We start from the raw sequence: 56,429 nt of genomic DNA on the forward strand, positions 1-56,429 counted from the left end.
TCGCCTTCCTGTTCGCGTGGAGCGACTTCATGTTCGCCCTCACCCTGAACACCACCGACGACGTCAAGCCGGTCACCCTCGGCATCTACCAGTACATCGGCGCCCACGTCGGCGACTGGGGCTCCGTCATGGCCGCCTCCGTCCTCTCCGCCGTCCCGGCAGCCGTCCTCCTCGTCCTCGCCCAGAAGTACATCGCCGCCGGCATCACCGGCGGCTCCGTCAAGTGACGCCCCAGAACACGGAGATGAGCAGCACCGCATGAGCGACCACCTCGGCTTCCCGCCCGGCTTCGTCCTCGGCGCCGCGACCGCCTCGTACCAGATCGAGGGCGCGGCACGGGAGGACGGACGCGGCCCGTCGATCTGGGACACCTACAGCCACACCCCCGGCCTGGTCGCCAACGGCGACACCGGTGACGTGGCCTGCGACCACTACCACCGCTACCGCGAGGACGTGGCACTCCTGCGCGGCCTGGGCGTGGGCTCGTACCGCTTCTCGATCGCCTGGCCACGCATCGTGCCGGACGGCACGGGCCCGGTGAACCAGAAGGGCCTGGACTTCTACTCCCGGCTGGTCGACGAACTGCTCGCGGCCGGCATCGAACCGGCCGCCACGCTCTACCACTGGGACCTGCCGCAGGCCCTGGAGACCCCGTCGGAAGGCGGCTCCGCCGCGGGGCGCGGCTGGCGGGTCCGGGAGACGGCCGAGCGGTTCGCCGAGTACACGGCGGTCGTCGCCGAGCACCTGGGCGACCGCGTGCCGCGCTGGATCACCCTCAACGAGCCGTGGTGCAGCGCGTTCCTCGGCTACTCCGTCGGGCGCCACGCGCCCGGCGCCAAGGAGGGCCGGGGCGCGCTGGCCGCCGCCCACCACCTGCTGGTCGGCCACGGACTGGCCGTGCGGGCGTTGCGCGCGGCGGGGGTGCGCGAGGTCGGCATCACCCTCAACCTGGACCGCAACCTGCCCGCCACCGGCTCCCCCGCCGACCTGGCGGCCGTGGTGCGCGCCGACACCCAGCACAACCTGGTGTGGACCGAGCCCCTCCTCGCGGGCCGCTACCCGGACACGGAGGAGGAGACCTGGGGCGAGCTGATCAGCGGGCAGGACTTCCGGCGCGAGGGCGACCTGGAGCTGATCTCCCAGCCGCTGGACTTCCTCGGGGTCAACTACTACCGGCCGGTCGTCGTCGCCGACGCCCCCTACCGCGAGAGCGACCCCGACCGGCGCGTGGCCACGGACAACCGCTACCAGGAGGTGCCGCTCGCGGGGGCCCGCCGCACCGCCATGGGCTGGCCGGTCGCCCCCGCCACCTTCACCGACCTGCTGGTCTCCCTCAAGGAGCGCTACGGGGACGCCCTGCCGCCGCTGCACATCACGGAGAACGGGTCGGCGGAGGAGGACGAGGTGAGTCCCGACGGCGCGGTCCACGACACCGACCGGGTGGCCTACCTGCGCGACCACCTCGGCGCGCTGCGGGCCGCCATGGACGCGGGGGTGGACGTCCGCGGCTACTACGTGTGGTCGCTGCTGGACAACTTCGAGTGGGCGTTCGGCTACGACAAGCGTTTCGGCATCGTCCGGGTCGACTACGACACACAGCGGCGCACCCCGAAGGACAGCTACCACTGGTACAGGTCGCTGATCGCCGCGCAACGCGGCTGAGCGAGGCAGGGCGACGCGGGGCCGGCCGCCACGGGGGCAGGCCCCGTCAGGCCCGGCCACTGCGGGAGCCGGCCCCGCCACGGGACCGGTCGCCGCGGGGGCCCGCGCCACTCCGTGGGAGAGGACCGCCGCGCGGGTCAGGCACGCGCCTCGTGCGGGTCCGGGCCGCTCGCGGCGCGCTCGGCGCAGGCGGCCGGGTCGGCCAGTACCTCCCGTACGACGACTCCGGCCGCGCCCCGGGCCGCGTCGCCCAGCGCGGAGGCCGCCCGCAGCCTGCTCCGGTCCTCGCGCCACAGCCCGGAGACCACCCGGCGCGCCAGCTCACGGTCGACGGCCGGGGCCAGCCACTCGATCAGTTCCCGGTAGACGCCGCCGAGCATCACGGCGTCCGGGTCGAACAGGTTCACCGCTCCCGACACCGCCACGCCCAACTGCCGCCCGGCCCGCTCCATCGCGGACAGCGCGGCGGGGTCCGCGCGCCGCGCCCGGCGCCGGAGTTCGGCGACACCCGGCACGCCCGCGTCCGTGCCGACGCCGGACGCGTCCAGCAGGGCGGCCTGACCGGCGTACTGCTCCAGACAGCCCCGGGCGCCGCACCGGCACAGCGGCCCGTCCGGGTCGACCACCATGTGCCCGATCTCGCCGGCGAAACCGTGCGCGCCGCGCAGCAGTTCGCCCCGGAGCACGAGGGCACCGCCGATGCCGATCTCCCCGGTGAGATACAGGAAACTGCGCACTCCCTCCGTCCCGGCGCCGTACCACAGCTCCGCGAGCGCGGCGGCGTTCGCCTCGTTGTCGGAGCTGACCGGCAGCGCCGGACGGCCGGGCCGCAGCGCGCTCAGCGCCTGCGCGAGCAGTCCCTCGACGGGGACGCGCCGCCAGCCGAGGTTGGGGGCCTGCCGGACGGAGCCGCCGGTGACCAGGCCCGGCACCGCCACGTGGGCGCCGACCGGTTCGAGCCCCTGTGCGGAGGCCGAATCCAGCGCCCGTGCGGCCAGCCGGGCCGCGCGCCGCAGCACCTGCGACGGCGGCACCCCGCGGTTGTCGACGTGTTCCTCCAGCCGCACCCGGTCGGTGCCGGCGAGGTCGACGACACAGGCGACGACGTGGCCGACGTTGATCTCCACGCCGAGGCCCGCCGGGCCGGTCCGGGCGACCTTGAGCACCGTGCCGGGGCGGCCCGCCTGGCCGCTGCTCGTCTTGCCCGACTCGGTGACGAAGCCGTGGGCGAGCAGCTGCTCGACTAGGGAGGACACCGCGGCCCGGGTCAGTCCGACCCGGGTGGCGATCTGGGCCCGTGTCACCTCGCCCGCGTCGTGCACGGTCCGCAGCACGAGGCTGAGGTTGTGCCGTCGGACGGTGACCTTGTCGGCCTTCGGCCCCAGCTCAGTGGTGTGGTTCTTCATCGTGGTGCCGAGCGTAACGACGCGGCGGACCGGGTCTCGACCCGCGACCGGCCGGGGCCGCCCGGCACGCGGCGGAGACGGCCCGCGGCCGGTCGGGCGGCGGGGCGGCGGCCCGCGGGAGGCGGGCGGGCACCCCGGGGCGCGGCGCGCGGGCACCCCGGCGGGGCACGGGGCCGCACCAGGGTCGCCCGGGAGTTGGGGTCACACCGGGGATCCCGGGTCACACCAGGGGTTCGCTCAGTTCGACGGCACGCAGCGCGGCGGCCAGCGCCTGCGCGTCGCCGACGTCGAGGGCGGTGTCGGTGAGTTTGATGACGTGCTCGTCGCCGTGGACGAGGGCCCGCTCGAAGACCTCTTCCGGCGCGAACGTGCCCGGGGGCGCGTACGCGACCGGGTCCCTGGGGGCGTACATGGCGGTGACCGCCGCGGACGCCGTCCAGGCGGCCCGCAGGCTCGGGGCCCACAGCACCCGGGGCAGTGCGGGCAGCGTGCGCAGCACGGCGTTGGGTGCCGTCGCGGCGTGGACCAGCATCGTCGGCTCGCCGTGGCCGTGTGTGGCGTACCGGTGGGTCGCCGCGCGCACCAGTTCGGTGAGTCGCCGGTGCGCCTCGTCGGCGTCGGTGACCGCGGCGGCCCACACGGGCAGGCCCGTGACGCGGCCGAGCCGGTCCGGGAAGCCTCCGTCCTGCTCCGCGATGGGCACCACCGCGTCGAGGGCACCGGCCGCGCTCGCGGCGCCGGGCAGCGGCACGAGGTCCGCCACGGGACGGTGACGGGCGGCCCAGTAGCCGAGGCCGTGGGCCAGTTCGGCCAGGCGCGGCCCGGTGCTCCCGCCGGTCAGCAGGGTGCGTACGGCGTGGCCGACCCGGATCACCGGGTGCGTCGAGCCGCCGTACATGCCGGGCAGCAGCCGGGGCCACCACTCGGTGAGCACGTCGCGCCAGGGGCGTTCGGCGATCTCGCGCTCGAAGTGGCCGATCCAGTCGGCGACCCGGCGCGGATCGCCGAGCGCCGTACGCCAGTCGGCGGCCGTGACGGGTTCGGTGCCGGAGGGGAAGTCCTCCAGTCTGCCGGTGTACAGATCGAGCCAGCGGTGCACCGCGCCCGCCTGCCCGTGCGCGGCCAGCGCCTCGACGGCCATCGGCGCGTGGTTGGTGAGTCGCCCGAGCCGTTCCGGGCCCGACCGGTGCAGTCGCTGGAGCGCTTCGTCGAGAATCCCTGTCTGTGCCATGGCGAGGACGCTAGGCGGCCGTCCGCGGCGGCGGAACGGGCGGAAGTCCTGAGTCACCGCCGGATCCGCGCGTCCGGTCCTAGGCGGGACGGCGTAGGACTGCCGCGGGGGGACCTTGCGCACGGGCCTCCGCGGAGCTTTCCGCACAGGCCTCACCGGCTGCCCTTCGCGAGGCGTCGAAGGGCGCGGTGCGGGCCGGGCGCCGGACTGCTGCCGCGCCCCGGACGGCCCGCCGCGCGTCGGACTGCGGCCGCGTGCGGGACGGCGGCCGCGCGCTGGACTGCGGGGCGCGTGCGGGACGGCGCGCGGGTGCCGCGGCCGTACGCCCGGATGGAGCACACCGGCGCGGTCCCCGACCCCTGCTGTTCCTACTGTGAGTACCGAGCCGGACACGTTCTGTCCGTGCGGCTCCCTCTCACCCGTGCGGGGACCGCCCGCGCCGGTTCCGCCAGACGCCGGTTCTCCCAGAAAGGCTCTGCCGTGAACGTACCCATACCCTGGCGCCGTCGTGGCGCCGTACTGCTCGCGCTCGGCGCCGTCCTGTGCGGTCCGGCCGCACCGGCACTCGCCCGCACCACTGTCCCGACTCCCGTCGCGACCGCCGGCGCGCCCACCGCCGACGCGCGCACCGGCGGCGACGGTCCGGCGGCCCTGTCGCTGGCGCCGCTCGCCTGCCGCCTGGGTGAGGAGCTAGCCGCGCTGCGCGGCAAGGACCTGGAGACGGCCTTCCTCGCGGGGATCATCGCGCACCACGAGGCGGCCATCGGCATGGCCCGGCTGGAGACGGAGCGGGGCACGGACGGCGCGCTGCGCGCGCGTGCGAACGACCTGATCACCGCCCACCAGCGCCAGGTGGAGCAGTTCACCCGCTGGTTGCGCCAGTGGTACGGGATGACTCCCGAGCAGGCGTCGGCGAAGCTCCCCGCCGGCGTCGGCAGGGCGGTGCGGGGGCTGGAGCAGGAGGGCCGGCGCCTGCTGGCCGGGCTGCGCGCGACGGCCGGCGGCGAGGCGTTCGACCGTGCGTTCGTGAACATGATGATCCCGCACCACAACTCGGGTCTCGTCGAGTTCCTGGAGCCGCAGGCGCGTGCGGTCCACGCCGAGCTGCGGGCGGCCGCCGCCTCCGGGGCCACCGGCCAGGAGTCGGAGATCACGGACTTCCTGGCCTGGCTCTCCCGGCACGCCGGGCAGTCCGCCATCCCGCCGGCCGACACGTCCGCGGCCACGTCCACGTCCGCCTCCGCGTCGGCGCAGGCCGTGCTGCCGCGGGGCGCGGCGGACACCGGGGACGGCGCAGGCCAGGCCTCCACCGCGCCGCTCATCGCCGCCGGGAGCGCCGTGGCCGCCGCCGGCGCGGGCGCCGGTGCCCTCCTCCTGCTGCGGCGTCGGCGCGGTGCCGCGCGCGGCTGACGACGACGGCGGGCAGGGACACCCCGGGCGCGGCCACGGGCGTCCGGACCCCTACGCCGGACATCGTGCACCCGCCGCCGGACCTCCCGGAGAGGATCCCGGACTTCCCGGAGACGACGCGGGCCTTCCCGGACGGGCGGCCGGACATCCTGGAGACGATGCAGGCCTTCCCGGACCCGCCGGACTTCCCGGAGGTGCCCCGGGCCCTCCCGGACCCGGCCCCGGACACCCCGAAGGCGGCGGACCTCCCGGGAACGACCCCGGGCGCCCTCGACGCGACCCCGGACCTGTCGGAGGCGATGCCGGGGACCCGGGGCGTGACGGCGGGTCTTCGGGGCGTGGCGGGGGCGGGAGGCCGCTGTGGCCGGCCGCCGTCTGCGTCACCGCGGGCCTGGCGGGACTGACCGTCGCGGTCCGCGGGGTCCTGGAGACGCACGAGCCGCCGCCCCGGGCCCCGGCGAGCGCGTCCCTGCCGCCGGACACCCGCCCCGCCGCTCCCCCCGGAGCGCCCGCTCTGGGGCACTCCCCGCCCGTGCGGATCGACCTCGCGCGCCTCGGCATCCACGCGGACGTCCTCGGTCTCGGCCTGAACGAGGACGGCACGGTCGCCGTGCCCCGCCCGGAGCAGGCCCGCGAGGCCGCCTGGTACGACGGCAGCGCGGCGCCCGGGCAGCCGGGGCCGGCCGTGGTGCTCGGCCATGTGGACTCCGCGCGGCTGCCCGGCGGCAGAGCCGTCTTCTGGCGCCTCGGGGAGGTCCGCGCCGGGGACCGGGTGGACGTGCTGCGCGCCGACGGGATCACCGCCCGCTTCACCGTCGACACCGTGGTCACGGTGGCCAAGGACCGCTTTCCCACCGAGGCCGTCTACGGGCCCACGCGGGCACCGGAGTTGCGTCTCATCACCTGCGGCGGCACCTACACCGGCGGCCGTGGTTACGACAGCAACGTCATCGTGTTCGCCCACTACACGGACTCCGCGGGCGGCGGGCGGCGGCCCGGGGCGGGTCCGGCGGGCACGGGTGCGCCCCGGGCACCCTCGGTCACCGGCCGCTACAGGCGGTGAAGGCAGACGGACGCAGGTGACCTTCGCCGCCACAAGGTCAATACTTCAGTAGACGGGACGGACGGCCGCCGGTGCCAGGCGGCCGTCAGCGCCTCATGCCAACCGCCGTCCACGCCGGTGGCCTGCGGGGAAGCAGGCCCTGGAGGCAAGCGCCGAGCTATGGAGGAGACCCCATGAGGATGTTGATCAACGTGGCCGAAACGGTGGTCGCGGACGCGCTGCGCGGCATGGCGGCGGCCCATCCCGAGCTGACGGTCGACGTGGACAACCGGGTGATCCTGCGACGGGACGCGCCGGTGGCCGGGAAGGTCGCCCTGGTGTCGGGCGGCGGTTCGGGGCACGAGCCGCTGCACGGCGGGTTCGTGGGGCCGGGGATGCTGACGGCCGCGTGTCCCGGAGAGGTCTTCACCTCCCCGGTGCCCGACCAGATGCTGCGGGCGGCGGCGGCCGTGGACAGCGGGCAGGGTGTGCTGTTCGTGGTGAAGAACTACACGGGCGACGTGCTCAACTTCGACATGGCGGCCGAACTCGCCGAGGACGAGGGCATCCGGGTCGCGAAGGTCCTCGTCAACGACGACGTGGCGGTGACCGACAGCCTGTACACGGCGGGGCGGCGCGGCACCGGCGCCACCTTGTTCGTGGAGAAGATCGCGGGCGCCGCCGCCGACGAGGGGCAGCCGCTGGAGCGCGTGGAGGCGATCGCCCGGCAGGTCAACGAGAACGCGCGCAGCTTCGGCGTCGCGCTGAGCGCCGTCACCACCCCGGCCAAGGGGAGCCCCACCTTCGACCTGCCGGCCGGTGAGCTGGAGCTGGGCATCGGGATCCACGGCGAGCCGGGCCGGGAGCGGCGGCCGATGATGACCTCGGGCGAGATCGCGGACTTCGCTGTCGACGCGATCCTGGACGACATGAGCCCGCGCAACCCCGTGCTGCTCCTGGTCAACGGAATGGGCGCGACCCCGCTGCTCGAACTGTACGGTTTCAACGCCGAGGTGCACCGGGTGCTGGCCGAGCGCGGTGTGGCCGTCGCCCGCACGCTGGTCGGCAACTACGTCACCTCCCTCGACATGGCGGGTGCCTCGGTCACGCTGTGCCAGATCGACGAGGAGCTGCTGCGGTTGTGGGACGCGCCCGTGAACACGCCGGGACTGCGCTGGGGTGTGTGACCGGTGCCGGCACCTCGTCCGTATCCATCACGCAAGGGAGTTCCAGTGCTCGACGCCGATTTCTTCCGCCGTTGGATGACGGCGACGGCCGCGTCCGTCGACCGTGAGGCGCAGCGGCTCACCGACCTCGACTCGGCCATCGGGGACGCCGACCACGGCAGCAATCTGCAGCGCGGTTTCACGGCGGTGCGCGACGCGCTGGAGAAGGAGGCGCCCGACACGCCGGGCGGGGTCCTGACGCTGGCCGGACGGGAGCTGATCTCGAAGGTCGGCGGCGCGTCGGGGCCGCTGTACGGGACGCTGCTGCGCCGCACCGGCAAGGCGCTCGGGGACGCCTCCGAGGTCTCCGGCGAGCAGCTCGCCGAGGCGCTGCGGGCCGGCGTGGACGGGGTGATGAAGCTGGGCGGTGCCGCGCCGGGCGACAAGACGATGGTCGACGCGCTGGTGCCGGCCGTGGACGCGCTCGGTGAGGGCTTCGCCGCCGCGCGCGCCGCCGCCGAGCGGGGCGCCGAGGCGACCACGCCGTTGCAGGCCCGCAAGGGCAGGGCGAGCTATCTCGGGGAGCGCAGCATCGGGCACCGGGACCCGGGTGCCACGTCGTCGGCGCTGCTGGTCGCCGCCCTCGCCGAGGCGGCCGGAGCGAGCGCGGCGGACGGGACGAGCGGAACCGGCGCGGACGGCGGGGCGAGCGGGAGCAGTGGGACGGCCGAAGGGGTGGAGGGCTGACGTGGGTGGTGACGGCGCACGGGTCGGGATCGTGCTGGTGTCGCACAGCGCCGAGGTCGCGGCGTCGGTGGCGGAGCTGGCGAGGGGACTGGCGGGCGGGGCCGAGGGGGTCGCGGTGGCCCCCGCGGGCGGCCGGGAGGGCGGCGGCATGGGCACCAGCGCGGAGCTGGTCGCCGCGGCGGCTGCCTCCGTGGACCGGGGGGCCGGGGTGGCCGTGCTGACCGACCTCGGCAGTGCCGTGCTCACGGTGAAGGCGCTGCTCGCCGAGGGCGACGAACTGCCCGAGGGTACCCGGCTGGTGGACGCGCCGTTCGTCGAGGGCGCGGTGGCGGCCGTGGTGACGGCGGCCACCGGGGCCGGGATCGACGCGGTCGAGGCGGCCGCCGCGGACGCCTACGCCTACCGGAAGGTGTGAGCCGGGCCGGGGGACGGGCCCGGGGCGCCGGCCGCGGGCCGGGCCCGTCCCCCGGTCACCGGGTCCGCGCCCTGCCGCCCACCAGCCGCCGGACCAGCCGTTCGCCCTGAGCCACGGCCTCGGCGTGGTCCTCGATGCGGCCGACCCGGGAGTTCTCGAAGACGATGTAGGTCACGCCCGAGCGTGCGCCGCCGCCGCGCGGGTCGGCGGGGATGCCGAGCTGGCGGGCGGCGGCGTAGGAGGCCTCGCCGATGACGTCCCGTGGCCCGGTGTCGCCGACGACCGCGAAGCGCACCCGGTCGCGGTAGACGAGGGCGGCGACGGATCCGCCGCGCAGGCCGTGGGCGCGGTGGTTCCAGATCCGGCTGGGTGCGGGCAGCACGATGTAGGGCAGGCGCTCGGCGTTCAGCCGGCGTCCGTCGGACTGCGTGTAGGCGGCGGCGGGCGAGAACTGCGGGTCGGTGCGCCGGTTGCAGCGGCGGGTGGGCCGTCCGTCGCAGTCGATGTCCAGGTCCGCCTTCCAGTAGACGGCGCCGGACAGCCCGCAGACCGGGATGGTGGCGCGAGTGCCGGCGTCGGAGCGGTAGCGGCCGTGGGACACCTGGGCGCAGTGACGGGTCCTGGCCAGCAGGTCGGCGGCCACGACGCCGCCGTCGCCGCGGGCCGCCGGCTCCGCCGGGGGGCGGTACGGGACGGGGGTGGCGGGCAGTGTCGTCGGAGCCAGCAGGGCGGCGCTCGCCGCGACGAGGGTCAGCGACTGGACACGCACGATGAGGAACCCTCTCCTCGGGGACATTGACTGACTTTCATCTCATCGGTGATGAAGGTGATCGTGCGGCACACGTTAGGGGACCGGACGGCGCGGAGTGCGTCATGCCTGCCGGACGGCCGGGGGCCGGGCCGCTGGGCCCGTGCCGTCCCGGCCGCCGGCGACGGCGCGGGATCAGCGACGACAGCGGTCCGCGCCACGGCACGAACTCCCCTGGTACTCCGGGGAGTTCGGCTGAGATGTGGTTCAGCATACGCAACCGTGTGCGCGCCCCTCCCCGCCCGGTCCCGCGGCGCGCACACCTCGGGCCCTCTTGATGGGCTCACATCAACGCGGCATATTGGTCCGGACCTTGGCCGAAGCGGTGTTCGGGCTTCCCGCGCCGCAGTTGACGGGGAGGCAGACTTCGTGCGACGCGTTCCCGAGCCGGTTTCCCCGCCCGGCGGCGTTCACCGCCTTCCCGGGCGTGTCGTCGTGGCCTGCGGGGCGCTCGCGCTGCTCGCGGCGTGCGGGCAGGGCGCCGCGGACGGCGGGGAGGGCGGCGGCCCCGGCGCGCCCACCGGGGTCACCGCGGCGGCCGGCAGCGCCACCAGCGTGCACGTGATGTGGAACGCCTCGCCCTCCGGGTCGGGCGTCCGGGCGTACCGGGTCTACCGGGGCACCGCGCGGGTGACGGACGTACCGGCCACGGAACACATGGCGGACGTCACCCGGCTCAGCCCGTCGACGGCGTACGTGTTCTCCGTGCGGGCCCTGGACACCGAGGGCAGGCTCGGGCCGCGCAGCCGGCCGGTGCGGGCGACGACGCCCGCGGCGGCCCCGGCCGACCGCTCGGCCCCGTCCCGCCCGCGCTCCCCGCGCGGCCGGACGGTGGGCAGCCGGGCCGTGCAGTTGTCCTGGCAGCCCTCCGAGGACGACCGGCGCGTGGTCTCCTACGACATCTGCCAGGGCGCCACGAGGATCCACAGCGTGGGCGGGAACCAGACGGCGACGGTGCTCACCGGGCTGCGGCCGGGCACCCGCTACTCCTTCACCGTGCGGGCCCGCGACGCGGCCGGCAACCTCTCCCCCGCGAGCGCCGCCCTCCCGCTCACCACGCCGGGCTCCGACGACGGGCGGGACACCGCGCCGACCGCGTTCCACGCGGCGACCCACCGGGCGGAGGGGGCGTACTACCTCGACCTCGACTGGGTCGCGCCGCGCACGGAGACCGTGGTGACGGAGTACCAGATCGAACTCGACGGGCGACCGGCCACCTCCCTGGTCTGGGGCGGCACGCCGCCGCGCGGGACGGCGTCGTACAGCTTCTACCTGGGCCGGGAAGCGGGGGCCGCGCACCGGGTCCGGTTGCGGGCGAGGCTGCCCGACGGTACCTGGGGCGGCTTCTCGCCGGAGCGCACGGTGACCACCGGGCAGGGCCGCCGGTAGCCGCGGTCCGCCGGGCCCGGGCCCGTGCGCAGGGGCCGCCCGCCGGACGACGGGCGGCCCCTGCCGGAAGACCGTCCGCCACTCACCGGACCTCCGGCACGGGACCTCCGGCCGGTCACCGCACCAACCCTCGATACGGGACCCCCGACCGGTCACCGCACCCTCGGGACAGGCCCCCCGCCGCTCACCGCACCCTCGGTGGCGTCCGTCCGCCGGAGCCGCCGCCGCGGCGGCGGTCACCCGGGTGGGCGCGCCGCGCGTGCGATGGGCGCCCCCGGGGCGTTGGCTGCCCCTTGAGGAGGCAGCACGGGCGAATTCCCTATCTCCGGCGGCACATGGGGTGGTCCGCCGACCGTGCCGCCGGAGGGACTCCCATGCGCCACACTCAGCCACTCACGCGCTCCGCCCCGGCCGCGGCGGCGGTCACCGCCGCTCTCGCCCTCGCCGCCGCGCCGGCCGCCGCGGGCCCGGGCATCTCGGTGAGCGCCAACGGCTCCACCGTGTCGGTCACCACCAGCGCGTGCACCCTGGTCGGCGGCGGCTGGGGGACGGCGTCGCTGCTCGCGCCCGGGCAGACCAGCTTCGCCCAGGGACGCAGGTCGGCGCTGGCGGGGACGACCGTGAGCCAGTCGGCCGCCTGGCAGAGTGTGCGGCCGGGCACCTACACCGTGATCGTGGTGTGCTCCGACAACATCACCGCGGGCACCCAGTCGATCGTCGTCGCGGCCGCCTCGAAACCGACGGTCTCGGCCACGTCCGCGCCCGCCCGGCCGTCGCGCGGTGTGATGGGCGGGCTCGGCGGCGCGGTCAGGGACTACCGTACGGTCACGTTCGCGGCGGGCGGGGCCCTGGTGGGGGCCGGACTGATCGCCACGGGCTGGGTGCTGCGCCGCCGCCCCAGGCCGTACCGATTGTGAGGGTCCGCGCGCTCGGAGCCGCGAACCGAACGGGCGCCCGGCCCGCGACGCCCGGCCCGCACGCTCGCGGCGTTGCCGAAAGGCCCCGATGGCTCCGCTGCAGGACCTTCCGGCGCCTTGCGCCCGCACGCACCGGACGCACCGGACGCCGCGAGCTGACCGGACGCCCATGCCGTTCGCAGCTCTCAAGCGCCGTCCGGCAGCTCGGCGAACTCCTCCAGGGCGTGTTCCAGCCACCGGGTCCAGAAGGTCTCCAGGTCGATGCCGGCGCGCAGCACCAGGTGCCGCAGCCGGTCCTGCGCGCCGTCCCGGCCGGGCGGGAAGTCTCGCTCCTCGATCTCCCGGTACTCCGCCAACTGCCGTTCGTGCAGCTCCAGATGGCGTCGGAGGTCGTCCTGGATGCCTGCCGTGCCGACCACCGCGGCCGCGCGCAGCCGCAGCAGCAGGGCGTCCCTCAGCGGCTTCGGGTCCTGCGCGGCGGCGCTCCAGCGGGCCAGTTCCGCACGGCCCGCGGGCAGGACCTCGTAGCTCTTCTTCTGCCCGCGGGCCGGCTGCTCGGCCGGCAGGGTGCGGATCAGGCCGTCCGCCTCCAGCTTTCCCAGCTCGCGGTAGATCTGCTGGTGCGTGGCCGACCAGAAGTAGCCGATCGACCGGTCGAAGCGGCGCGTCAGCTCCAGCCCCGAGGACGATTTCTCCAGCAGGGCGGTGAGGATGGCGTGCGGCAGTGACATGCGGTCCATCCTAGGGAGGGCGGGGTCGGGCCGGACCCGGCCCGGCACGGGCCTGACCGGGCCGCCCGGGACGGGCGGAGGCCGGGTCCCGGGCGGCCGGACCGCGGTGCTACAGGGCCGCCGCCAGTTCCGTGCCCTGCCTGACGGCGCGCTTGGCGTCCAGTTCGGCGGCCACGTCCGCGCCGCCCACGAGGTGCGCGCTGCGTCCGGCGGCGAGCAGCTCGTCGTACAGGTCCCGGCGCGGTTCCTGCCCGGTGCACAGGACGATGGTGTCGACCTCCAGGACGCGGCTGGTGCCGTCGACGGTGATGTGCAGTCCGGCGTCGTCGATCCGGTCGTAGCGCACACCGGGGACCATGGTGACGCCGCGGTGCCTGAGTTCGGTGCGGTGGATCCAGCCCGTGGTCCTGCCCAGCCCGGCGCCGACCTTGGTGGTCCTGCGCTGGAGCAGGTGGACGGTGCGCGGCGGAGCGGTCCGCTCGGGCGCGGCGAGGCCGCCGGGCGTGCGGTAGTCCGTGTCGACGCCCCAGGCGCGGAAGTACGCCGCCGGGTCCTCGCTCGTCCTGCCGCCGCCGTCGGTCAGGTACTGGGCGACGTCGAAGCCGATGCCGCCCGCGCCGAGGACGGCCACCCGCTCGCCGACGGGGGCGCCGCGCTGGAGCACGTCGAGGTAGCCGAGGACGCGCGGGTGGTCGACGCCGGGGATGTCGGGGGTGCGCGGGGTGACACCGGTGGCGACGACGGTCTCGTCGTAGCCGGTGAGGTCGTCCGCGCCCACGCGTGTGTCCAGCCGCACGTCGACGCCGTGCGCCGCGAGCTGGTGGCGGAAGTAGCGCAGCGTCTCCTCGAACTCCTGCTTGCCGGGGACCTTGCGGGCCACGTTGAGCTGCCCGCCGATCTCGCTCGCGGCGTCGAACAAGGTGACCTGGTGGCCGCGTTCGGCCGCCGCCACCGCGCAGGCCAGGCCCGCCGGGCCCGCCCCGACGACGGCGACGCGCTTGCGCCGGCGGGTCGGCGAGAGCACCAGTTCCGTCTCGTGGCAGGCGCGCGGGTTGACCAGGCAGGAGGTGATCTGCCCGCTGAAGGTGTGGTCGAGGCAGGCCTGGTTGCAGCCGATGCAGGTGTTGATGGCCTCGGGGGTCCCGGCGGCGGCCTTGGCGACGAAGTCGGGGTCGGCGAGCATCGGGCGGGCCATGGACACCATGTCGGCGCAGCCGTCGGCGAGCAGCCGCTCGGCGAGTTCGGGGGTGTTGATGCGGTTGGTGGTCACGAGCGGGACGGAGACCGCGCCCATGAGCTTCTTGGTCACCCAGGTGTAGGCGCCGCGCGGCACGGAGGTGGCGATGGTGGGGATGCGCGCCTCGTGCCAGCCGATGCCGGTGTTGATGAGGGTGGCGCCCGCCGCCTCGACGGCCCGGGCGAGGGTGATCACCTCGTCCAGGGTCGAGCCGCCGGGCACCAGGTCGAGCATGGACAGCCGGTAGATGAGGATGAAGTCCTCGCCCACCGCCTCGCGCACCCGGCGGACGATCTCGACCGGCAGGCGCATGCGGTTCTCGTAGGAGCCGCCCCAGCGGTCGGTGCGCTGGTTGGTCGGTGCGGCGACGAACTCGTTGATCAGGTAGCCCTCGGAGCCCATGATCTCCACGCCGTCGTACCCGGCCTGCCGGGCGAGGCGGGCGGTGCGCGCGTAGTCGTCGATGGTCCGCTCGATGTCGGCGTCGGTCAGCTCGCGGGGTACGAAGGGGCTGATGGGCGCTTGGAGGGGGCTGGGAGCGACCAGGTCGCGGTGGTAGGCGTAGCGGCCGAAGTGCAGGATCTGCAGGGCGATCCGGCCGCCCTCGCGGTGCACGGCCGCGGTGACGGTGCGGTGCCGGGCGGCCTCGGCCTCGTCGGTCAGCGTGGCCCCGCCCTCGTAGGGCCGTCCCTCGTCGTTGGGGGCGATGCCGCCGGTGACGATGAGGCCCACTCCCCCGCGGGCCCGCGCCGCGTAGAACTCCGCCATGCGCTCGAAGCCGCCCTCGGCCTCTTCGAGCCCGACGTGCATCGAGCCCATGAGGACACGGTTGGGCAGGGTGGTGAAGCCCAGGTCGAGCGGGCTCAGCAGGTGCGGGTAACGGCTCATCGGGCCCTCCGTGCGTGGTGTCGTACCCGCTAGTTGTAGAGGACCCGGAGACTGTTATGCAACTTGTTGCACAAACGTGGGGCATGCGTGTGCCTCGCCCGGAGGGCGGCCGGCCGTCCTCCGGGCGACAGGGCAGGGGATGTGGGATCGCTGTGGGACGGAAGCGCAGGGGGCGACGGCCGCGCGCCGTCATCCCGGCGCCGGGCCGCCGCCTTCCCGCGGCGGCCCGCACCGCCGTACCGGCCGCCTTCACCGCCCCGGCCGTCCCGTCACCGTCGTACGGGCCACCGTCACCGCCGTGAAGGCGGCCGCCGCCCGCCGGCGGGCGAGGCCGTCACCGGCCGTACCCGCCGCCGTCGGTGGTCCGCGGTCCGTATCCGCGGCCGTGGGCCCTCAGTGGCTCTCCAGCCGGACGTGCAGCTCCCGCTCCTGGTCCCCGGAGGCCGTGGCCAGGTCGTGCACGGTGAACAGGGAGTCCAGGGTCGTACGGAACCTGTCGATCGCCCAGTAGCCGCCCTGCACGTCCGCGGTGACGGACGCCCCGAGCCGGGCGGGGCCGCACTCGGACCCGGTCGTCTCGGCGACGTCGAAGGTGCCGAGCCACACCGTCGGGCGTACCTCGTGGAAGTCCCGGGGAACGTCGTCCGTACACCGGTCGGACGAATAGCAGGCGCACAGGGCGTCGAACACGGTCCGGGCGTCTTCCTTGCTGCATCCGCTCAGCTCCACCGAGACGGACTCCGGGTGCGCTCGCTCGCTCTCCATCGTGATCGCTCCTCTCGTGACCGCGCTGTACTACCGCACAGGGGTTCCCCCGAAGCCGCGCTCCACCCTCACTGCTCTCCAGCAAAGCACCACCGCCTGTGCGGCACTACCGGCGCTCCCGGCCGCTTCGGGGCGGTCCTTCCGGCGCATTCGGGGGGACGGCCGCCCGGGTGTTGAGAGATGGTGGAGGGAAGCGGCGGACCCTCTCGGCGTGAGCGGGGGCGCGGTACGACGGGGTGTGCCGGCACCGGGGACGGCGGGCCGCGTGGACGGGTGAAGGCGGTGCGTGGGATGACTGCAGCCGGGGCTCCCCTGGCCGAGGGCGACGAGCCGGTCTCCGGTCCGGTGCAGCCGAGCGGCCTGCTCGACGTGCTGCGCGTGGCCTCGGTGGTGCTGGACGCCGACGGACGCATCGTGCTGTGGAGCCCGCAGGCCGAGGAACTGTTCGGCTACTCCGCGCGCGAGGCACTGGGCCAGTACGCGGCCCGCATCATGGTGCACGAGGAACACCTCGACGTGGTCATCAAACTCTTCGCCGACGTCCTGCGCACCGGCCGCAGCTGGGCGGGCGCCTTCCCCATCCGGCACAAGGACGGCAGCACCCGTCTGGTGGAGTTCCGCAACATGCGGCTGCTGGACGACCGCGGGGACGTCTACGCGCTCGGGCTCGCCGCGGACCAGTCGACCGTACGGCGACTGGAGCGGGACGTGGCCCTGTCGGCGCGGATCGTCTCGCAGTCGCCGATCGGCCTCGCCGTCCTCGACACCCGCCTGCGCTACGTGTCGGTCAACCCGGCGCTGGAGCGGATCGACGGCGTCAGCGCCGAGGAGCACATCGGCCGGACCGTCCCGGAGGTGCTGGTCCAGGTGGACGCCGAGGCCGTGGAGTCGGCGGCGCGGCGCGTCCTGGAGACGGGACGGTCCGTCGTCGACGTCTTCGCGGTCGGCAGGACGCCGGCCGACCCCGACAGCGACCACGCCTGGTCGGTGTCGATGTACCGGCTCGAGGACGCGGTCGGCACCCCGCTGGGCGTGGCCGTGTCGGTCGTCGACATCACCGAGCAGTACCGGGCGGGCATCGAGGCGGAGGCCGCCCGGCGGCGCCTGGCCCTGATCGCCGACGCCTCGGCCCGGATCGGCACCACTCTCGACCTGGACCGCACGGCCAGGGAACTGGCCGACGTCACCGTGCCGGAACTGGCGGACGTGGCGGCCGTGGACCTGCTGGAGGCGGTCGTCGCGGGCCGCCGCAGCACACTGGGGCCCGCCGAGCCGGCCGTGATCAGAGCGCTCGCGGTGCGCGCCGACCACGCCACGGACGCCCTGGAGGCCGCCGACACGCCCGGGCAGATCGCCCGCTACGACCCCGACCGCCTGGTCACCCGGTGCGTGCGCACCGGAGAGCCGGTGCTGGTGGCCCATGTGACGGACGAGGACCTGACGTGCATCGCCCGGTCTCCGGAGGCCGCCGTGCTGCTGAGCCGGGCGGGCGTGCACTCGTACCTGGCCGTGCCGCTCATCGCGCGCGGCGAGGTGCTCGGCGCCCTGGACCTCAAACGCACCCGCAACCCGGACCCCTTCAGCGACGACGACGTCCTGCTGGCCCGCGAGCTGGCCGCCCGCGCGGCGGTGCAGATCGACAACGCGCGCTGGTACCAGAACGCCCGCGACACCGCCCTCACCCTGCAGCGCAGCCTCCTGCCCCACCATCCCTCGGTCACGGGCGGCCTGGAGGTCGCCTCCCGCTACCAGCCGGCCGGGGCCACCACCGAGGTGGGCGGCGACTGGTTCGACGTGATCCCCCTGGAGGACGACAAGACGGCCCTGGTCGTCGGTGACGTCATGGGCAGCGGCATCGGCGCGGCGGCCACCATGGGCCGGCTGCGCACCGCCACGAAGGCCCTGGCCTCGCTCGACCTCGACCCCGCGCGGCTCCTGGAGCACCTGGACCGGATCACCGACGGCCTGGACCACTCCATCGCCACCTGCCTGTACGCCGTCCACGACCCGCGGCTGCGCCAGTGCCGGATCGCCAACGCCGGGCACCTGCCGCCGGCCCGGGTCAGGGCCGGCCGTCTGCCCGAGCTGCTCGACCTGCCCACCGGGGTGCCGCTGGGCGTCGGGGGCGTCGCGTTCTCCACCACCACCGTCGGCCTGGAACCCGGCGACCAGCTGGTGCTGTACACCGACGGGCTGGTCGAGACCCGCCGGCATCCGCTGGACGAACGCCTGGACCTGCTGCTGTCGCTCCTCGACGATCCGCTGCGTCCGCTGGAGGAGCTCTGCGACCTGCTGCTGCGCACGCTGCGCCAGCCGGACAACCACGACGACGTGGCACTGCTCGTCGCCCGCGCACAGACACCGTCCTAGGTGTACCGACCCGCAGCCACGAGACCGGCATCCACCCTCCCACGGACCCGGACCCGGACCGAAGCCGGCCCGCCTCGGCTCCGGCACCGACCCGCCCGGAGCCCCGATCATCGCCGTGTGCCGACGACGACGTGCGCGGCCAGTTCCTCCGAGGCGGCCAGGCGCACGGTGAGTCCCGCCGCCTCGAAGGCGGCCAGGGCCGCCGGTGCCTGGCGCCCGCTCGTCTCGACGAGGAGGCAGCCGCCGGGGGCGAGCCAGCCGGGGGCACCGGCGGCGACCCGGCGCAGCACGTCGAGGCCGTCGGCGCCGCCGTCGAGCGCGACCGGCGGTTCGTGGTCACGGGCTTCGGAGGGCAGCAGGGCGACCTCGTCCGTGGGGACGTAGGGCACGTTCGCGGCGAGGATGTCCACGCGGCCGCGCAGCGCGGCGGGCAGCGCCTCGAACAGGTCGCCCTGGTGGACCCGGCCGCCGGCGGCGCCCACGTTGCGGCGGGCGCAGCGCACCGCCGCCGGGTCGATGTCGGCGGCGTGCAGTTCGACCGGGCCGAGGGCGCCGGCCAGGGCCGTGCCCACCGCGCCCGAGCCGCAGCACAGGTCCACCACGACGGAGGCGTCGGGCACCTGGGCCAGGGCCTGGCCGACCAGGAACTCGGTACGGCGACGGGGCACGAAAACGCCCGGGTCCACGGCGATGCGCAGACCGTGGAACTCCGCCCAGCCCAGCACCTGTTCCAGCGGCAGGCCGGCGGCCCGCCGCTCCACGAGGGCGGTGACCTCGTGCGGTGTGCGGGCGGTGGTGAGGATCAGCTCCGCCTCCTCCTCGGCGAACACGCAGCCGGCCGCGCGCAGCGCCGCGACGACCGCGGCGGGTGCGGCCGGATCCGGCGGGACGGGGGCGGGCGCGGAGCCGGCGGAGGAAGGGGAAGGTTCCGCCGGAGCGGAGGACGGGGAGAACTCGGGCGAAGAGGGGTGAAGTTCAGGCATGGAGGGCCGAGACCTTTCGGAAGCGAAGGGTGCTCCCGCGGTCACCTGCCGACGGTGATCCGCGCCCGGTGGGAGGAGAGCACCCGAGCCGACACAGCGGTAATGGGTCTCACCTCCTCCGTCTCCTGCGGCCGGGAGCGTCCACGACCGCAGGTCACCTTACCCCAACCTTCAGACGGCGACGGTTTCTTCGGTCTCCTCCTCGGCGGCCTCGCGGGCCGCCTCGTCGGCCGCTTCGGTGCTCGCGCGGGGCGCCCGCGAGCCGGTCCCCTGCGAGCCGGTCTCCTGCGAGCGCTCCGCCTCTCCGGGGTCCCGCGCCGGCAGCGCGGGCGCCGTGCGCGGCGCACCGGCGGCGTGGGCGCCGCCCGCCGCATGCGCTCCCCCGGCCGCGTGCGCCCCGTGGGAGGCGGACGTCCGCAGTCCCTCACAGGCCGCCGCGACCGCGGTGACCGCCAGTCCGGCCAGCAGCCACACCACCAGGGTCCACAGGTTGCGGCCGAGGCCGTCGCTGCCGAAGTACAGCAGGCTGCGGGCGCCCTCGACGAACCCGGCGCCGTTCCAGAAGGCGTGCAGGGTGCCGAAGAAGCCGTTCTGGAGTTCGGGCCGGAACAGACCGCCGGAGGTGGTGAAGTTGAGCATCACGAACAGCACCATCATGGTGAGCGTGGTCCACCGCTTGAGGAAGGTGTGCAGACCGACGCCGATGAAGAGGATGCCTGCGGAGTAGAGCCAGGCCATGCCCCAGATGCCCGCCAGGCTGTGCGGGGCGAGGTGGAAGACGGGACCGGCGAGCAGCGCGCCGATGCCGCCGACCACGGCGGACACGCCGAGGGTGAGCAGGGCGCGGATCCGCATCGGCAGGGCGGCGCCCGCGGCGCCGATGGCGGCGACGGAGGCGTAGGAGCCGATGCTCAGCGCGACCAGCAGGAAGAACAGGCCCTGCCCCGTGGGGTCGTGGGAGGTCGGCGGGGCCACGTCGGTCACCTTCAGCGGCAGGCCCTGGCGCGCGGCGACCGGGGTGAAGACCTTCTCCACGGCGGTGGCGCTCATGTCGGACCCGGCGCCGGCCACGATCACCTCCGGGGCCTTGGCGCCGGGCACGTAGGCGCCGTCGATGTCGCGGGACATGAGCAGGTCGACGGCACGGTCCCGGGTGCCGACCGTGCGGACGTCGAGCTGGTCGCCGGCCGCGTCCTTGACCGTCTGGGCGAACACCTTGGCCTGCGGACCCGAGCCCACGACCGCGACGGGCAGGTGGTGCGGCTCCGGGGTGACGAACGCGCCCATGTACGCGAGCCCCATGCCCAGGCACATCAGCAGGGGGGTGATCAGGTGGGTGAGCACATGGCGCAGCGCAGGCGACCTCATCGCTCACGACCTCCAATGGTTGGCATATACAACTCCGTTTTCAGTTGTACTATACAACCAGAATGAGCCGGGGAGGTATTCCGTGACAGCAGCCGAAGAACCGGGGGGGCGCGCCGCCGCCCCGGGCGCGACCGCGACCGGTCCTGCCCGGGAGGGGCCCGTCGAGACCATCCAGCGCGAGATGACGGTCTTCGCCCGCCGGGCCAGGGCCTCCGCGGGCCGCATGCACCCGGAGCTGTCGCTGGTCTCCTACACGCTGCTCGGGCACCTGGAGGAGCGCGGCGGCTGCCGGGCCACCGACCTGGCCGCGCACTACGCCCTGGACAAGTCCACCGTCAGCCGGCAGGTCGCCGCGCTGGAACGGGCCGGGCTCATCGAACGGCGCCTGGACCCGGAGGACCACCGGGTCCAGGTGCTGCACCTCACGGACGCCGGCCGGCAGCTCCTCCTCCAGGTCACCGACAGCCGCCGGGCGGCCTTCCAGGAGCGGCTGGCGGAGTGGCCCGAGGAGGACCTGAAGCGCTTCGCCGGCTACCTGACCCGCTACAACTCCTGGACACCGCCCGACGGCGGCTGACCCGGACCCGGGCCCGGGCGGGTGGCCGCTACGCCGCCGGCGCCGCGGCCACCGCACCGCCCTCCGCCTTCTCGGGCGCGCGGGCAGCGAGGAAGGCGGTGCGGCGCCGCAGACGGAAGCCCAGGGACTCGTACAGCCGTACGGCGTTCGTGTTCCGGGCCCCCGTGTGCAGGAAGGGCGTCTCGCCGCGGGCCCGGATGCCGTGGGCCACGGCCGACACGAGCCGGCTCGCCAGGCCCCGGCCGCGGAAGGCGGGGTCCGTGCAGACCGCGCTGATCTCGGTGTACCCGGGCGGGTGCAGCCGCTCCCCCGCCATCGCGACGAGCGCTCCCTGCCGCCGTATGCCGAGGTAGGTGCCGAGCTCGATCGTGCGCGGCAGGAACGGGCCGGGCTCGGTGCGGGCGATCAGCGCGAGCATCTCCGGCACGTCGGCGGGGCCGAGACGGACCGCCTCCGGATCGGGGGCCGCGGCCAGGCCGTCGTCGACGAGCTGCACGCCCTCGACCCGGAAGGTGATCTCCCAGTCCGCGGGCACCCGGCCCGTGAACCCCGGCAGGGGGACCTCGGTGCCGGGCCCGGCGAGGGCGGCGAGGTCCGCCCAGTCCCGGGCGTCGGGCTCCTCGGGCAGCGCCGACCACGGCGACACGTCCACCGGGTAGCGCAGCACCCGTCCGCGCCGCTCGGCGAAGCGGGCGTGCGGGCCGGTCAGGGAGGCCAGGGCCGGGTGGTCGAGGACGTGCCCGCGCACCGGCCCGCCATCGGTGCGGCCCGACCGCACGCTCACGCGGCGACCTCGATCACGACCTTGCCGCGAGCGTGCCCGTCCTCCACGGTGCGCAGCGCCTCGGCGGCCCGTTCCAGCGGGAACGTCGCGGTGACGTGCGGGTCCAGGGCGCCGCGTGCGACCAGGTCCGCCAGTGCGTCCAGGACGGCGGCGGTCCGGGCGCGCCGCACCCGCGCGCCGCCCAGCGCCTCGACGTCGGACTCCGGCGCGCCGGCGGTGATCAGCTTCGTGCGGTCGGCGGCCAGGTCCGCCGCCTCCTTCAGCACCTCGCCGCCGACGAGGTCGTAGACGCCGTCGGCGGCGCCCGCCGCGGCGGCCCGCGCGCGTTCGGCCCACCCGGGCCCGGACGGCACGTGCACCGCGCCGAGCCCCTCGACGAAGTCCTTCTTGCCCCCGCTCGCGACGCCCACGGCCCGCAGCCCGAAGGCGCGGGCGATCTGCAGGACCGCCGCGCCGACCCCGCCGCCCGCGCCGGTGACGAGCACGGTGGCCCCGGCCGGCAGGTCGAGCTGGCGCAGGCCGTCGTAGGCGGTGGCCGCGGCGACGGGCAGCGTGGCCGCGTCGGTGAACGGGACCGCCGCGGGCTTGTGCGCGGTCAGCGCCGCCGGGAGCAGGGCGTACTGGGCGTAGCCGCCCGCCACCACGTTCCCGAAGACCTCGTCCCCGGCGGCGAAGCCGGTGACGCCGTCACCGGCCTCCTCGACGACACCGGACGCCTCGCTGCCGAAGACGACCGGGAAGACCGGCTCACCGCTCTCGCCCGGCCGCCGGAAACCCGTGCGCAGCTTCCAGTCGACCGGGTTCACCCCCGCCGCGCGCACCGCGATCAGGATCTGTCCGGGACCCGGCCGGGGCCGGTCGACGTCCATGAGCGCCTCGGTCTCCGGACCGCCGTACCGGGTGAAGACGTACGCCTTCGGCATCGCTCCCACTCTCCTTCGCTGTCACGTTCGCTCCGGCCCGCGCTGTCGCGCGGGCCGCCGCCGGCGCCGCACGTCCGCCGCCGTCCGCACCGCGCCTTCCGTGCCGTCCGCGCCGTCACCTGACCGCCGCGGGGCGGCCTCGGCCGGCACGCCACCTGCAAGGGAGATCGTCCGGCGGCTATTCCCGGTGACCGGGGTGCGCGCCGGAGAGTTCATACAGCCGTCACACCGGCCGGCCGCGCCCGGGTCGGGAGCAGGTCCGGCGAGCACGTACGGTGGAACGCGTAAGCAACCGTCCCGCCCGGCCGGCGGGAGGTCCGTCCCGTCCGACCGGCGGGCCGCCACGCGCACGGCGGCCTGGAGGCACCACCCGCATGCACGTCACCCGAGGCTTCACCGGGCGCCCCCGCGTCCACAACCCCGGCCTGCCGCCCGGGCAGTACGACGCGGGCGACGACTGGCCCGTCCTGTCCGCGGAGGTCACGCCCGACCTCGCACCCGCCGACTGGACCTTCCGCGTCGACGGCCTGGTCGCCGAGGACCGCACCTGGGACCTGGAGCAGGTGCGGCGGCTCCCGCAGTCCGCCTACGAGGGCGACATCCACTGCGTGACGGGCTGGTCGCGGTTCGGGGTGCGCTTCGGCGGGGTGTCGCTGGACGTGTTCCTGGACGCGGTGCGGCCGCACGCCGCCGCCACGCACGCGGTGGCCTACTCCCACACCGGGTACACCAGCAACCTGCCGCTGGCGGACCTGCGCGGCGGGCGCGCCTGGATCGCGTTCACCCACGACGGCGAGCCGCTGACCGCCGAGCACGGCGGTCCGGCCCGGCTGCTGGTGCCGCACCTGTACTTCTGGAAGAGCACCAAGTGGATCGCCGGTCTGCGGATCCTCGACCACGACGAGCCGGGCTTCTGGGAGCAGAACGGCTACCACGCCCGGGGCAACCCCTGGGAGGAGCAGCGGTACTCCGGTGACTGAGACACTGCCGGCCCGGACGCCGGTGAACGAGACGCAGGCGAGCGGGACCCTGGTGAACGAGACGACCGTGGGCGAGACGTCGGCGGGTGAGACGCCGGCCGGCCGGGTGTTCACGCCGCCGACCCGGTTCGCCGTTCCGGGGCGCATCGCGGTCGGCGAGCAGGTCGCCGCGACCTGGCGGACGGCGACCCTGACCGAGATCCGCCGGGAGACCCCGCGCGCCGCCACCTTCCGCCTGGCCGTGCCGGGCTGGGCCGGGCACCTGCCCGGGCAGCACCTGATGCTGCGGCTGACCGCGCCCGACGGCTACGTGGCCCAGCGCCACTACTCGCTGGCCTCCGCGCCCGACGACTCCGGGCACATCGAGCTGACCCTGGACCACGTCGAGGGCGGCGAGGTCTCCGGCTGGTTCCACACGGTGGCCCGGCCGGGCGACCAGGTGGAGGTGCGGGGCCCGCTGAGCGGCTTCTTCGCCTGGCCCGGCGACCGTCCGGCGCTGCTGCTGGGCGCGGGCAGCGGGGTCGTCCCGCTGATGTCGATGGTGCGCCACCACCGCGCACGGCGCCTGAGCGTGCCGCTGCGCCTGCTGGTGTCCGCCCGCAGTCCCGAACAGCTCATCTACGCCGGGGAGTTCGGCGCGGAGACCACGGCCGTCTTCACCCGCCGGGCCCCGGCCGGCGTGCCGGTGGGACGGCTGTCGGCAGCCCATCTGGCGCCGCTCGTCGCCGAGTCGCCCGAGGGCGGCTGGGAGGCGTACGTGTGCGGGTCCAACTCCTTCGCGGAGCACGCCTGCCGGCTGCTCGTCGCGGCGGGGCTGCCCGTCGACCGCGTCCGCGTGGAGCGCTTCGGCTGACGGGGGTCGGCGCGGGCGTGCGGCCCGTGCCCGGGCGCGCTCTCCGAGAGCGCTGCACGCCCCCGCACGGCCGCCCCCGACCCGATCACCCGCGCCCCCGCCCTCGCTTGTCCGGCCCGCCGGAGACCCCTTCCCGCAGCCGCCCTGACCTGCGGATCACCCGAACCGCGGTGCGCGGCCCGGCCGTCCGGTCCACGGACCGGGGCTGGCGAGTGGTCCGGCCGCCGCCGTACGGTGTGATCTTCCTCAGTGCGTCTCTTCCCAAGGCGGTCGCCGATGCCCCTGTTCGACCTTCCCCTCGACGAACTCCGCGAGTACCGCAGCGCCTCCACGGAGCCCGAGGACTTCGACGCCTTCTGGTCCAAGACCCTCCAGGAGGCGCGCGAGCACGATCTCGGCGCGCGTTTCGACCTCGTCGACACCGGCCTGAGCACGGTCAAGGTGTACGACGTCACCTTCGCCGGCTTCGGCGGCCACCCGGTCAAGGGCTGGCTGACCCTGCCCGCCCGGGTCGACGCGCCGCTGCCGCTGGTCGTGGAGTTCGTCGGCTACGGCGGCGGGCGCGGGCTGGCGCACGAACACCTGCTGTGGGCGTCCACGGGCCGGGCGCACTTCGTGATGGACACGCGCGGACAGGGCAGCGCCTGGGGCGGCGGTGGCGGCACGGCCGACCCGGTGGGCGGCGCTCCGGCGTACCCCGGCTTCATGACCCGGGGCATCGACGCGCCCGAGAACTACTACTACCGCCGGGTGTTCACGGACGCCGTCCGCGCGGTCGAGGCGGCCCGCTCGCACCCGCTGACCGACTCCGCCCGGACCGTCGCGCTCGGCGCGAGCCAGGGCGGCGGCATCACGATCGCGGTGGGCGGCCTGGTGCCGGACCTCGTCGCCGTCGCGCCGGACGTGCCGTTCCTGTGCGACTACCCGCGCGCCGCGACCCTGACGGACCGCCACCCCTACCGGGAGATCGGCCTCTACCTCAAGACGCACCGCGGCCGCACCGAGGACGTGCTGCGGACGCTGTCGTACTTCGACGGGGTCCACTTCGCGGCCCGCGGCCGGTCGCCGGCCCTCTTCTCGGCGGCGCTGGAGGACCAGACGTGCCCGCCGTCCACGGTGTTCGCCGCGTTCAACGCGTGGGCACACGAGGACAAGACGATCGAGGTGTACGACTTCAACGACCACGAAGGAGGCGGCCCCTACCAGGAGGCGGCCCAGATGCGCTGGCTGCGCTCGCGCGCCTGACGCACCCCCTGGGCGGCGGCGACCGCACCGGACCGCAGGCCCGGCGCGGCCGGCACGCAGACGGGACGGAAGCGTCCGGGCGGTCCGGCGACGCGGTGAGGGGTGGGGCATGGGCGGATTTCGGTCGAAGTGCGCGGACCATCTTCCGACTGGTTTAGACCAATGGTAGATGTGGTGGCGCACCGAGCCCGCATGGCTACCGTACGTCACCAACAGGAGGCGCGGCATGGCCCGCACCACCCCCCACCCCCGACCGACGACCGAAGGAGCGACCGAGGGACGGCCGCTGTACTGGAGAATCGCCACCCAACTGCTCGGCGAGCTGCGCGCCGGCACCATCCCGCCCGGTGAACGCCTGCCGAGCGAGCGGCACCTGGCCGCGCACTTCCGGGTCAGCAGGGAGACCGTACGGCAGGCCCTGGAGGTGCTGCGCCGGGACGGACTCGTCGCCACCGACCGGCGCGGCACCCACGCCACGCTGACCGGTCTGCCCGTGGAGCCGTCCACGTTCCTGGACTTCCCCGTGGGCGCCCGCTCCGCCGCCCCGGACGCCTTCGACCGGGCCACGGTGGCCTGGGAGGCACCGCCGGCGCACCACGCGGCGGAGCTGGGCCTCGCCCCGCGGCGGCCGACCCTGGTGCACCGCTACCGCTCGGCGACGGCCGACGGCACCGGACTGCGCAACGCGGTGACATCGTTTTCCGCGGTGGCGCTCGCCGAGGTGGACGAGCTGGCCCGCTACCGCGAGCGCGCCGACGGGGCGTGCGCCGCCCAATTGCGCCGGGCCTACGACTGGATGCGCCGCGCGGGCCTGACCCTGCACCACCGGGACGCGATCACCCGGCTCGCCGACGGCCCCTCGGTGCGCGTGACCCGGCGCGTCCACGACCAGTACGCCCGCATCCTGGAGATCACCGACCTGGTGGTGGACGCACGGCAGGACGCGCTCGTCTACGAGTTCACGCTGCCGGCGGCGGGCTGAGCCGCCGCGCCCCGGGACCGGCCGTCAAGGACGCGCCGCGCTCGGCCGGGCCGGCCGGCCGCGGTCTCAGGGCAGCCGGCGGGCCACGATCAGCCGGGCCCGCGGGCTGCCGTCGGCGCGCCGACCGAATCCGGGCAGCGCGTGCAGTTCCGTCCGCAGTCCGGCGCGCTCCAGTTCCCGCAGGACGTCACCGAAGCGGAACGCGCGGTAGTACATCACGAACGGCGGCCGCCACACGGCGTTGCGCACCCGCATCACCGCGTCGAAGCCGAGCAGCGCCCAGAACGCCCTCGAACGCGGCGGGGGCGGTGCGAACACCGGCAGCGCGAACACGCCGCCGGGCCGCAGGACCGCACGCACCTGTCCGAAGAGCGCGGGCAGTTCGGCCGGGAGGAAGTGGCCGAGCGCCCCGAAGCTGACGACGAGGTCGAAGGCGGCACGGAACGGCAGGGCACGCGCGTCGGCGCGCACCCAGGCCACCCGGGGACCCGGGCCGCGGTCGTTCCGGGTCCCGGCGCCCGGGGCGCCCAGGGGCCGGGCGGCCGGGGGCCGGGCGTCCGGAGTGCGGGCGTCCGGGTCCCGGCCGCCCGCATCCCGGACATCAGTGACCCGGACCTCCGCGCCCCGGGCGTCGGTCGCCCGGGCGTCGCCGGCCCGGCCGTGCCGTTGCCGGGCGACGGCGAGCATGCCCGCGCTGAAGTCGACACCGGTGACCGTGGAGCGGCACACCCGTGCCAGCACGCCGGCTCCCGCGCCCGTCCCGCAGCACAGGTCGAGCCCGTCGCCGTAGGGGCCGGTCCGCTCCAGCACGGAGCCGACGGCGTCCAGCACCGCGTCCGGGGTGCGAAAGGGGGTGCGGTCGAACTTCGGGGCGAGCAGGTCGTAGCCGTGCTGGACACAGGACAGCGCCTGCACGGCGAGTTCTCGGACCGTGGGTCCTTCCGGACTGAACATCCACGTCAGCTTAGCCGCCCGTCCCGAGCCACCGGGCCTGCGGGGTGGCCGGACGGGTGTCAACGTGTTACATTGCCTGGAGCACTTGTGTCACGCCCTCTTCTTGTGGGCGCCGGTGCGATGTGATTCCTCTTCTTCCCGGTTCTTCCCGGTTCTTCCCGGTTCTTCCGAGCTGATCCGCCGACGCGACTGCCGATCCGGCTCCTTCGCGTCCGGCACAACAGCTTCCCACCGCCACCTCACGGCCCCCGACCGCGCACCGCGCGCCGCCGGGCCGCCGCACCGCCGTGGTGGTTCCGCCCGCGGCGCCCGGTCCGCGCCCGGCCCGGGCCGTACCCGGCGCGCGCCGCGTGGCTCTCCTCGCTCCCGCACCTCTTCGTGCCGTGCGCCTCCGTCCGTGAAAGGACTCCCACCCATGACCGTCACACTCGACCGCCTCCCGATGGACGCGCAGTCGTCCCCGGCCCCCCGGCTCGTCACCGGTGTCCTGGACCTCGACACCGGCGGAAAGGGCCGTCTCCGCGGCCCCGGCCTCCTTCCCTCCCCCACCGACCCGCAGGTCCCCGCCGCCCTGGTCCGCCGCCACGGACTGCGCAAGGGCGACCTCGTCGACGCCGTGCAGGGGGACCGGCACACCGTCACCGCTGTCGCCCGCGTCGACGGACGCAGCCCGGACGGACTCGGCGGCCGGCGCCGCTTCCACGACCTGACGCCCCTGCACCCGCGCGAGCGGCTCCGTCTCGAACACCCGGCCGCCGGTCTCGCCGGGCGGGTGACGGACCTGGTCGCCCCCGTCGGCAAGGGCCAGCGCGGGCTCATCGTGGCACCGCCGAGGACGGGCAAGACCGTACTGCTCCAGCAGATCGCCGCCGCCGTCACCGGCAACCATCCCGAATGCCGGCTGATGGTGCTGCTGCTGGACGAACGTCCCGAGGAAGTCACCGACATGCGGCGCTCGGTGCGCGGCGAGGTCTACGCCTCCACGTTCGACCGGACGCCCGGGCAGCACATCGCGCTCGCCGAACTCGTCGTGGAGCGGGCCAAGCGGCTGGTGGAGGCGGGCGAGGACGTCGTGATCCTCCTCGACTCCCTGACCCGCCTGTGCCGGGCCCACAACAACGCCGCGGCCGCGGGTGGCCGCACCCTCAGCGGCGGCGTCGACGCGGCCGCGCTGCACGCGCCCAAGCGGCTCTTCGGGGCGGCCCGCCTGGCGGAGGAGGGCGGCTCCCTCACCATCCTGGCCACCGCGCTCGTGGAGACGGGTTCCCGCGCCGACGACTTCTTCTTCGAGGAGTTGAAGAGCACCGGCAACATGGAGCTGCGGCTGAACCGCGAACTCGCCTCCCGCCGCGTCCATCCGGCCGTCGACCTCGGCGCCTCCGGCACCCGCCGTGAGGAACTCCTGCTGTCTCCGGCCGAGTTGGCGGCGACCCGCGGTCTGCGCCGGGTCCTGCAGCACCGCGACGGCCACAGCGGTCTCGAAACCCTCCTGGAGCGGCTGCGCGGCACACCGGACAACGCCACGTTCCTGCGCCGGATCCAGCCGACCCTGCCGACCGGCAGAGCGACGAGCGGCTGACCGGTCGGCAGGCCGACGGGCCCACCGACGCTCGGCAGCCCGGCCGAGCACCTGCCCGGCCGACCGCCGGCTCGGCCGACCGCCCGCCCGGCCGGCCCACCGCTCGGCCGGCCCGCTCAGCGACCGCGTGGAAGCCGGAGAAGTCCCCTGCGACGCGGGCGGCGACCCGAACGGCCGCGCGGGCTGGGACATCCGGGTGTTCGTCGTCCCCGTTCGGCCCCCGGCAAGGTCACGCCTGCCCCGACACGTCCCTACGTTTGCGATATGACGATCGGATTCTCTCTCCGTACTGCCGTGTCGGCCTGCGCCCTGTGCGCGGCCGGCATGCTCATAGTGACCTCGCCCGCGGCGGCTGCGAACCGGACCGGCACGGACCCCGGGGCGCGGGGCCGGCCGAACGCCGCGGTGCCGCAGCCGGCCCTCCTCCAGCACGAGGGCACCCAGGTGCGCCCGCGCGCCGGCGCACCCGAGACACCTGACGTCTCCGCCCTGTCGTGGGTGGTGGCCGACGCGGGCACCGGCGAGGTGCTCGCCGCCCACAACGCGCACGAGAAACTGCCGCCCGCGAGCACCCTGAAGACCCTGTTCGCGCTGACCGTGCTGCCCGCCGTCCCCGGCGGTGTCCAGCACACCGTCAGCGCGAAGGAACTGGCCGGGATCGGCGAGGGCAGCAGCCTGGTCGGGGTCGTCGAGGGGCACACCTACCGGGTCTCCGACCTCTGGCACGGGGTGTTCCTCAACTCGGGCAACGACGCCGTGCACGTGCTCGCCGCGCTCAACGGCGGCTGGAACCGGACGGCCCGTCAGATGCAGGCCAAGGCCCGTGCCCTGGGCGCCATGGACACCTACGTCGTCTCGCCCGACGGTTACGACGCCGACGGGCAGGTGTCGTCCGCCTACGACCTGGCCGTGTTCGGGCGAGCCGGACTGCGCAACCCGGACTTCGCCCGCTACTGCTCCACGGTCGAGACCTCCTTCCCCGGCAACGACGGCAGCACCTTCGAGATCGCGAACACCAACCGGCTGCTGACCGGCGCCGACGGTGTGACGCCCTACCCCGGGCTGGTCGGCATCAAGAACGGATACACCACCAACGCGGGCAACACCCTGGTCGCCGCCGCCCACCGGGGTGAGCGCACCCTCATCGTGACCGTGATGAACCCCCAGGAGGGTGAGGGCTTCGAGGTGTACGAGGAGGCCCGTGCCCTGCTCGACTGGGGGTTCGACGCCGCCGGGCACGTCGACCCGGTCGGGTCGCTCGACGGACTGCGCCCGGTCGCGCACGGCGCCCAGGTCGTCGTCCCGAAGGCGGCGCCCGCCCCGCCGCCCGCACCGGCCCCCGACGACTGGCCGCAGACGGGCGCGATCGCCGGCGCGGCCGGGCTGGGCGCGGGAGCGGTCCTGATGGGCCTGCGGCGCCGGTCCAGGCGCCTGGCACGCGGCTGACCCCCGGGCCGGCGACGCCGCCACGGCCCCGCCCCGCACCGCCCCGCACCGCCGACCCGGCCCCGGAACTCGTCCTCACCGACAGGTCACACGTCCCGCCCAGGGCTCACGCGCACCGCGCCGGGATCGGCGCGTACCGGCCCGGGCTCCCCCGCCCTGGCCGCCCGGCGGGTACCGTCCGGGCGCGACGCGAGCCGGGCCGAGGCCCCGGCATCCTCACGGCTCGGGACGCCCGAATCTCCCCAGCCCTCATGCACGGGCCGCCCCGAGGCCCCTGCCCGTCTCCGCGGGCCTGGTGGCACGGCTCGCGGACGCGGCCGGGCCCGGCGGTCAGAGGCGGGCGGGGGCCGCGGAGCGCTCCGGGTCCGAGTCCGGGCGCGGGTCCGCCTGGGGGTCCAGCGCGCGGACGGGGCGGACGCTGCCGACCGGACGGCCGCCGCCGAGCAGTGTCTCGCCCGCGAACTCGGTGAGCAGGCGGGCGTCGACGCCCGCCCGGACGAGGGCGGCCGCCGCGACCGGTATCCGGGCCCGGTTCGCCCCGTCGGAGATCTTCACGGCGACGGCCCGGCCGTCCGGCAGCGCGGCGACCTGGACCCCTTCGAAACCGTCCTTGGCGAGCAGTCCGGGCACGGCCCGCATCAGTGCCGCCACGTCCCGTCCGGAGCCGGACGCCATCTCGGCGTGCTCGCGCACGGCGTCGGCCACGCGGGCCTCGGGGGTGCCGGACACGGCGGTGGTGATCCGGGCGGCGGCCCGGGCCAGGCCGTGCAGGGAGACCGCGAACAGCGGCGCGCCGCAGCCGTCGACGGTGACCTGCGCGACGCGCTGCCCGGTCAGGTCCTCGACGATCTCGGCGATGGCCTGCTGGAGCGGGTGGGCCGGGTCGAGGTAGTCGTCGAGGGACCAGCCGTTGAGCCGGCAGGTGTAGAGCATGGCCGCGTGCTTGCCGGAGCAGTTCTGGGCGAGCCGGGAGGGCAGCCGGCCCTCGCGCACCCAGGCGTCCCGGACGACCGGGTCGAAGGGCAGGTCGGGGACGTTGCGCAGGTCGTCCTCGGTCAGCCCGGCCAGCTCCAGGATCCGCCGGGTGCCGGCGAGGTGGCGTTCCTCGCCCGAGTGGCTGGCGGCGGCCAGCGAGAGCAGTTCGCCCTCCAGCGGGAGTCCGGCGCGCACCATGGCGACGGCCTGGACGGGTTTGAGCGCGGAGCGCGGGTAGAAGGCGGCCTCGGGGTCGCCGAGGTCGAAGGAGACCCGGCCGTCGGCGCCGAGGACGACGACGGAGCCGTGGTGGACGCCCTCGATCACCCCGCCGCGGACGAGGTGGGCGACGGGGACGTGGCGGGGTTCGCGGACGAGGGGTGCCTCGGCGGGAAAGCTGCTGTACATCACTGCCTGGATCACTGGTGGGTGGGTGGCCCGGCCTCGCGCGGGGTTCACGCGTCGGCCGTGGTGGGGCTGTGCGGGGAGCGCACGATGTCGGTGAGGGTCGTCTCGACGCGGTCCAGGTGGTGGGACATGGCCCGCACCGCGTCCTGCTCGCTGCCGGCGACCAGGGCGTCGAGGAGCGCCCGGTGCTCACGGTCGGACTGTTCGCGCCGGCCGCCCAGCTCGTTCAGGAACGCGGACTGGCGGGCCAGGGCGTCCCGGATCTCCTCGATGACACGGCGGAAGACGGGGTTCTGGGCCGCCTGGGCGACGGACAGGTGGAACAGGGTGTCCAGCGCGACCCAGGAGGTCGTGTCGGTCTCCTGTTCCATGCGTTCCAGCAGGTGGGTCAGACGGTCGAGGTCCTCCGGTGTGCGCCGGGCGGCTGCGTAGCCCGCGACGGGGATCTCGATGTGCCGGCGCACCTCCATGAGGTGGCCGGCGGTGTAGTCGCCGAAGGTCGGGTCCTCCACCGAGGAGGCGACGACGAAGGTGCCCTTGCCGGTCTTCGAGACGGTCAGGCCCATGGTCTGCAGGGCGCGCAGGGCCTCGCGCAGCACCGGCCGGGAGACCCCGAGCGTGCGGCACAGCTCCGCCTCGGACGGCAGTTTGTCGCCGATCGCGTAGGCGCCGCGCTCGATGGCGCCGCGCAGGTGGGTGAGGACCGCTTCCATGGCGCTGACGCGCCGGGGGGCCTGCCCACCTGTCTGGCTGTCTGACAGGTTCACGGAGCGATGGTCCGGCCTGCGGGGCGGGGGTGTCAAGTCCCGCCCCCTCGGCTCGCACCCGGCCCGGCCGTCACAGGTGCTCTGCGGCATCGGCGGACCGCGCCGGACCGGGCTGCTCCCCTCCGGACGGGACCGGACCGGGCTGCTCCCTCCCGGACGGGGCCGGTGCGTCCCGGGCCGGGCGCGCACCCTCCCGGATCGTCGCCATGCGTCCCTGGTCGGGACTAGGTCGGGACTACGCGTCCAGGACGCCCGTGCCCAGCAGCCCGAAGAGCAGCACGCCGACGGCGATCCGGTAGAGGACGAAGGCGTTGAAGGAGTGCTTGGCGACGAACTTCAGCAGCCAGGCGATGGAGGCGTAGGCGACGGCGAACGACACGACCGTGCCGACGGCCAGCGGCGCGGCGCCCACGCCCGCGCCCAGGGCGTCCTTGAGTTCGTACAGGCCGGCGCCGGTGAGTGCCGGGATGCCGAGGAAGAAGGACAGGCGGGTGGCGGCGACGCGGTCCAGGTCGAGGATCAGCGCGGTGGACATGGTGGCGCCGGAGCGGGAGAAGCCGGGGAAGAGCAGGGCGAGGATCTGCGAGGTGCCGACCAGCATGGCGTCCTTGAAGGAGGTGTCGTCCTCGCCGCGCTTGTGCCGCCCCATCTGGTCGGCGCACCACATCACGCCGCTGCCGGCGATCAGCGATCCCGCGACCACCCACAGCGAGCCGAGCGGCCCGTCGATCAGCGGCTTGGCGGCCAGCCCCACGACGACGATCGGTATCGTCGCGTAGATCACCCACCAGGCGAACCTGTAGTCGTGGTGGTGGCGCTGCTCGCGGTCGCCCAGGCCGCGGAACCAGGCGGAGACGATCCGCACGATGTCCTTGAAGAAGTACACGAGCACGGCGGCGATGGCGCCGACCTGGATGACGGCGGAGAACCCGACGACGGAGCTGTCGTCGACCGGGATGTCCATGAGCCCCTCGGCGATCTTGAGGTGGCCGGTGGAGGACACGGGGAGGAACTCGGTCACCCCCTCGACGACTCCGAGGACGACGGCCTGACCGACGGAGATGGCGCTCATGGGATCCAGTTCTGGGGATGTTTGGTCGACAGTGTTGTAGACGCTCTGGCGTCGCAGACACTCTTACTGCGCCAAGATGAAGTCCCGGTGACGTCCACCCCCTGTCCGTCTGAACTCGCCGCCGTCACCAGCCGTTCTCGAACATCCGGGTCACCTGCGCGATACGGGCCTCGTCACGCCGGTAGTAGGTACGGCGGCCGACGCGCCGGGCGCGCACGAGGCCGAGGCCGGCGAGGAGGGCGAGGTGGTTCTCGATGACCCGGCGGGGGATGCCGAGGCCCGTGGCGACGGACCGTGCGGTCCGGCCGCGCGCCGCGCGGCCGGCGGTGGGGATGCGGGGCGCGCGCCGCCCCGGGGACGGGGAAGGGACCGGATCCTTGAGCCACTCCAGGATGGCCAGACGTGTCCGGCCGGCGGGAGTCCGCTGCATCTCCGCCTCCTGTCGTGGCCCACTCGCCCGTCCCGTCCTGACGTTTCCCGCCGCGGAGCGGAGCGACCCGTACTGACCGGGACTCGACGGCCGTTGGCCGGTACCGGACGGCGAAGCACGGCGCGGGGGGTGCGCGCCGGAGCATGCGTGACAACACGCCCCCGCGCACGCCGGCGCGGCCCGGCACCCGCCGAGTGCGGCCCGGCGACCCGGGGGACCCGGGTACGGTCCGGCCCCGGGTACGGTCCGGCGGCCGTTCAGCTGCGGCCGAGGCGCACCACCCGCACGGCGCCCGCGGGCACCGCGAGCCGGCCCGCGACGGCTTCGCCGGTCAGCAGCTCGGTGCCGGGTGCCTCCAGCGGCACCTTCACTTCGGATCCGGTGTGGTTGACGGCGCACAGACGGGTGCCCGACGCACCGCTGCGGCGCACCGCCTCGACGTCGCGGGGCAGTCCGGTGCGCGGCGCGATGCGGACGACGACCAGCGGGTACCGCGACAGGTCGGCTTCCGGGTGGGCGGAGTCGACGGTCAGGTGGCGGTCGTGGAGCGCCTCGTAGGAGGCGTCGGCGCGCTAGCGCGGGTCGTGGTCCTCGCTGGGCCGCCACTGCAGGTTCTGCGCCCGCCAGGACTGCCGGTCCCGGAGCACGGCCACGTCGGCCTCGGTGCGCGTGCCGCGCACGGTGCCCGACGCGTCGGCGGACGCGCCCGGTTCGACGACCTCGCGCCACACACGGGTGCCGCTGCCCCCGTGCGGCGGCATCGCCGAGTGGAACTTCTCGGCGCCGCGCCGCGACTGCCGCCACTGGAAGAACATGGCGCCCTCGGAGCCGCGGGCGACGTGGGCGAGGGAGTTGCGGGCCATCTGGCCGGGTGCCTCGGCGGGGCTGCCGGTTGACGCCCGAGGTGGAGTGTTCCAGGAGCAGCCAGGGCGCGCCGCCGGCCACGGAGCGGGTGAGGTCGGCGGCCACGGCGAGATCGGTGCGGGTGCTGCTCGCGCAGATGAGCGGCGCGGATCCGGCGGCGGTGATCCTGCCGACGGAGTTGGTCGGGCGCGGCTCGGCGGAGCGGGACGGGAGGCGCGGAGCGCGGCGGGACCGGTCAGGATCCGAGAAGCCGTCCCGCCCTCCCCCGCCCTACGGTGGAACCACCGACGCACCCGTCGGGTCCGTCCCACCAGCGAGGAGCCCACCATGACCACCGGCCTCCAGACGATCGTCTACCCCGTCAAGGACCTGGCCCGCGCCAAGTCCCTGTTCGGCGCCCTGCTCCAGGTCGAGCCGTACGCCGACGAGCCCTACTACGTCGGATACAAGGCGGCCGGCCAGGACGTCGGCCTCGACCCCAACGGGCACGGCAAGGGCATGACGGGTCCGGTGCCCTACTGGCACGTCGACGACATCCAAGGCCGCCTGGCGGCACTGCTGGAGGCGGGCGGCGAACTGCTCCAGGACGCGCAGGACGTCGGCGGCGGCCGGATGATCGCCTCGGTGAAGGACGCCGACGGCAACCTCGTCGGGCTCATCCAGGACGCGTGAGCGCCGGGCAGCCGCCCGCCCGGTGTCCGGCGGCCGCGGACGCCCGCGCAGGCCCGCGGGTCAGCCCCGCGGGCGGCCCAGCAGGGTGCGTACGCCCTCGGAGGTCAGCGTCAGGCCGTGCGGAGAGCTGGCGTCTATGGTGAGCGACAGGTCGTCGGCGGGCCACTGGGAGGCGAGGGCGCCCAGGGGCACCAGACGGTACCGGGAGATGAAGGGCAGCAGCTCGGACATCTCCAGTTCCGAGGTGAACACGGGCACCACCGGCACTCCGCCCGGCTGCTCCAGGACGGGCAGGGCCACCGCCGAGGGGTCGGTGGCGTCCTCGTCACTGACGTCGTCCGGCACGGGCACCAGCACCTCGCTGCCGGCCAGCGTGTCCAGTGCGCCGGTGTCCTCCGCGTTCTCGGCGAGCACGTCCAGTGCCTGCTGGGCGGGCGTGGCGGTGTGGTCGTTCGAGGGTGTGTCCATGGCAGGTCCCTGGTCGCGGCGGTCGGGGGGCCCGTCCGGGCGCTGCGCCCTGGCACGGTTCTGCTCGCGTACCCGGCCACGCACCGCGCAATCGTCCCGGTCACGGAATTCCGGGCGAGCGGCCGGACCGGCCTGCGGCCCCCGCGGCGCACCGGCACGAGGCCGGTCCGGGGACGGGCGGGGAGCGGGTCAGTGACGGATGAGGGCCCTCCGCGGCACACGGCGCGGAGAGCCCGGAGGGGCTCACTTCCGAACCCCTGGGCGTCCGGGTATCCAGTGCGGCGGGGGCGATTCGCCGGGGCCGGCGGCCGTCAGACGCCGTCGGGGCGCGGGCGGACCCAGTCCAGGGACCGCTCGACGGCCCGCTGCCAGCTCTCGTACTCCCACGCCCGCCGCTCGGGGGACATCTGCGGGATCCACTGTCCGGCACGGTGCCAGTTGCGGCGCAGCACCTCCAGGTCGGCCCAGTAGCCGACGGCGAGCCCGGCCGCGTAGGCCGCGCCGAGCGAGACCGTCTCGGACACCAGGGGCCGCACGACGGGGACGTCGAGCACGTCGGCGAGCATCTGCATGAGCAGGTGGTCGGAGGTCATGCCGCCGTCCACCTTGAGCTGTCTGAGGGCGAGACCGGAGTCGGCGTTCATGGCGTCGACCACCTCACGGGTCTGCCAGGCGGTGGCCTCCAGGACCGCGCGGGCCAGGTGGCCCCTGGTGATGTAGGAGGTCAGGCCGACGACTACGCCCCGCGCGTCGCTGCGCCAGTGGGGGGCGAAGAGGCCGGAGAAGGCCGGGACGATGTAGCAGCCCCCGTTGTCCTCCACCGTGCGGGCCAGCGTCTCGATCTCGGGCGCGGTGCTGATCATGCCGAGGCGGTCGCGGAACCACTGCACCAGAGACCCGGTGACCGCCATGGGTCCTTCGAGGGCGTAGACCGTGGGCTCGCCCGCGATCTTGTAGGCGACGGTGGTGAGCAGCCCGTTGCGGGAGCGGACCAGCTCGGTGCCGGTGTTCATGAGCAGGAAGCTGCCGGTGCCGTAGGTGCACTTGGCCTCGCCGGGCGAGAAGCAGGTCTGCCCGAACAGGGCCGCCTGCTGGTCGCCGAGGGCGGCGGTGATGCGCACGCCCGGGAGCAGGGCGCGGGCCTCGCCGTAGCTCTCGGCGGAGGAGCGGATCTCGGGCAGCAGGGCGCGCGGCACGCCGAAGAAGTCCAGGAGTTCCGGGTCCCAGGTCAGGGTGCGGATGTTGACGAGCATGGTGCGGCCGGCGTTGGTGGGGTCGGTGATGTGCAGGCCGCCGTCGGTGCCGCCGGTCAGGTTCCAGATCAGCCAGCTCTCCATCGTGCCGAACAGCACGTCGCCGTTGCGGGCGCGTTCCTCCAGGCCCTCCGTGTGCTCGAAGAGCCAGCGGATCTTGGGCGCGGAGAAGTAGGTGGAGGCGGGCAGGCCGCAGCGGTCGAGGAAGAACTCGTCGCCGGGCCGGTCGCGGAGCGCGTCGACGAGCGGTGCCGTGCGGGTGTCCTGCCAGACGATCGCCCGGCCCAGCGGCGCCCCGGTGCGCCGGTCCCACAGGACGGTCGTCTCGCGCTGGTTGGCGATCCCGATGGCGGCGACGGCCCCGGCGTCCACGCCCGCGTTCCGCAGCGCCTCGGGCACGATGCGCTGGACGTTGCGCCAGATCTCCACGGCGTCGTGCTCGACCCAGCCGGGGCGGGGGAAGTACTGCTGGTGCTCGCGCTGGGAGACCGCGCACAGCCGTCCGCTGTGGTCGAACAGGATGCACCGCGTGGACGTGGTGCCCTGGTCGATGGACATCACATACCGGTCAACCATGGTCGGTCCTGCCTTCCGGTGCGTCGCGCGGGTGCGCAGACCTGTCGGGGGCTTGCGGGGTGCCTGACAGGAGAGGCCTACCGGGGTCTACCAGCGGCCCGCTCCCAGGTCCCGGGAGATCGCCCGTGCGGCCTCCCGGAGCAGGGCGGTCAGCGCGGGCAGCGGCCTGCCTCTGGGGTCGCAGATCCTCTCGACGGGGCCGGACAGGCCGATGGCGCCCACCACCAGGCCGCCGTGCCCGCGGATCGGCGCGGCGATCCCCGCGTCGCCCATGGTCATCTCCTGGACCTCCGCGCCCCAGCCGACCTCGCGGATCTCGGCGAGCGCCCGGTCCAGGTCCTCGCGGACGACGAGGGTGTGCCGCGTGTACGCCTCCAGGCCGTCCGCCGGCAGGGGGCCGAGGACGGCGGTGCCGAAGGCCAGCAGGACCTTGCCGAGCGAGGAGGCGTGCAGCGGCAGCAGCGCGCCGACGTCGAGGGTCTGCAGGGTGTCGTCGGGGCGGAAGACGTGGTGGATGACGAGGACCCGGCCCTCCAGCGGCGTGCCGATGCGCACCGCCTCGCCGCTGCGGGCGGCCAGCGCGTCGGCCCAGTTGATCGCGCGCGAGCGCAGTTCGTTGACGTCGAGGTAGCTGGTCCCCAGATGCAGCAGTGCCGCTCCGAGCTGGTACTTTCCTGTGGTCTCGTCCTGTTCGACGAAGTCCACGTGCTGCAGGGTGCGCAGGATGCCGTGTGCGGTGCCCTTGGCGAGGCCGAGGGACGACGCCACCTCCCCGAGCCCCAGCCTGCGGGGGCCCCCGGCGAGGAGGCGCAGGATCGCCGCGGCTCGTTCGATGGACTGGACGGGTCCGGCCATGGGGCGATATTAGCCCTGTTTGTCCCGCTCAGGACTGTTGTTCGGTAATGCCGACCGCGGTTCATTGACCTGCGGGGCTTTTGTTCCTTAGCGTGACACGTCGCGCCCGGACGGCGGGCGGCGGCACCTGCCGGAGGAGGAAGGCACATGACCGTAGCGCAGCTCGACGCCGCGCCCCACGGGGAAGTCGACCACGCCTTCCCCCTGCTGCACACGCCCGGGGCCGTGTCGGCGGTACGCCGTCGCGTACGACGCCTGCTGGGCGGCTGGGACCTGCCCGCCGACGCCGCCGACGACGTCCTCCTCGTGGTCTCGGAGCTGGTCACCAACGCGCTCGTGCACGCCCGGCCGCCCGCGACCCTGCGGCTGTGGCGGGTCCCGGTCGACGGCCGCGGCGCGGTCCACGTGGAGGTGAGCGACCCGGGCCCCGCGGCTCCCCCCGCGCCCGGCTCGGCCCCCGACCCCGACGAGCACGGCCGCGGCCTGGGCATCGTCACCGCGCTGTCGGCCCGGTGCGGCGTCAGGGCGGACGACGCCGGGACCAGCCGCTGGGCGGAGGTCCTGGCGGGCTGAGCGGCGCCGGGCCGCCCCGCCCGCGGGTGCGCCCGGCCGGTCCGGCCGCACCCACCGCCCGCCGCCCGGCTTGACCACCGCCGTCGCGGGGCCGACCGTGGCCACAGGGGTGTGTCGGTCCCTGGAGGTGCCGTGAGCGCGTCGGCTGAACCGCGGGTGGCGGGTCTGGAGACCCGGTCGATCGACTACGTGCCCCTGGACGAGCGGCACGGCAAGCTGTGGCACCTGGGCCCCCTGTGGTTCATGTCGAACGCGCAGATCGCCACCCTGGCCGTGGGCCTGATCAGCATCACCGGGGGCGGCAACCTCCTCTGGTCGCTCCTGGCCATCGTCACGGGCACCCTCGTCGGCACCTTCTTCATGGCCTTCCACTCGGCCCAGGGCCCGCAGCTGGGGCTGCCGCAGATGATCCAGTCGCGGCCCCAGTTCGGCTACGTCGGCGCGCTGCTCGTGTGGCTCTTCGCCTATGTGCAGTACGCGGGGTTCAACGTCTTCAACACGATCCTCGCCGGGCAGGCCCTGCACGCCACCCTGCACGGCGGCGTCAAGCTCTGGGTGCTCGTGGTCACCGTGATCGGGCTGGGGGTCGCGCTGGTCGGCTACGACGTCATCCACAAGGCCGAGCGCTTCCTGACGTACACCTTCCTCGTCGTCTTCGGGATCTTCACCGTGGGCGTCCTGGTGAACCTGCACTACCCGGCGGGCTCCTTCGACCCGGCCGGCTTCCGGTGGACCCCGTTCCTGGCCCAGTTCGGCGTGGTCGCCGGCTACCAGATCAGCTGGGCCATCTACGTCTCCGACTACTCCCGCTACCTGCCGCCCGACGTCACGGTCCGCAAGACCTTCTACTGGACCTACGCCGGCTCCGCGCTCGGCGGCATCTGGCTGATGGTGCTGGGCTCCCTGCTGGCGGCCTGGGCGGGCCGGGACTTCGACACGATCCGGTCGATCGACGCGGCCGGCGACACCGTGTTCACCGGCTTCGGCGCCGTCGTGCTGCTGTTCGCCGCGCTCGGCCTGGTCTCCGTCACCGCGCTGAACATGTACGGCGGCTCGCTGACACTGATCAGCGGCATCGACTCGTTCCGCAAGGTGCGCCCGACGCTCACCGTGCGCCTGGTGACCCTGGGGGTGACGGCGGCGCTCTCCCTCGTCGGCGCGCTCGCCGCGACCTCGCACTTCCTGCGCAACTTCAACGACTTCCTGCTGCTGGTCCTCTACCTGTTCATCCCGTGGACCGCGGTGAACCTCATGGACTACTACGTCGTGCGCCGCGGCCACTACGCGGTCGCGGAGATCTTCGACCCGCACGGTGTGTACGGCCGTTGGGGCCTACAGGGGATCGTCTCCTACCTCGCCGGGTTCGCCGCCATGGTGCCGTTCTTCTCCGTCGGCACCCTCTTCGTCGGTCCGGCCGCGAAGGCGCTGGGCGGCGCGGACATCTCCCTGTTCATCGGGCTGCCCGTCTCCGCGCTGCTGTACTGGTGGCTGACCCGCTCCCTCGACGTGGCCGCCGAGCAGCGGCTGGCCGAGGCGGAGGCGGCGGAGCTGGACCGCGCGGCCCACGAGCACCGCGAGCCCTGACGCGGGCCGCCGCCGCGACCGCTCCGGACGCCGTGGCCCGCTCCGCCGGCGAACCCGCCCGGGCGCGCCCGCCCCGCCTCGCCCCGGCCCCGCGGCCCCGGGCGGGGCACCCCGCCCGGGGCCGGGCGGCAGCGTCCATGTCATCCTGCCCGGAGTTCCCCGGCACCGGGCGGCCCGCGCGGCGGACCGGTCTCCCGGGGGGCGGCCCCTGAAGTACCTGCGTGTGAAGTGACCTGCGCATGCTGACGAAGACGAGGAAAGGCGCCCGTTGAGCACCGGCACTGCGGCTCCCGGCAGTTACTACGTCCGTACCGGCGAGCACCGTTTCGAGCCCACGGCCCGTGCGAGCGGCGCCTGGGACGAGACCGAGCTGCACTTCAGCCCGCTGGGCGGTCTCGTCGTCCACGCGATCGACCGGTATCTCGCCACGCGGCCGCCCAGCGGTCTGCTGCTGTCGCGGATCAGCTACGACATCCTGGGCCGGCTGGCGCTTCAGGAGTGCGAGATCGAGGTGGAGACGGTCCGGCCGGGCCGCACCATCGAACTGCTGGAGGCCGTCGTCCGCGTCGCCCGGCGCCCGGTGGTCCGGGCCCGTGCCTGGCTGCTGGCCGCGCAGGACACCGCCTCGGTCGCCGGGGGCGGGGCCGCCCCGCTCACCGGGCCGCAGGGACTCGCCCCCTGGCCGATGACGGACCACTGGCCCGGCGGCTACATCGCCTCCCTCGACGTCCGCCCCGTCGGCCCGCCGCGGCCCGGCCGCGCGACCGTCTGGGTGTCCACTCCGCTCGCCCTGGTGGCCGGGGAGCCGTGCAGCCCGCTGGCCTCCTACCTGGCCCTGGTCGACACGGCCAACGGCATCGCCGTACGCGAGTCGCCCAAGGCGTGGATCTTTCCCAACGTCGACCTGACCGTGCACCTGCACCGCCGGCCGGAGGGGCGCTGGACCGGCCTGGACACCACCGTCGTCTTCGGTCCGGCCGGCCAGGGGATCACCAGTACGGTGCTGCACGACGTGCACGGCCCGGTCGGCCACGCCCAGCAGATCCTCACCGTGCGGCCCGTACCGGGCGCCTGACCGGGACCGGCCGGGGCCGCGCACCGGCCGGCCGGACCCGTGGACCGGCCGGCGGGGGTCTGCGGCCTACTCCCAGGCCGCGGTGTCCGGGTCGATGCCGTGAGCGCGCGCGCCGGCGTCGATGATGCGGCGCAACCAGGTGGCGAGACCGGGCCGGATGCCGTCGTAGTGGGCGGCGAATCCCGGATCGGTCTCGTACCTGCGGCCGAGGCAGACCTGCATCTGCCGGGTGAGGGGGAAGTACGCGGCGAAGACCTCACGGTGCCGTTCGACGAGCCGATCGGCTTCCGGGTCACCCGGGGCGACGCCGGCGTCCATCGCCTCCGCGAGCGCCCGCTCGAAGCCGGCGACGTCGTCGGCGACCTCCTGCCACTCCTGCGGCGAGCGGGAGGCCGAGCGCTCGGCGTACTGCTGCCATTGCCTGGTGTCCCCGTAGCGCCGGCGGGCCTGGAGGGGCCAGTCCGGGTTCCACCCGGGGCCGAAGACCGCGGCCTGCTGCCCGGGGGTCAGCAGCAGGCCGCGCTCGTGGGCGTCGATCATCCGGCCCAGCCCGGCGTCGAGCTGCCGGAGGCGCTCGATCCGTTCGGCGATCTGGGCGCGTTGCGCGCGCAGTGCACCGGGCACGTCGGCGGCCGAGTCGTCCAGGACGGCCCGGATCCTGTCCAGGCCCAGACCCAGCTCACGGTAGACGACGACGCGGTGCAGACGTTCGAGGTCCGCGGCGGTGTAGAGGCGGTACCCGGCAGCCGTGCGCAGCGACGGCCGCGCCAGCCCCGTCTCGTCCCAGTGGTGCAGCGCGCGGACGGTCACGCCCAGACGGGCCGAGACCTGACCGACGGTCAGGCCCCCGGCATCGGTGGTGTCAGGCATGTTCCCCATTGTCGCCGTCGCCGCGGCCTGCTCCCGGCGCGAGGATGCCGACGGCTTCGAGGTACCGCGCCTCCTCGCCGGCCGGGTCGAGGGGTTTCGCCGCGGTGAGGACGACCCGCGCGTTCTCGGGGGTGATCACGGTCACGTCGCGGGTGTTCCAGGGGGTGTCGCGCGGGCCCTCGACGGAGTCCGGGCGCAGTGCGCGGCAGGCCTCGGCGAGGGGCTCGACCTGGCTGAGCACGCACGCGAAACCGACGCTCATCGCGGGTGCCCGCTCCGGAACGTCCGCCGCCGTGACGAGGAGTACGTCCTGGAACGCCCACCGGCGCAGGTGCACGAGCCTGCCGGGGATGCTGAACAGTTCGAAGAACCCCAGCCCGCGGGTCCAGAAGTCCACGGACGCGGCCATGTCGCTCGTGGGGACGGTGGCGAAGGCGGGCATTCCGTAGATGCCGCGGAACGGCTCCGGCGCAGCCGCGTCCGGGCCGGGAGCAGGCACGGGGCTGATCTCGAACGCGTTGAAGTTCTCGCTCATGCACCTCACCTTCGGGCCTCACGCGGCGTGAGGGTCAAGCCGTTCCGGACTTCCACGGGCTCCCGAGTTTTTGAACGCGTTCAAGAACAAGCGTAGGATCACCCCCGCCGACAGAGGGGGGCGAGGAGCGATGAAGGTCGTACTGCCGGGCGGGACCGGTCAGGTGGGCACCGTGCTGGAGCGGGCGCTGACCGCGGCCGGGCACGAGGTCGTCGTACTGACCCGGCGTCCGCGGCGCGCGGGGCAGGTCCTGTGGGACGGAAGGACGCCGGGGCCGTGGGCGGAGGCGGTCGACGGCTGCGACCTGGTGGTGAACCTGGCCGGACGCAGCGTCAGCTGCCGCTACACGCCGGACAACCTGCGGGCGATGAAACAGTCGCGGGTGGACTCCGCCCGGGTCGTGGGCGAGGCCGTGGCCGCCGCCCGGCGGCCCCCGCGCCTGTGGCTGCAGATGAGCACCGCCACCGTCTACGCGCACCGCTTCGACGCGCCCCACGACGAGGCGACCGGCGTCATCGGCGGATCGGAACCCGGCGTCCCCGCGTACTGGGCCTACAGCGTGGACATCGCCCGCGCCTGGGAGCGGGAACAGGAGCGGGCCGCGACCCCGCGCACCCGCAAGGTCGCCCTCCGGGCCGCCATGGTGATGAGTCCCGACCGGGGCGGGGTCTTCGACGTGCTGCTGCGGCTGGCCCGGCTGGGCCTCGGCGGACCGGTGGCGGGCGGCGCGCAGTACGTCTCCTGGATCCACGCGCAGGACTTCGTGCGCGCCGTGCTCTTCCTGGCGGGGCGGGAGGACATCGAGGGGCCGGTCAACCTCGCCGCGCCCGCACCCCTGACACAGCGCGCCCTCATGCGGGTGCTGCGCACCGCCTGGGGCGTCCCGGTGGGCCTGCCGGCCACGCGGTGGATGGCTCAGGCCGGGGCCTTCGTGCTGCGCACGGACACCGAACTGCTCCTGAAGAGCCGGCGCGTGGTCCCCGGCCGCCTGCTCGACGCGGGCTTCGCCTTCGACCACCCGCAGTGGCCCGAGGCCGCCGTCGACCTCGTGCGCCGCGTACGCGAGCGCCCCCCGCGCCGGACCCGCTCCCTCCCGCCACGCGCGGCGGCCCGGCCCTGACCTCCGGGTCCGCCACCCCGCCAGCCTTCACGTGTCCTCCACTTCCCCGCCACCGTTCCACCACGCTTGTGTATGCTCCTGACGCTCCATCCGCATCACCGAGGGGGGATCCTCATGCGCATACGTTCCGTGCTGGCCGCGGCCGCCACGGCGGGGACGGTCGCCGTCGTCGCCGCGGTTCCGGCACAGGCCGCCGAGTACTCCTCCGCCCTGAAGATCAAGGGCGTCCAGTACGACGCCCCCGGGCGGGACTCCAACAGCTGCACCAAGGGCAACGCCAAGGACGAGTACCTGACCGTCAAGAACTACTCGCGCACCTCGCGGGTCAACCTCAAGGGCTACGTCGTCAAGGACGCCGCCGGCAACCGCTTCAGGTTCTCCGCCGACCACTACCTGGAGCCCGGCGACTACGTGAAGCTGCGCGGCGGCAAGGGCAGGGAGTCCGACGCGAAGAACGTCGCCTACCGCCAGAACTGCAACTTCCTCTGGAACAACGACAAGGACACCATCTACCTGTACAAGCCCACGGGTGCCCGCGCCGACGTGCACTCCTACACCAAGGCGCGCGACGACCGCGACGGCAACGGCTACATCTCGTACCACGGCTGAGCCGCCGCACCGCGGCGCGACCACGACGGCGCGGCCCCCGCGGCGGCCCTGGCGCCGCCGCGGGGGCCGCGCCCGCGCTACTCGTCGTCCGACGCGGTGCCGCGGGTGCGGCCCACCTCGGGCAGTTCGGCCTGCTGCGCGCGGATGTGCAGGACGTCGCCGATGAACAGGTCGTAGACCAGCACGCCGACCACACCCCCGACGAGCGGTCCGACGATGGGGACCCACCAGTAGGCGCTGAAGGAGCCCGGCTCGCTGCCCGGCAGCGCCAGGTCGCCCCAGCCGGCGAAGAACGTGAACAGCCGGGGGCCGAAGTCGCGGGCCGGGTTGATGGCGTACCCGGCGTTGGCGCCGTAGGACATGCCGACGGCCGCCACGGCGAAGCCGATGACGAGCGGCCCGAGGTTCGCCTTCACCGCGGTGTTGCGCAGGTCGATGATGGCCACGATCAGCATGACCAGCAGGGCGGTGCCGACGATCTGGTCGACCAGCGGACCCCAGTAGCCGCCGTGGAAGTACGGGGCCGGGAACGTGCCGAAGATGGAGAAGGACGCGACGGTGTGCCCGTGCGTCTTGGGTCCCTTCATGGCCTGGTCGAACGTGTTGATCGCGTCGTGGTAGACCCCGTACACCAGAGCCGCGCCGGCGAAGGCGCCCACCACCTGTGAGATCCAGTACGGCACGACCTTGGCCCAGGGGAACTTGCGCCGTACGGCGAACGCCAGCGTCACCGCCGGGTTGATGTGCGCGCCGCTGACGCCACCGGCCACGTACACGCCGAAGACCACGGCGAACGCCCAGCCCCACGTGATGAGCAGCCAGTCCCCGGCGCCCAGGAAGAAGGTCGTGGGCCCCTCCGTCCGGCCCGATCCGGGCAGCGCCGCGACCGCCATGGCGACCACGCCGCAGCCGAAGGCGATGAGGACGAAGGTCCCGAGGAACTCCGCCAGGCATTCGCCCCACAGGCCCCCGCGGCGCCTGAGCCGGGAGGGTGTGATCAGGGGCGGGATTTCTACGGCCATATCGGCCCCCTCGACGAACGGTCCGGCCCACGGGCCGGTACGGTCCTGCTCCGGGCGGCCCCGCGTCACTGCCAGTCGCGGCCCCGCGTCTCAGCTCAGTGTGCGCGCCGGGACCGCGGTGGGCCACTCGGCCGGTCCCCGGCCCGCGAAAAGGCCCCGGGGCCCCGTAACGGCGTTCCGAAGCCGCGCGCGGGGCGGGAGTGAACTCCATACGGGTGATCCCGCCGAAGGCCCGCGCCCCGCCCCGGGGCAGCGGAAACAGCGGTGCGTCGGCCGCTCGGCGGCCGATCGGCACACCCGACCCGAGTGGCAACCCCGTGGACCCCGCACGAGACTGATCCATGGTTTCGTGATCAGGCGAAAACGCACGGTCTCGGGGACCGGCCACCCCTGGCCGACGGTTTTCGACCTTTCTCAGGGAGTTCGCATGGTGGAGAAGTCTGCCGACATCCTGATGCCCGGACCGGACGAATCCGCCGTCGCCCGGCGTACGGTCACCGCTCCGGCGACGGCGGACACCGAGCGGCTCCTCGCGGGCATCCTGGCGGACGTCGTGCACAGCGAGCAGGTACCGGCGGACAGCCACTTCTTCACCGACCTGGGCGCCAACTCCCTGGTCATGGCCCAGTTCTGCGCACGGGTGCGCAAGCACCCCGACCTGCCGTCCGTGTCCATGAAGGACATCTACCGGCACCCCACCCTCCGGGAGCTGGCGGCCGCCCTCGCGCCGGCCGCGGCCCCGGCCGCCGGCCCCGGCACGGCGGCCGCACCACCGCCGGCACCGGCTTCCGCGCCGGCGCCTGCGCCCGCACCGCACGTCCCGGGCAACCACCTGGTGTGCGGAGCGCTCCAGGCGCTGATCTTCCTCGGCTACTCCTTCGCCATCGGCATGGCCACCGCCCAGGCCTACGAATGGGTCGCGGCGGGATCGGGCCTCGTCCAGATCTACGTCCGCTCGTTCCTGTGCGGCACGATCGGATTCCTCGCCCTGTGCGCCTTCCCCGTCCTCGTGAAATGGGTGCTCGTCGGGCGCTGGAAACCCCGGGAGTTTCCCGTGTGGAGCATGGCGTATCTGCGTTTCTGGGTCGTCAAGTCACTGCTCCACGCCAACCCCATGGTGCTGTTCGTCGGCAATCCGCTGTACGTCATGTACCTGCGGGCGCTGGGCGCACGGATCGGGAAGGACGTCACGATCCTCTCCCGGTCGGTGCCGGTCTGCACCGACCTGCTCACCATCGGGGCCGGCACGGTGATCCGCAACGACGCCGTGTTCCTGGGCTACCGGGCGTACGCCGGAGCCATCCAGACCGGCGGCATCACCCTGGGCCGGGACGTCTTCATCGGTGAGAAGACGGTCCTCGACATCGACACCGCCATGGGCGACGCCGCGCAGCTCGGCCATGCCTCGGCCCTGTACCGGGGGCGGGCGATCCCGGCCGGCGAGCGGTGGCACGGTTCCCCGGCCCAGCCCACGCACGTCGACCACGTACGGGTCCCCCCGGCCCGGTGCGGCACGCTGCGCCGGGCCGGCTTCGCGCTCACCACCCTGCTGCAGCTGTTCCTCCTGTACCTGCCGCTCGCCGTGGGCGGGGTGTACATGCTGTTCGCGGAGGTCCCGGTGCTCAGCAAACGACTGACCGCGGAGACCCGGGGCACCACGGCCGGGGAGTTCCTCGGCGACACCCTGATCGTGTCCTCGGTGCTGTTCTTCGGCGGTCTCCTGCTCGGGCTGCTCGCCCTGTGCACCGTGCCGCGGGTACTGCACCGCGCGATCCGCCCCGACCGGGTCTATCCGCTCTACGGCTTCCACTACGCCCTGCACCGGCTGATCGCCGGGCTGACCAATGTCCGGTTCTTCACCTGGCTGTTCGGGGACAGCTCCTACATCGTCCCCTACCTGCGCGGCATCGGGTACGACCTCTCCGAGGTCGAGCAGACCGGCTCGAACTTCGGCACCGAGGTCCAGCACCAGTCCCCGTTCCTGGTCTCCGTCGGCAGCGGCACCATGGTGGCCGACGGCCTGTCGGTCCTGAACGCCGACTACTCCCGTACGTCCTTCAGGATGAGCCGGACCTCGATCGGGGCCCGCAACTTCCTCGGCAACAACATCGCCTACCCGGCCGGGGCGCGCACCGGTGACAACTGCCTGCTGGCGACTAAGGTGATGGTCCCCCTCGACGGCGAGATCCGCGAGGGGGTCGGACTGCTCGGCTCGCCGTGCTTCGAGATCCCCCGGTCGGTCGAGCGCGACACCCGCTTCGACCACCTGCGCACGGGCGACGCGCTGCGCCGCAGCCTGGCCGCGAAGAACCGTTACAACCTGCGCTCCATGGCCCTGCACCTGCTGATGCGCTGGCTGCACACGGCACTGCTCACCGCCTTCGCGCTCGGCTCGGTCGGCCTGTACGGCACCCTGGGGCACATCGTGATCGGCTGCTACCTGGCCCTCACCCTGGTGCTCACCACCGGGTTCTACATCCTGCTGGAGCGCTGCCTGACCGGGTTCCGCCCGCTGCGGCCGAAGCTGTGCTCCATCTACGAGCCGTACTTCTGGTGGCACGAGCGGGTGTGGAAGGTGCCGGACCACTACCTGGCCATCTTCAACGGCACGCCGTTCAAGGCTCTGGTCTGGCGGCTGACCGGGGTGCGCATCGGCCGGCGGGTCTTCGACGACGGATGCTTCATCACGGAGCGGACGCTGGCCGCCATCGGCGACGACTGCACCCTCAACGCGGGCAGCAAGATCCAGTGCCATTCGCAGGAGGACGGGACCTTCAAGTCCGACCGCACCACACTCGGCGCGGGCGTCACCCTCGGCGTCGGCGCGCACGTCCACTACGGCGTGACACTCGGCGACCGGGCAGTGCTGGCGCCCGACTCCTTTCTGATGAAGGGCGAGGAAGTCCCGCCCGACGCGGAATGGGAAGGCAACCCCGCCGCCCCGACGGCGAACTGAGGAAGGGTCATTCGATGGGAACGCTCGTGGCAGCGGACAGGGACTTCTGGACCGATGTGCTGACCGCCGGCGGGTTCACCGCCGTCCCGCGGTGGGCGCCGCGGCCCGTCGCCGGCGTGGCCGGGCACGAGGAGACGGTCCCGGCCCAGGTGGCCGAGGCGGTGCGCGCCCTGGCCGCCGAACTGGGCGTCCCGGTCAGCGCGGTGCTGCTGGCCGCCCACGCCAAGGTGCTGGCCGCGCTGTGCGGGGAGCCGGACGTGGTGACCGGGCACGCGGTGGGCGACGGTGACCCGCTCCCCTGCCGGCTGACGGTCGCGCCCCCCACCTGGCGCGGCGTGGTGCGCGCCGCCCGCCGCGTCGAGGCGGACCTGCTCACGCACCGCGGCTTCGCCGTGGGCGAGCTGCGCCGGGAGCTGGGACTGACGGAACCGGCGTACGAGGTGGTGTGCGACCCGGAGGGCTCCTGGGCCGCCGGGGCCTGGCAGGAGACCGGGCGCGGCGCGGACGGCGCCCTGCCCCCGGGCACCGTGCTGGCCGTGGGCTGGTCCGACCGGGAGGCGCGGATGACGCTGCGGCTGCGGTACCGCACCGACGTGCTGGACGCCTCGGCGGCGGCCCGGATCTGCGGCTACCACCTGGCCGCGCTCGCACTGATGGCCGCCGACGCGGACGCCGAGCACGCCCGGCAGAGCCTGCTGCCGGCCGAGGAGGTACGCGAGCAGCTCGAAGGGCTGGCCGGTCCGGAGCGCGCACTGCCCGACGCGCGGGCGCACGAGCTGTTCGAGCAGCGGGTACGGGAACGTCCCGACGCCGTGGCCGCGGTGCACGGGGACCGCTCGTGGACGTACGGCGAGCTGAACGCCCGCGCGAACCGGCTGGCGCGGGCGCTGGTGGCGCGGGGACTGGGCCCGGAGGACGTGGTGGCGGTGGTCACCGAACGCGATCTGGACTGGCTGGCGTCGGTGATCGCGGTGTTCAAGGCCGGCGGTGTCTACCTGCCGATCGAGCCGCACTTCCCGGCCGGGCGGATCGCGGCGACGCTGGCCCGGTCCGGCTGCCGGATCGCGCTGACCGAGCCGGGCAGCACCGCCACCCTGGACGAGGCCCTGGCCGGGCAGGCACCGGCCGTCGAGAAGCTGCTGGTGGAGGACGCGTACGCGGAGGACCACGCCGACGGCGACCTCGGTCTGGAGGTGGCGCCCGGCCGGCTGGCGTACATCTACTTCACCTCCGGCTCCACGGGCGAGCCGAAGGGCGCCATGTGCGAGCACGCCGGCATGCTCAACCACCTGTACGCCAAGATCGACGACCTGGGGATCGGCCCGGAGACGGTGGTGGCGCAGACGGCCCCGCAGTGCTTCGACATCTCGCTGTGGCAGTTGCTGGCCGCGCTGCTGGTGGGCGGGCGGACGCTGCTCGTGGAGCAGGACGCGGTCGTGGACGTGGAGCGGTTCGTCGACACGCTGGAACGCGGCGGGGCCGGGGTGGCGCAGGTCGTGCCCTCCTACCTGGAGGTGGTGGCCGCGTACCTGGAACGGCACCCGCGCGAACTGCCCGCACTGCGGTGTGTGTCGGTGACCGGTGAGGCGCTGAAACGGGAGCTGGTCCAGCGCTGGTTCGCGCTGAAGCCCGACGTCGCCCTGGTCAACGCCTACGGCCTGACCGAGACGTCGGACGACACCAACCACGAGGTCATGCGCGAGGTGCCGGACCGGGTGCTGCTGGGACGCCCGGTCAGCAATGTGCGGGTCCTGGTCGTCGACGAGAACCTGTCCCTGGTACCGCTGGGCGCGCCCGGCCTGATCGCGTTCTCGGGGGTGTGCGTGGGCCGCGGCTACGTCAACGATCCCGAGCGCACCCGGGAGGCGTACCGGCAGGACCCCTACCGGCCGGGCGAGCGGCTCTACCTCGCCGGAGACTGGGGGCGCTGGCACCCGGGCGGCAAGCTGGAGTTCCTGGGACGGCGGGACAGCCAGGTCAAGATCCGCGGGTTCCGCATCGAGATCGGGGAGATCGAGAACACGCTGCTGCGGGTGGACGGAGTGCGCGACGGCGCGGTCGTCGTCGCCGAACTCGCCGGGCGCAGCGCCCATCTGGTCGCCTTCTACACCGGCCGGCGCCTCGATGCCGAGGAACTGAGGCGGGCGCTGGGGGCCGCGCTGCCCGCCTACATGGTGCCGAGCGCCTTCCACTGGCAGGACGGCCTGCCGCTGACGGCCAACGGCAAGACCGACCGCAAGGCCCTGACCGCGCTGGCCGAGCGGACCGCGGAGCAGGACACGGCGGACGGCCGGGCGAAGGACGCCCCGCGCACCGCGACCGAGCGGCGGCTGGCGGACGCCTGGGCCGAACTGCTGGGGCTGCCCCGCGACGGCGTCGGCCGCGACGACCACTTCTTCGACCGCGGCGGCACCTCGCTGTCGGCGGTGAAACTGACCATCGCCCTGGACCGGGCGGTCTCCCTCAAGGACATCACCCGCCATCCGGTGCTCGCCGACCTCGCGGCGCTGCTCGACGGTGCTCGTGCGAGCCGTCCGGAGCTGCTGCAGCCGCTGTCGGCGCAGGGCCGGCCCGGCGCCTGCGCCCTGGTGTGCTTCCCGTACGCGGGCGGCAACGCGGTCAACTTCCGGCCGATGGCGGGCGCCCTGACGGGCAGCGGCCTCGCGGTGTACGCCGCCGAGCTGCCGGGACACGACCTGGCCGCCGCCGGCGAGGCCTTCGCCCCGCTGGAGCAGGTCGCCGAGCAGGCCGTGGCCGAGATCCTGGCGCGCGGTCTGACGCAGGTCATGCTGTGGGGGCACTCCTCCGGGGCCGCCCCGGCCGTCGAGACGGCACGGCGGCTGGAGGAGCGCGGGGTGCGGGTGGTGCGGGTGTTCCTGGGCGCGCAGTTGCCGGGGACGGCCGCCGAACGCACCGCCGCCGCCACGGAGCTGACGCGGTGCGGCAACGCGGAGATCGCCGCCCGGCTGAGCGCGGACAGCGGTTACACCGAGCTGGGCGAGCTGAACGCCGAGCACATCGGCGCGGCCTACCGGCACGACTGCGTGTCGGCGCACCGCTACTTCGCGGCCGCCCTGGAGAGCCCGCCTGCGGTGCGGCTCGCCGCACCGGTGACGGTGGTCGTCGCCGCCGACGACCCGCACACCACCGGGTACGGCGCACACCACCGGGACTGGAAATTCCTGGCCGAGCAGGTGGAGCTGCACGAACTCCCCGACGGCGGCCACTACTTCCCCCGCACCCGGCCGGACGGGGCGGCGCGGGCCGTTCTGGACGCCGCCGAACTGCTGGCGTCCTCCTGACCACGCCGGCCGGCGACCGACCGGCCGGCGACCACACCGCCCGACGAAAGGAACACCGAGATGTCGTTCTCGTCCCCGGCGTCACTGCTGGAGGTGGAGCTGCGACCGGACCGGCCGCCGGTCCTGCACGTCGAACCGCCGGCCGACGCGGCCGGCTGGGCGGCCCAGTACCGCGAGGCGGTGCGCGCGCAGGTCGCCGAGCACGGCGCGCTCCTGGTGCGCGGCCTGGGCCTCGGGGAGCAGGAACAGGTCCGGGCGGTCTTCACCGCGCTGGGCGGTGAACCGATGGCGGAGCGCGAGGCGTTCGCCGTCCGGCAGTCCTACGGCTCCGGGCTGTACTCCTCGACCGCCTGGCCGGACAACCAGCCGATGTGCATGCACCACGAACTGAGCTACGCGCAGCGGGTTCCCACGCTGATGCTGTTCGCGTGCCTCACCGCGCCCGCCCAGGGCGGTGCCACCGCGGTGGCGGACGCGGAACAGGTGCTCCGGGCGCTGCCCGCCGAGGTGACGGAGCGCTTCGAGCGCGAGGGCTGGCTGCTCACCCGCAGCTACAACGACGAGATCGGCGCCTCGCTGGCCGAGTCGTTCGGCACCGAGGACCGGGAGACCGTCGAGAACTACTGCCGCGCGCACGACATCGACTTCGAGTGGCGCGACGACGGGTCGCTGCGCACCCGGCAGCGCCGCAGCGCCGTCGTACGGCATCCGGTCACCGGCCGGCCCTGCTGGTTCAACCAGATCGCGTTCCTCAACGAGTGGACGCTGGCGCCCGAGGTGCGCGAGTACCTGGTGGACGAGTACGGCGAGGACGGGCTGCCGTTCAACACCCGCTACGGGGACGGCGGCCCGATCAGCGAGAAGGTCGTCCAGCAGATCAACGCCGTCTACGAGGAGCACACCCGGCGCGAGCCCTGGCAGGCCGGTGACCTGATGCTCGTCGACAACGTCCGCACCGCGCACAGCCGCGAGGCCTTCACCGGTGAGCGGCGGGTGCTGGTGGCCATGGCCGAGCCGCGGGTGCCGGCCGGTGGCACGCCCACCCCGGAAGGAGACCGGCGATGACCTCCGTGACGTCCCCCGTCACCGGCTCCCCCGCCTCCGGGGCGGCGCGCGTGCCGTCCTTCGCGGTGATCTCCGGTGCCCAGGTGCAGCAGGCGCTCCAGGGCCGCGAGAAGGAGATCGTGGACCTCGTGGAGGCCACGTACCGGCTGCACGGCGCCGGGCAGACGGTCAACCCGCCGTCGTACTTCCTGCGCTTCCCGGACCGGCCCACCTCCCGGATCATCGCGCTGCCCGCCTCGGTCGGCGGGCCGGCGGGGGTCGACGGACTGAAATGGATCTCCAGCTTCCCGGAGAACGTGGCGGCCGGGGTGCCCCGGGCCTCGGCGGTCCTGATCCTCAACGACCACGACACCGGCTACCCGTTCGCCTGCCTGGAGAGTTCCATCATCAGCGCCACCAGGACGGCGGCGTCGGCCGCGCTGGCCGCGGACCGGCTCTCCCGGACCCGGACACGGCCGGCCCGGATCGGCTTCTTCGGCACGGGTCTGATCGCCCGCTACATCCACACGTTCCTCGCCGGTACCGGCTGGAGTTTCGACTCGGTCGGCGTGTACGACGTGTCCGCCGACAGCGCGGCCGGCTTCTGCGGCTATCTGCGCCAGGCGGCCGGTGCCGCGGAACAGGCCGGGCAGGGCGGGCGAAACGATTCTGCGGATCAGGCCGGGCGGATCACCGTGCACGACAGTCCCGAGGAGCTGATCCGCTCCAGCGACCTGGTCGTGTTCGCGACCGTCGCGGGCGAACCGCACGTCACCGACCCGTCCTGGTTCGACCACCGCCCGGTGGTGCTGCACGTGTCGCTGCGCGACCTCGACCCGCGGATCCTGCTCGGCTCGGCGAACTTCGTCGACGACGTCGAGCACTGCCTGAAGGCCGGCACCTCACCGCACCTGGCCGAACAGCTCACCGGCGGTCGGGACTTCCTGGACGGCACGCTCGACGACGTGCTGACCGGCCGGGTGGAACCGCCGGCCGACCGGACCGTGATCTTCTCCCCGTTCGGCCTCGGGGTCCTCGACCTCGCCGTCGGCAGTTACGTCCACGCCGAGGTGGCCCGGGCCGGGAACCTCCACGTCGTCGACGACTTCTTCCACGAGCTGCGCCGGTACGGCTGAACGTCCGTCCCCCGGCCCCCGGCATCAGGAGGTTAGCGTGCCCGTCATCTCCGCTCCCCACGCCTTCAACGAAGGCCGGCTCTACGTCGACCTCCGGCCGATCTTCGGACGCTCGCTCTACCTGAAGTGCGAGGGTTTCAACTTCGCGGGTTCGATCAAGCTGAAGGCCGCGGTCGAGATGGTGGAGGCCGCGGAGCGGGACGGGCTGCTGGGCGAGGACTCGGTGCTGATCGAGTCCTCGTCCGGCAACCTCGGCGTCGCGCTCAGCATGATCGCCGCCAGCAAGGGCTACCGGTTCCTGTGCGTCACCGACTCCCGCTGCAACCTGTCCACGCGGCTGCTGATGGAGGCGCTGGGCAGCGAGGTCCACGTCATCGCCGACCTCGACGCCAACGGCGGCTTCCTCGGCGCCCGGATCGACTACGTCCGGGCGCTGTGCGCCTCCGACGAGCGGTACGTGTGGCTCAGCCAGTACACCAACCCGGGCAACTGGGGTGCTCACTACCGGCGGACGGCGCCGGAGATCGCCGCGCAGTTCCCGCGCCTGGACGTGCTGTTCGTGGGGGCGGGCACCACGGGCACCCTGATGGGGTGCGCGCGCTACTTCCGCGAGTGGCACCGGCCGGTACGGATCGTGGCGGTGGACACCGTCGGTTCGGTGGCCTTCGGCGGCAAGCCCGGCCGCCGGATGATCCCCGGCCTCGGCATGAGCATGCGCCCGCCGCTCCTCGACGAGTCCTACGTCGACGAGGTGATCCGGGTGGAGGAGGCGGACACGATCCGCGCCTGCCACCGGCTGGCCCGGCGCGGTTTCCTCTTCGGCGGCTCGACCGGCACGGTGGTCAGCGGCGCCATGGCGTGGCTCGCCGAGCACGACGAGCGCGACCTGACCGCAGTGGCCATCGCCCCCGACCTCGGCGAACGCTATCTCGACACGATCTACCAGTCGACCTGGCTGGAGGACCTCTACGGCGGCCAGGTCCTCGACCCGAAGGGCGGCGTCCCGGCCACCCCCCGCAACGCCGAACCGGTGCCCCGGACCCCGGACGGCCGCCCCGAACCGTAGAAGCGTCCGGCCGCCGGCCGTCGGCCGCGGGCACGCCGGCTCCGGTCCCCGCGCCACTTCCGCCTGACGGGGTGGCGGCACGGGGCGGGACGGGGCACGGTTCGGTCCGGCGGGCCCGGGCCGGACTGTGCATGGGCTGCCGCCAGGCTCCGGTCGCGCCACGGGGCGGGGCCTGTGCGGCGCTCGTTCCACGGGCCGGGTCACGGGCGGCGGCCCGGCCTGCGACCTGGGGCCGGCGGCCGTGGCGCCGGTGGACACGGGGACGAGCCCCCTGCCCCTGCACCCGTGCCCACCCGGAAGCCGGAGCCGGGGCCGATCCGCGCCGCCCCGGCCGAGTCA

49 protein-coding genes and 1 pseudogene (1 of these 50 cut by a window edge) are annotated in these 56,429 nt (G+C 74.4%); 28 read left to right on the forward strand and 22 right to left on the reverse strand.

All coding sequences use genetic code 11. The annotated features are described in order from the left end of the window. Together IG64_RS09160 and IG64_RS09165 are read left to right on the forward strand one after the other, a co-directional pair. On the forward strand, window positions 1-227 hold the final stretch of the coding sequence (locus IG64_RS09160) for a carbohydrate ABC transporter permease (protein WP_078883909.1). It extends 601 nt beyond the left edge of the window; the window shows 227 of its 828 coding nt (coding positions 602-828); its start codon lies off the left edge, out of view; the stop codon is at window positions 225-227. A gap of 31 nt (window positions 228-258) precedes the next feature. Beyond that, complete coding sequence (locus IG64_RS09165; RefSeq protein WP_037853988.1) at window positions 259-1,662, forward strand: GH1 family beta-glucosidase; 1,404 nt, start codon at window positions 259-261, stop codon at window positions 1,660-1,662. A gap of 137 nt (window positions 1,663-1,799) precedes the next feature. Here IG64_RS09165 and IG64_RS09170 read toward each other — a convergent pair whose 3' ends face one another. Together IG64_RS09170 and IG64_RS09175 are read right to left on the reverse strand one after the other, a co-directional pair. Next, the gene (locus tag IG64_RS09170; RefSeq protein WP_037853989.1) at window positions 1,800-3,068 is read right to left on the reverse strand and encodes an ROK family transcriptional regulator; all 1,269 of its coding nucleotides are present in this window, start codon (window positions 3,066-3,068) and stop codon (window positions 1,800-1,802) included. 220 nt (window positions 3,069-3,288) lie between these two features. Continuing rightward, on the reverse strand, window positions 3,289-4,299 hold the full coding sequence (locus IG64_RS09175) for a questin oxidase family protein (RefSeq protein WP_037853990.1): 1,011 nt from the start codon (window positions 4,297-4,299) through the stop codon (window positions 3,289-3,291). A gap of 480 nt (window positions 4,300-4,779) precedes the next feature. Here IG64_RS09175 and IG64_RS09180 point away from each other — a divergent pair, with 480 nt between their 5' ends. From IG64_RS09180 to IG64_RS09200, 5 genes are all read left to right on the forward strand, one after another. Continuing rightward, complete coding sequence (locus IG64_RS09180) at window positions 4,780-5,709, forward strand: DUF305 domain-containing protein (RefSeq protein ID WP_158771517.1); 930 nt, start codon at window positions 4,780-4,782, stop codon at window positions 5,707-5,709. After that, window positions 5,693-6,772 (forward strand): class F sortase, encoded by a 1,080-nt coding sequence (locus IG64_RS42815; RefSeq protein ID WP_267883397.1) that lies wholly within the window; start codon window positions 5,693-5,695, stop codon window positions 6,770-6,772. The genes IG64_RS09180 and IG64_RS42815 overlap by 17 nt, the downstream gene beginning before the upstream one ends. A 173-nt stretch (window positions 6,773-6,945) precedes the next feature. Beyond that, entirely contained in the window at window positions 6,946-7,938 is a 993-nt protein-coding gene (dhaK, locus tag IG64_RS09190; RefSeq protein ID WP_037853991.1) for a dihydroxyacetone kinase subunit DhaK, read from the forward strand. Between the two features lie 45 nt (window positions 7,939-7,983). Continuing rightward, on the forward strand, window positions 7,984-8,664 hold the full coding sequence (dhaL, locus tag IG64_RS09195; protein ID WP_078883899.1) for a dihydroxyacetone kinase subunit DhaL: 681 nt from the start codon (window positions 7,984-7,986) through the stop codon (window positions 8,662-8,664). A 1-nt stretch (window position 8,665) separates the two neighbouring features. Beyond that, on the forward strand, window positions 8,666-9,079 hold the full coding sequence (locus IG64_RS09200; protein ID WP_037853992.1) for a PTS-dependent dihydroxyacetone kinase phosphotransferase subunit DhaM: 414 nt from the start codon (window positions 8,666-8,668) through the stop codon (window positions 9,077-9,079). 55 nt (window positions 9,080-9,134) lie between these two features. Here IG64_RS09200 and IG64_RS09205 read toward each other — a convergent pair whose 3' ends face one another. Next, window positions 9,135-9,848: a glycoside hydrolase family 75 protein gene (locus IG64_RS09205; RefSeq protein ID WP_037853993.1), complete on the reverse strand. Its 714-nt coding sequence runs from the start codon at window positions 9,846-9,848 to the stop codon at window positions 9,135-9,137. Window positions 9,849-10,256: 408 nt separating this feature from the next. On the opposite strand from IG64_RS09205, the gene IG64_RS09210 reads away from it, so the two are divergent. Together IG64_RS09210 and IG64_RS09215 are read left to right on the forward strand one after the other, a co-directional pair. Next, window positions 10,257-11,276, forward strand: a complete 1,020-nt coding sequence (locus IG64_RS09210) for a fibronectin type III domain-containing protein (protein WP_051812578.1) — start codon at window positions 10,257-10,259, stop codon at window positions 11,274-11,276. A gap of 374 nt (window positions 11,277-11,650) precedes the next feature. Then, on the forward strand, window positions 11,651-12,193 hold the full coding sequence (locus IG64_RS09215; RefSeq protein WP_037853996.1) for a hypothetical protein: 543 nt from the start codon (window positions 11,651-11,653) through the stop codon (window positions 12,191-12,193). Between the two features lie 185 nt (window positions 12,194-12,378). Here the strand turns inward: IG64_RS09215 and IG64_RS09220 are convergent, their stop codons facing one another. The 3 genes from IG64_RS09220 to IG64_RS09230 all read right to left on the reverse strand — a co-directional run bounded on the left by IG64_RS09220 (window position 12,379) and on the right by IG64_RS09230 (window position 15,814). Beyond that, window positions 12,379-12,924, reverse strand: coding sequence for a PadR family transcriptional regulator (locus IG64_RS09220; RefSeq protein ID WP_037853998.1), 546 nt, complete (start codon window positions 12,922-12,924; stop codon window positions 12,379-12,381). A 109-nt stretch (window positions 12,925-13,033) separates the two neighbouring features. Continuing rightward, entirely contained in the window at window positions 13,034-15,049 is a 2,016-nt protein-coding gene (locus IG64_RS09225; protein ID WP_037854000.1) for an NADPH-dependent 2,4-dienoyl-CoA reductase, read from the reverse strand. Between the two features lie 393 nt (window positions 15,050-15,442). Next, window positions 15,443-15,814, reverse strand: coding sequence for a hypothetical protein (locus IG64_RS09230; RefSeq protein WP_037854002.1), 372 nt, complete (start codon window positions 15,812-15,814; stop codon window positions 15,443-15,445). A gap of 291 nt (window positions 15,815-16,105) precedes the next feature. On the opposite strand from IG64_RS09230, the gene IG64_RS09235 reads away from it, so the two are divergent. After that, complete coding sequence (locus tag IG64_RS09235) at window positions 16,106-18,184, forward strand: SpoIIE family protein phosphatase (RefSeq protein WP_037854004.1); 2,079 nt, start codon at window positions 16,106-16,108, stop codon at window positions 18,182-18,184. Window positions 18,185-18,291: 107 nt separating this feature from the next. On the opposite strand, the gene IG64_RS09240 is transcribed toward IG64_RS09235, so the two are convergent. Next, window positions 18,292-19,167, reverse strand: a complete 876-nt coding sequence (locus IG64_RS09240) for a putative protein N(5)-glutamine methyltransferase (RefSeq protein ID WP_037854006.1) — start codon at window positions 19,165-19,167, stop codon at window positions 18,292-18,294. A 171-nt stretch (window positions 19,168-19,338) separates the two neighbouring features. Beyond that, entirely contained in the window at window positions 19,339-20,535 is a 1,197-nt protein-coding gene (locus IG64_RS09245; RefSeq protein ID WP_037854008.1) for a membrane protein, read from the reverse strand. Between the two features lie 82 nt (window positions 20,536-20,617). Here IG64_RS09245 and IG64_RS09250 point away from each other — a divergent pair, with 82 nt between their 5' ends. Continuing rightward, the gene (locus IG64_RS09250) at window positions 20,618-21,112 is read left to right on the forward strand and encodes a MarR family winged helix-turn-helix transcriptional regulator (protein WP_420709901.1); all 495 of its coding nucleotides are present in this window, start codon (window positions 20,618-20,620) and stop codon (window positions 21,110-21,112) included. Between the two features lie 28 nt (window positions 21,113-21,140). Here IG64_RS09250 and IG64_RS09255 read toward each other — a convergent pair whose 3' ends face one another. Further along, a complete protein-coding gene (locus tag IG64_RS09255) occupies window positions 21,141-21,896 on the reverse strand; it encodes a GNAT family N-acetyltransferase (RefSeq protein WP_037854010.1) in 756 nt (251 codons plus the stop codon). Next, window positions 21,893-22,819 (reverse strand): NADP-dependent oxidoreductase, encoded by a 927-nt coding sequence (locus tag IG64_RS09260; protein ID WP_037854011.1) that lies wholly within the window; start codon window positions 22,817-22,819, stop codon window positions 21,893-21,895. Before IG64_RS09260 ends, IG64_RS09255 begins: the two co-directional genes overlap by 4 nt. A gap of 374 nt (window positions 22,820-23,193) precedes the next feature. On the opposite strand from IG64_RS09260, the gene IG64_RS09265 reads away from it, so the two are divergent. The 4 genes from IG64_RS09265 to IG64_RS09280 all read left to right on the forward strand — a co-directional run bounded on the left by IG64_RS09265 (window position 23,194) and on the right by IG64_RS09280 (window position 26,879). Continuing rightward, window positions 23,194-23,799 (forward strand): sulfite oxidase-like oxidoreductase, encoded by a 606-nt coding sequence (locus IG64_RS09265; RefSeq protein WP_037854012.1) that lies wholly within the window; start codon window positions 23,194-23,196, stop codon window positions 23,797-23,799. 106 nt (window positions 23,800-23,905) lie between these two features. Next, window positions 23,906-24,652 carry a ferredoxin reductase gene (locus tag IG64_RS09270; protein ID WP_037854097.1) on the forward strand — a complete coding sequence of 249 codons (747 nt, stop codon included), beginning with the start codon at window positions 23,906-23,908 and terminating at the stop codon, window positions 24,650-24,652. Window positions 24,653-24,928: 276 nt separating this feature from the next. Beyond that, complete coding sequence (locus tag IG64_RS09275; protein ID WP_037854013.1) at window positions 24,929-25,897, forward strand: acetylxylan esterase; 969 nt, start codon at window positions 24,929-24,931, stop codon at window positions 25,895-25,897. A 226-nt stretch (window positions 25,898-26,123) separates the two neighbouring features. After that, window positions 26,124-26,879 (forward strand): GntR family transcriptional regulator, encoded by a 756-nt coding sequence (locus tag IG64_RS09280; RefSeq protein ID WP_037854014.1) that lies wholly within the window; start codon window positions 26,124-26,126, stop codon window positions 26,877-26,879. A 66-nt stretch (window positions 26,880-26,945) separates the two neighbouring features. Here the strand turns inward: IG64_RS09280 and IG64_RS09285 are convergent, their stop codons facing one another. Then, complete coding sequence (locus IG64_RS09285) at window positions 26,946-27,833, reverse strand: class I SAM-dependent methyltransferase (protein ID WP_037854015.1); 888 nt, start codon at window positions 27,831-27,833, stop codon at window positions 26,946-26,948. Window positions 27,834-28,248: 415 nt separating this feature from the next. On the opposite strand from IG64_RS09285, the gene rho reads away from it, so the two are divergent. Further along, entirely contained in the window at window positions 28,249-29,412 is a 1,164-nt protein-coding gene (gene rho / locus IG64_RS09290) for a transcription termination factor Rho (protein ID WP_037854016.1), read from the forward strand. 264 nt (window positions 29,413-29,676) lie between these two features. After that, window positions 29,677-30,858, forward strand: a complete 1,182-nt coding sequence (locus IG64_RS09295; RefSeq protein WP_037854018.1) for a D-alanyl-D-alanine carboxypeptidase family protein — start codon at window positions 29,677-29,679, stop codon at window positions 30,856-30,858. 330 nt (window positions 30,859-31,188) lie between these two features. Here the strand turns inward: IG64_RS09295 and IG64_RS09300 are convergent, their stop codons facing one another. The 5 genes and pseudogenes from IG64_RS09300 to IG64_RS38590 form a co-directional block, all read right to left on the reverse strand. Then, window positions 31,189-32,241 carry an asparaginase gene (locus IG64_RS09300; RefSeq protein ID WP_037854019.1) on the reverse strand — a complete coding sequence of 351 codons (1,053 nt, stop codon included), beginning with the start codon at window positions 32,239-32,241 and terminating at the stop codon, window positions 31,189-31,191. 47 nt (window positions 32,242-32,288) lie between these two features. Beyond that, window positions 32,289-33,008 carry a FadR/GntR family transcriptional regulator gene (locus IG64_RS09305; protein ID WP_078883900.1) on the reverse strand — a complete coding sequence of 240 codons (720 nt, stop codon included), beginning with the start codon at window positions 33,006-33,008 and terminating at the stop codon, window positions 32,289-32,291. Window positions 33,009-33,243: 235 nt separating this feature from the next. Beyond that, window positions 33,244-34,080, reverse strand: a complete 837-nt coding sequence (locus tag IG64_RS09310) for an undecaprenyl-diphosphate phosphatase (protein ID WP_037854023.1) — start codon at window positions 34,078-34,080, stop codon at window positions 33,244-33,246. A 124-nt stretch (window positions 34,081-34,204) separates the two neighbouring features. Next, complete coding sequence (locus tag IG64_RS09315) at window positions 34,205-34,510, reverse strand: helix-turn-helix domain-containing protein (protein WP_037854025.1); 306 nt, start codon at window positions 34,508-34,510, stop codon at window positions 34,205-34,207. A 257-nt stretch (window positions 34,511-34,767) separates the two neighbouring features. Then, a pseudogene (locus IG64_RS38590) lies at window positions 34,768-35,497 on the reverse strand (beta-galactosidase); the annotation flags it as partial. Between the two features lie 204 nt (window positions 35,498-35,701). Between IG64_RS38590 and IG64_RS09325 the strand changes: the two are divergent. Beyond that, the gene (locus IG64_RS09325; RefSeq protein WP_037854026.1) at window positions 35,702-36,046 is read left to right on the forward strand and encodes a VOC family protein; all 345 of its coding nucleotides are present in this window, start codon (window positions 35,702-35,704) and stop codon (window positions 36,044-36,046) included. Window positions 36,047-36,106: 60 nt separating this feature from the next. Here the strand turns inward: IG64_RS09325 and IG64_RS09330 are convergent, their stop codons facing one another. From IG64_RS09330 to IG64_RS09340, 3 genes are all read right to left on the reverse strand, one after another. After that, window positions 36,107-36,514: an SseB family protein gene (locus tag IG64_RS09330; protein WP_037854028.1), complete on the reverse strand. Its 408-nt coding sequence runs from the start codon at window positions 36,512-36,514 to the stop codon at window positions 36,107-36,109. A 311-nt stretch (window positions 36,515-36,825) separates the two neighbouring features. Next, entirely contained in the window at window positions 36,826-38,343 is a 1,518-nt protein-coding gene (gene glpK, locus IG64_RS09335) for a glycerol kinase GlpK (RefSeq protein ID WP_037854030.1), read from the reverse strand. Between the two features lie 87 nt (window positions 38,344-38,430). Next, entirely contained in the window at window positions 38,431-39,198 is a 768-nt protein-coding gene (locus tag IG64_RS09340) for an IclR family transcriptional regulator (RefSeq protein WP_037854032.1), read from the reverse strand. A 147-nt stretch (window positions 39,199-39,345) separates the two neighbouring features. On the opposite strand from IG64_RS09340, the gene IG64_RS09345 reads away from it, so the two are divergent. From IG64_RS09345 to IG64_RS09355, 3 genes are all read left to right on the forward strand, one after another. Beyond that, on the forward strand, window positions 39,346-39,771 hold the full coding sequence (locus tag IG64_RS09345) for an ATP-binding protein (protein ID WP_037854033.1): 426 nt from the start codon (window positions 39,346-39,348) through the stop codon (window positions 39,769-39,771). A gap of 132 nt (window positions 39,772-39,903) precedes the next feature. Beyond that, window positions 39,904-41,355, forward strand: coding sequence for a purine-cytosine permease family protein (locus IG64_RS09350; protein WP_234438451.1), 1,452 nt, complete (start codon window positions 39,904-39,906; stop codon window positions 41,353-41,355). A 268-nt stretch (window positions 41,356-41,623) separates the two neighbouring features. Further along, window positions 41,624-42,430, forward strand: coding sequence for a thioesterase family protein (locus IG64_RS09355; RefSeq protein WP_037854037.1), 807 nt, complete (start codon window positions 41,624-41,626; stop codon window positions 42,428-42,430). Between the two features lie 66 nt (window positions 42,431-42,496). On the opposite strand, the gene IG64_RS09360 is transcribed toward IG64_RS09355, so the two are convergent. Together IG64_RS09360 and IG64_RS09365 are read right to left on the reverse strand one after the other, a co-directional pair. Further along, window positions 42,497-43,300 (reverse strand): MerR family transcriptional regulator, encoded by an 804-nt coding sequence (locus IG64_RS09360; protein ID WP_107474206.1) that lies wholly within the window; start codon window positions 43,298-43,300, stop codon window positions 42,497-42,499. Next, a complete protein-coding gene (locus IG64_RS09365) occupies window positions 43,293-43,835 on the reverse strand; it encodes a VOC family protein (RefSeq protein ID WP_037854041.1) in 543 nt (180 codons plus the stop codon). Before IG64_RS09365 ends, IG64_RS09360 begins: the two co-directional genes overlap by 8 nt. A 130-nt stretch (window positions 43,836-43,965) precedes the next feature. Between IG64_RS09365 and IG64_RS09370 the strand changes: the two genes are divergently transcribed. Both IG64_RS09370 and IG64_RS09375 read left to right on the forward strand, forming a co-directional pair. Beyond that, complete coding sequence (locus IG64_RS09370; RefSeq protein WP_037854043.1) at window positions 43,966-44,955, forward strand: epimerase; 990 nt, start codon at window positions 43,966-43,968, stop codon at window positions 44,953-44,955. 114 nt (window positions 44,956-45,069) lie between these two features. Then, entirely contained in the window at window positions 45,070-45,564 is a 495-nt protein-coding gene (locus tag IG64_RS09375) for a lamin tail domain-containing protein (RefSeq protein WP_037854044.1), read from the forward strand. 77 nt (window positions 45,565-45,641) lie between these two features. On the opposite strand, the gene IG64_RS09380 is transcribed toward IG64_RS09375, so the two are convergent. After that, window positions 45,642-46,586 carry an MIP/aquaporin family protein gene (locus IG64_RS09380; protein ID WP_037854098.1) on the reverse strand — a complete coding sequence of 315 codons (945 nt, stop codon included), beginning with the start codon at window positions 46,584-46,586 and terminating at the stop codon, window positions 45,642-45,644. A gap of 427 nt (window positions 46,587-47,013) precedes the next feature. Here IG64_RS09380 and IG64_RS09385 point away from each other — a divergent pair, with 427 nt between their 5' ends. The 5 genes from IG64_RS09385 to sbnA are packed head-to-tail and all read left to right on the forward strand — an operon-like array spanning window position 47,014 to window position 56,090. Continuing rightward, a complete protein-coding gene (locus IG64_RS09385) occupies window positions 47,014-49,542 on the forward strand; it encodes a Pls/PosA family non-ribosomal peptide synthetase (RefSeq protein ID WP_037854045.1) in 2,529 nt (842 codons plus the stop codon). Between the two features lie 14 nt (window positions 49,543-49,556). Beyond that, the gene (locus tag IG64_RS09390; protein WP_037854046.1) at window positions 49,557-52,844 is read left to right on the forward strand and encodes a non-ribosomal peptide synthetase; all 3,288 of its coding nucleotides are present in this window, start codon (window positions 49,557-49,559) and stop codon (window positions 52,842-52,844) included. 60 nt (window positions 52,845-52,904) lie between these two features. Then, on the forward strand, window positions 52,905-53,909 hold the full coding sequence (locus IG64_RS09395) for a TauD/TfdA family dioxygenase (protein WP_037854048.1): 1,005 nt from the start codon (window positions 52,905-52,907) through the stop codon (window positions 53,907-53,909). After that, window positions 53,906-55,024, forward strand: a complete 1,119-nt coding sequence (sbnB, locus tag IG64_RS09400) for a 2,3-diaminopropionate biosynthesis protein SbnB (protein WP_037854050.1) — start codon at window positions 53,906-53,908, stop codon at window positions 55,022-55,024. Before IG64_RS09395 ends, sbnB begins: the two co-directional genes overlap by 4 nt. Window positions 55,025-55,061: 37 nt before the next feature. Further along, window positions 55,062-56,090 carry a 2,3-diaminopropionate biosynthesis protein SbnA gene (gene sbnA, locus IG64_RS09405; RefSeq protein WP_037854051.1) on the forward strand — a complete coding sequence of 343 codons (1,029 nt, stop codon included), beginning with the start codon at window positions 55,062-55,064 and terminating at the stop codon, window positions 56,088-56,090. The last annotated feature ends 339 nt before the right edge of the window (window positions 56,091-56,429 follow it).

Origin of the sequence: Streptomyces sp. NRRL S-340, assembly GCF_000720185.1 — a bacterium.
In the GTDB taxonomy this organism is placed as follows: Bacteria; Actinomycetota; Actinomycetes; order Streptomycetales; family Streptomycetaceae; genus Streptomyces.

What these genes read in the sequence shown, in the direction of transcription:
- rho (WP_037854016.1), top strand. Translation starts at nt 28,249, where the DNA reads ATGACCGTCACACTCGACCGCCTCCCGATGGACGCGCAGTCGTCCCCG.
- IG64_RS09345 (WP_037854033.1), top strand. Translation starts at nt 39,346, where the DNA reads ATGACCGTAGCGCAGCTCGACGCCGCGCCCCACGGGGAAGTCGACCAC.
- IG64_RS09235 (WP_037854004.1), top strand. Translation starts at nt 16,106, where the DNA reads ATGACTGCAGCCGGGGCTCCCCTGGCCGAGGGCGACGAGCCGGTCTCC.
- IG64_RS09370 (WP_037854043.1), top strand. Translation starts at nt 43,966, where the DNA reads ATGAAGGTCGTACTGCCGGGCGGGACCGGTCAGGTGGGCACCGTGCTG.
- IG64_RS09395 (WP_037854048.1), top strand. Translation starts at nt 52,905, where the DNA reads ATGTCGTTCTCGTCCCCGGCGTCACTGCTGGAGGTGGAGCTGCGACCG.
- IG64_RS09315 (WP_037854025.1), bottom strand. Translation starts at nt 34,510, where the DNA reads ATGCAGCGGACTCCCGCCGGCCGGACACGTCTGGCCATCCTGGAGTGG.
- dhaK (WP_037853991.1), top strand. Translation starts at nt 6,946, where the DNA reads ATGAGGATGTTGATCAACGTGGCCGAAACGGTGGTCGCGGACGCGCTG.
- IG64_RS09260 (WP_037854011.1), bottom strand. Translation starts at nt 22,819, where the DNA reads ATGCCGAAGGCGTACGTCTTCACCCGGTACGGCGGTCCGGAGACCGAG.
- IG64_RS09240 (WP_037854006.1), bottom strand. Translation starts at nt 19,167, where the DNA reads ATGCCTGAACTTCACCCCTCTTCGCCCGAGTTCTCCCCGTCCTCCGCT.
- IG64_RS09340 (WP_037854032.1), bottom strand. Translation starts at nt 39,198, where the DNA reads ATGGCCGGACCCGTCCAGTCCATCGAACGAGCCGCGGCGATCCTGCGC.
- IG64_RS09300 (WP_037854019.1), bottom strand. Translation starts at nt 32,241, where the DNA reads ATGTACAGCAGCTTTCCCGCCGAGGCACCCCTCGTCCGCGAACCCCGC.
- IG64_RS09390 (WP_037854046.1), top strand. Translation starts at nt 49,557, where the DNA reads ATGGGAACGCTCGTGGCAGCGGACAGGGACTTCTGGACCGATGTGCTG.
- sbnB (WP_037854050.1), top strand. Translation starts at nt 53,906, where the DNA reads ATGACCTCCGTGACGTCCCCCGTCACCGGCTCCCCCGCCTCCGGGGCG.
- IG64_RS09280 (WP_037854014.1), top strand. Translation starts at nt 26,124, where the DNA reads ATGGCCCGCACCACCCCCCACCCCCGACCGACGACCGAAGGAGCGACC.
- IG64_RS09285 (WP_037854015.1), bottom strand. Translation starts at nt 27,833, where the DNA reads ATGTTCAGTCCGGAAGGACCCACGGTCCGAGAACTCGCCGTGCAGGCG.
- IG64_RS09295 (WP_037854018.1), top strand. Translation starts at nt 29,677, where the DNA reads ATGACGATCGGATTCTCTCTCCGTACTGCCGTGTCGGCCTGCGCCCTG.
- IG64_RS09310 (WP_037854023.1), bottom strand. Translation starts at nt 34,080, where the DNA reads ATGAGCGCCATCTCCGTCGGTCAGGCCGTCGTCCTCGGAGTCGTCGAG.
- IG64_RS09275 (WP_037854013.1), top strand. Translation starts at nt 24,929, where the DNA reads ATGCCCCTGTTCGACCTTCCCCTCGACGAACTCCGCGAGTACCGCAGC.
- IG64_RS09230 (WP_037854002.1), bottom strand. Translation starts at nt 15,814, where the DNA reads ATGGAGAGCGAGCGAGCGCACCCGGAGTCCGTCTCGGTGGAGCTGAGC.
- IG64_RS09220 (WP_037853998.1), bottom strand. Translation starts at nt 12,924, where the DNA reads ATGTCACTGCCGCACGCCATCCTCACCGCCCTGCTGGAGAAATCGTCC.
- IG64_RS09325 (WP_037854026.1), top strand. Translation starts at nt 35,702, where the DNA reads ATGACCACCGGCCTCCAGACGATCGTCTACCCCGTCAAGGACCTGGCC.
- IG64_RS09385 (WP_037854045.1), top strand. Translation starts at nt 47,014, where the DNA reads ATGGTGGAGAAGTCTGCCGACATCCTGATGCCCGGACCGGACGAATCC.
- IG64_RS09360 (WP_107474206.1), bottom strand. Translation starts at nt 43,300, where the DNA reads ATGCCTGACACCACCGATGCCGGGGGCCTGACCGTCGGTCAGGTCTCG.
- IG64_RS09165 (WP_037853988.1), top strand. Translation starts at nt 259, where the DNA reads ATGAGCGACCACCTCGGCTTCCCGCCCGGCTTCGTCCTCGGCGCCGCG.
- IG64_RS09245 (WP_037854008.1), bottom strand. Translation starts at nt 20,535, where the DNA reads ATGAGGTCGCCTGCGCTGCGCCATGTGCTCACCCACCTGATCACCCCC.
- IG64_RS09265 (WP_037854012.1), top strand. Translation starts at nt 23,194, where the DNA reads ATGCACGTCACCCGAGGCTTCACCGGGCGCCCCCGCGTCCACAACCCC.
- IG64_RS09225 (WP_037854000.1), bottom strand. Translation starts at nt 15,049, where the DNA reads ATGAGCCGTTACCCGCACCTGCTGAGCCCGCTCGACCTGGGCTTCACC.
- IG64_RS09375 (WP_037854044.1), top strand. Translation starts at nt 45,070, where the DNA reads ATGCGCATACGTTCCGTGCTGGCCGCGGCCGCCACGGCGGGGACGGTC.
- glpK (WP_037854030.1), bottom strand. Translation starts at nt 38,343, where the DNA reads ATGGTTGACCGGTATGTGATGTCCATCGACCAGGGCACCACGTCCACG.
- IG64_RS09215 (WP_037853996.1), top strand. Translation starts at nt 11,651, where the DNA reads ATGCGCCACACTCAGCCACTCACGCGCTCCGCCCCGGCCGCGGCGGCG.
- IG64_RS09175 (WP_037853990.1), bottom strand. Translation starts at nt 4,299, where the DNA reads ATGGCACAGACAGGGATTCTCGACGAAGCGCTCCAGCGACTGCACCGG.
- IG64_RS09170 (WP_037853989.1), bottom strand. Translation starts at nt 3,068, where the DNA reads ATGAAGAACCACACCACTGAGCTGGGGCCGAAGGCCGACAAGGTCACC.
- IG64_RS09365 (WP_037854041.1), bottom strand. Translation starts at nt 43,835, where the DNA reads ATGAGCGAGAACTTCAACGCGTTCGAGATCAGCCCCGTGCCTGCTCCC.
- IG64_RS09330 (WP_037854028.1), bottom strand. Translation starts at nt 36,514, where the DNA reads ATGGACACACCCTCGAACGACCACACCGCCACGCCCGCCCAGCAGGCA.
- IG64_RS09380 (WP_037854098.1), bottom strand. Translation starts at nt 46,586, where the DNA reads ATGGCCGTAGAAATCCCGCCCCTGATCACACCCTCCCGGCTCAGGCGC.